Consider the following 42,982-nt stretch of genomic DNA (forward strand, 5'->3'; position numbering starts at 1 on the left):
GACGTCCTGTCGAACGGCCGGGCCGAGCTGATCGTGGCACGCGGCGTCGACCAGCAGACCGACGCGGCGTTCGGGGTGCAGCCGGGCGAGCTGCGGGCGCGGTTCGAGGAACACCTGCGGCTGCTCATCAAGTTGCTGGAAGAGCCCGAGGTGAGCTGGGACGGCCGGTTCCGCGGGCCGCTGACCCACGTGACCACGACCCCGCGGCCGGTGCAGGCGCCGCGGCCGACGGTGTGGATCGGGTCGGGGTCCGCGGTGTCGGCGGATCTGGGCGCCGAGCTGGAGATGCCGCTGATGCTGCCGTCGACCCTGCGGGATCCGTCGATCTACTCGGACGTCGTGCAGCGGTACCGGGAGCGGTTCCCCAGCGGACGGGTCGGCGTCCCCAGTCACGTGTTCGTGGCTCAGGAGGACGCGCGCGCACGGTGGCGGCCGCATCTCGCGGAGTACGCGCGGTTCGCCGACCCGTGGCGCGGGGACGGCGACATCGACGTGGACGCGATCATGGACGGCGCGGCGGTGTGCGGAACGCCGGACGAGGTGGCGGCGCGGCTGAACGCGTTGGCGGAGCACCTGTCCATCGACACGCACCTCGTGATGGTCGACATCGGGGGCATGCCGCACGAGTCGGTCATCGAGACGATCCGGCTCTTCGGTGCCGAGGTGTTGCCGAAACTTGTTTAACGCCAGCGCTGCCAAGGGTTAACACAGGCGCGGCAGGATGATCGTCGTGGGCATCACCGTCATCGGCATCACGCATCCTGGGCAGGTCGGGGCGCTCCCCGGCGGCACGAACGTGCTGGTGCTGGCCGATGACGGCACGTACGCCGATGAGTTCCTCGACACCGACTTCCGTGCGCACCAGTTGGTGGTGCGCGCTCACGGGCGCGGGTCGGCTTTCTTCGGGGTGGCGGACAAAGCCCGTGAGTTGGGTGCGAGTCGGGTCTTCTTCGGTGGTTTCCGGGACGTCTCCACCGAAGAAGACCCGGTGCTCCTGCTGGACGACGTGATCGCGTTCAACGCGCCTTTCGCCCGCCGCATGAACGACTGGGTGCGACCGGCAAGCGCGTACGGTGACGGACTCGTCACGTGGCTCACCGAAAACGCGGCCAAAGCAGGGCTTCGCGTGGTGCAGCCCACATCCGTTGGAATCCATTGAGGACTGATGCTCCTCTGATCGCGACGGAAGTTGTCGCGATCGTTCTCCTTAGGCTGAAGACTCAGTCACAGCAGTGAAATACCGTTCCCCTCGAGCCGTGTGCTGACGCGTACGCACCGAAGCTGAGAGGTTTCTCAGCGTGTTTTCTCGGGGGCAGGGGACACTGGGTTTCAGGGTTCTCTCAGGGGAGAACCTGACCCTTCGGTGCGGTCGTGTCGCCGAAGATGGTGCGCACAAGACCCACAGGAGGGGACACAGAGTGAGCGCGTCCGATGGAGTCGCGGCGAGAGCCGTCGACGTGTGGAAGGAATACGGGTCCGGCGACGCCGCCGTGACCGCGCTCGCGGGGGTGAGCGTCGAACTGGACAGGTCCAGGTTCACGGCGATCATGGGGCCGTCGGGGTCGGGCAAGTCGACGTTGATGCACTGCCTCGCGGGGCTCGACGACGTCACCCGCGGCGAGGTGTGGATCGGGGACACGAAGGTCACCGGGCTCAAGGACCGCGGGCTCACCGAGCTGCGGCGGGACAAGGTCGGCTTCATCTTCCAGCAGTTCAACCTGCTGCCGACGCTGACAGCCGAGGAGAACATCACGCTGCCGCTGGCGATCGGTGGCAAGAAGGTCGACAAGGCCTGGTTCGACGTTGTCGTCGACACGGTGGGTCTGAGGGACAGGCTGACCCACCGGCCGACGCAGCTGTCAGGCGGTCAGCAGCAGCGCGTGGCGTGCGCGCGTGCGCTGGTGTCGCGCCCTGATGTCGTGTTCGCGGACGAGCCGACCGGCAACCTGGACTCGCAGTCCGGCGCGGAGGTTCTGGGCTTCCTGCAGCGGTCCGCCCGTGAGTTCGGGCAGACGATCGTGATGGTCACGCACGACCCGAACGCCGCCTCGTACGCCGACCGCGTCATCTTCCTCAAGGACGGCCACGTCGTCCGCGAGCTGCTGTCGCCGTCGTCCGAGGAGGTTCTCGACACGATGAAGCACCTCGACGACGTCGCGGTGCCGCATGTTTAAGGCGACTATCAAGAGCTTGCTGTCGCGCAAGCTCCGGCTGGTGCTGTCCGCGCTCGCGGTCGTGCTGGGCGTGATGTTCGTGTCCGGTTCGTTCGTGCTGACCGACACGCTGCAGCGGTCGTTCACCGATCTGTTCTCGTCGGCATTCGCCAATGTGGACGTTTCGGTGGCACCTAACGCGGAGAAGGGCAAGGAGCCGCAACCGCTGACGCCCCAGGCCATCGCCGACGTGAAGTCGGTGCCGGGCGTGGCGTCGGCCGTCGGTGACGTGCAGGGTTCCGCGCGGCCGATCGGCAAGAACGGCAAGGTCATGACGACGTCGGGCGCGCCGCGCATCGGCTTCAACTGGACGGGCACCGGCCAGGAGAAGATCCGGGACGGCAAGGCGCCCCAGGCCGAGGGCGAGGTCGCGGTCGGCGCGTTCCTCGCGACCACCGGCGGGTTCAAGGTGGGCGACGAGATCTCGCTGCTCACGTTGGAGCCCAAGAAGAACTTCAAGATCAGCGGCATCTTCGAGTACGCGGGCGGCCGTGACTCGCTGGGCGGCGAGCTGTCGGTGGCGTTCACCGAGCCGGTCGCGCAGCAGTTGTTGCTGGGCCAGAAGAACGTGTTCTCCGGCGTCACCGTGACGGCGGCTCAGGGCACGACGGACGACGCGTTGCGCGACGCCGTCGCGGCCAAGATGGGCTCCGGTTACGAGGTGAAGACCGGTGCGGTGCTGGCGAAGGAGCAGGCCGACCAGATCAACGAGGGCTTGAAGTTCTTCAACTACGTGCTGCTCGGGTTCGCCGGCATCGCGTTGTTCGTCGGCATCTTCATCATCCTCAACACGTTCTCCATCATCGTCGCCCAGCGCACGCGTGAGTTGGCACTGCTGCGGTCGATGGGCGCCTCACGCGGCCAGGTCATCGGGTCCGTGGTGCTGGAGGCGTTGGTGATCGGCCTGATCGCCTCGATCGTCGGACTCGGCGCCGGTATCGGCGTGGGAGCGTTGCTGGCCAACATCTTCAGCACGGTCGGCGGCGGCAACCTGCACCTGGCGGGCATCGGCGTGCCTCTCTCGGCGATCATCTCGTCGTTCGCGGTGGGCATGATCGTCACCGTGATCGCGGCGGTCATGCCGGCGCTGCGGGCGTCGCGGATCGCGCCGGTCGCGGCGATGCGCGAGGCGGCGACGCCGGACCGGCCGCTGACGAAGATCACGCTCATCGGTGCGGCGGTCGTCGCTCTCGGCGGCACGGGACTGGGCTTCGGCTTCCAGCAGACGTCGCTGCCACTGATCTTCGGCGGCATCCTCGTGGCGTTCATCGGTGTCGCGCTGCTGACCCCGATGCTGTCCAAACCGATGGTGTCGCTGATCGGCCGCCTGCTGTCGTGGTCGATGCCGGGTCTGTTGGGGCGCAGGAACTCCGCCCGCAACCCGCGCCGGACCGCGATCACCGCGGCCGCGCTGATGGTCGGCATCTCGCTGATCACCGGCGTGAGCGTGGTGCTGACGTCGGCGACCAAGTCGATCGAGAAGCTCGCCGCCGGGCAGCTGCAGACCGACCTGATCATCTCCGGCGAGGGCCAGATGGAGGGCATGCCGGCGACGTTCAAGCCGGACGTGCTCACCAAGGTCGAGCAGACCGACGGCGTCAGCTCGGCGTTCGGCTGGTCGTCGGACGGCGTGCTGCAGGGCGAGGACCAGCTGTTCGCGGTCGCCGTCTCGGACGTGCCGGCGATGAAGGAGATGTTCGGCCTCAAGTCGTTCTCCGGTGAGATCGCACCGCTGCGCGACGACCAGCTGGCGCTGTCGGAGGGTCAGGCCGCCGAGAAGGGCTGGACGGTCGGCACCAAGGTGACGCTCCAGCTGGCCAAGGCGAGCGAGCCGAAGACGTACACCGTCGGCTTCATCTGGGCCAAGTCCCAGGTGCTGCAGGGCGCGCTGGTGCTGCCCGAGTCGGCGGGTGCCCAGTTCCGGTCCGACGGCATCGGCCAGGCGTTCGTGCAGGTGAAGCCGGGAACGTCGGCGGCGGACGTGCAGAAGCGCGTCGAACCGCTGTTCGCGGACAACCCCGAGATCACGGTGCAGGACCGCAGCGCGTTCGTGAAGCAGACGACCTCGCAGTTCGACACGGTCCTCCTGATGATCCAGATCCTGCTGGCGCTGGCGATCCTGATCGCGGTCCTCGGTGTCATCAACACGCTGGCGCTGTCGGTGATCGAGCGGACCCGCGAGCTGGGTCTGCTGCGGGCCATCGGCATGCGGCGGTCGCAGGTGATGCGGATGATCACCGTCGAGTCGGTGGTGATCTCGGTGTTCGGCGCGGTGCTCGGCCTCGCGGTCGGTCTCGCGCTGGGCGTCGCGACCGTGCAGGCGTTGAAGGACCAGGGCATCTCGGATCTCGGGTTCCCCTGGGTCACCATGGTCCAGTACCTGGTGGTGGCCGCGGTCGTCGGTGTGATCGCGGCGATCCTGCCCGCGATCCGCGCGGCACGGCTCAACGTCCTGGACGCGATCGCCTACGAGTGAGTGCCTCCTACGAGTCGTGTCCAGGTATCAACCAGCCACGACTCGTAGGACTCGATCGTCAGCTCTGTGGTCTTGGTGAGCAGCAGGTAGGTCTCGGCCTGACCGAGCACCGCGCCCGTCTGCGCGACCCAGTCCACGTTCGTCTCTGAGATCAGGCCATCGGCGGCCAGCTTCCGGAAGAAGCCGCCGATGGCCTGATGTGTCATTTCGCGGGCCGCCTGGGCACGTTCGGCGATCTCGGGCTCGAGCGCCTCCGCCTGCTGTGACACCTTCAGCAACGCTCCCGTGCGGTCCATCAACTGCGCGCCGATCGCGGCCATGCGCGCGATCCGCTCCTCGGCCGTCGGCGCGTTCATCGCCTTCTGGAACCAGTCCCGGTCGGGCACGGCCACGCGGTGGTAGTCCCCCGCGATCGCCACGTCCAGGCAGCGCTGCAGCAACGCGGCCTTCGAGTCGAACCGCACGTACACCGTGCGAGCACCCACACCCGCGTGTTTCGCCACGTCGGTGAGCGTCGTGGCGACGTAGCCGCGTTCGGTGAACAGCTCGGTGGCCGCCTCGATGATCCGGACCTCGGTGTCCGCCCGGCGCGCCGCTCGCAAATCCCTGTTGACGTCCTCTGGCACATGTTGCAGTCTAACTGCATAAGTGCAGTCTCACTGCAACCAGGAGGTAACGATCATGAGCGCGCCGCTGCTGGACGGCATCCACCACCTGAAGCTCCCCGTGTCCGACCTGGACAAGTCGCTGGACTGGTACACGACGAACCTCGGCTACGAGCTGATGGTGAACTTCGTCGAGCAGGGAGTGCGGATGGGCGTGTCCATGGATCACGCCAGAGGCGGGCCGCCGCTGGCACTGAGACTGAACCCCGAGCTCGCGGCCGTCGCGGCCGGGTTCGACTACTTCGCCATCGGCGTACCGGGCGAGGAGGCCATCGAGGCACTCGCGGCGCACCTCACCGAGCGCGGTGTCGAGCACGGTCCTGTCTTCAGGACGCCGGTCGGCTGGGTGTTGCCCGGTGTGCACGACCCGGACGGTCACGAGGTCCGCTTCTACACGACCCCGCTGGAGGTGCCGGAGGGCATGCCGCGTCCGTTCACCAGGGAGTCGTGACGGGTTGCTGTGCCAGGCCGTCGCGCTCCGGCACAGCAACCCGATCAGCGGTCAGGCGTGCGGACAGGTGTCCCGGTAGGCCGAGATGAGCGTGTTCGGTGCCGGGGCCGGGCAGAGGAACTGGTCGTAGCGGACGTCGTTGTCCACGAACCTCTTCAGCCACGACAGGGTGTACTTGCGGACCGTGATGTTGTCGCTGCGCGGGTCGGAGTGGTCGCCGCCGCGCAACTCCAGGAACGCCTTGTCGGAGGCGGCCGTCATGGAGTTGTAGAACGGCGTCGAGTGCTGGGAGTTGGGGGCGGTCGGGTCGCTCTGGCCTCCGAGCACCAGGGTCGGTGCCTGGACGCCGGGCCAGCTCTTCGTGGTGTGCCAGCCGGCCAGCGGGATCGCGGCCTGCAGCGCGGGACGGCTGGTGGCGGCGCGCAACGCTCCGCCGCCGCCCATCGAGTGGCCCATCACGGCGAGGCGCGAGGCGTCGACGCGGGGGTTCGTTCGCACCGCGTAGTCGAGGGCCGCGAGGAGCTGGCGGCCCCGGCTGTCCGGGTCGTCCCAGCCGGACAGGGTGTTGATCGTGATCACCACGAACCCGTAGGACGCCAGTCGCGGACCGAAGTGCGCGACGGACGACTGGGTCGCGGTGAAGCCCGGTGAGATGGCTACCGCTCCGAACGTGAGGTCACTGGTCGGGGTGTAGATGGTGCCGCCGCCGAAGTTCGACTGACGGGCGATGGCCGCCGAAGTCACCGCGAACGTGCCGCGCGAGGCTTCGACGGAGGCGGCCGTGGGTGCCGGGCCGCGTTCGTAGGGGTTGGCCGCCGCGGAAGCGACAGCGGGGGCGGTGGCAGAGATCAGCGCCAGGATGAGCGCCGCAAGCACGCCTTTGATGCGCACGACGATGTCACCTCAATTGGTTGCAGGGTGGTTACCAATTGCTGCCAGAAGGCAGTGTTACAGCGGTATTACGTTACCGCCCAGTAGCCGAAGTAGGGTTCGGCCACATGGATGGTGCTCTTCACGGGATCCGTGTTATCGATTTTTCGACAGTCGTCATGGGGCCGTACGCAACGCAGATCCTCGGTGACCTCGGTGCCGACGTCGTGAAGGTCGAGTCCCCGTCCGGCGACTCGTTGCGGGTGCCACCTCCGTACAAGCACGTCGGCATGAGTTCGCTGACCCTCGCGCTCAACCGCAACAAGCGCTCCATCGCAGTTGATCTGAAGGATGAACGCGGGAAGAAGATCTTCCGCGACCTCGTGGCGACGGCCGACGTGCTCGTGACCAACCTGCGGCCTCAGGCGCTCGAACGGCTCGGGCTCGACTACGAGTCGATCAGGCACGACCGGCTCGTTTACTGCCAGGCGCAGGGATTCTCGGGTGAGCTGCGGGACCGCGCCGCGTACGACGAGATCGTGCAGGGCGCGTCCGGGACCGTGGACCTGATGATGCGGGCCACGGGCACGCCGGACTACGTGCCGACCGTGCTCGCGGACAAGGTCAGCTCGCTGACGATCGCGTACTCGGTGCTGGCCGCGTTGATGCACCGGGAACGCTCCGGGCTCGGCCAGCACATCGAGGTTCCGATGACCGACACCATGCTGGCGTTCAACCTCCTCGAACACCTGGGCGGCGAGACCTTCGTGCCGCCGCACGGCCCGTTCGGCTTCGCGCGGTCACTGCAGCCGAACCACCGCGCGGTCCGCACCAAGGACGGTTACGCCTGCATCGCCACCTACGGCGCGCGCAACGTCGCGGACTTCTTCACCGTTGCCGGACGACCGGACCTGGCGGTGGATCCGAGGTTCGACTCCCCCGACTCGTTGTACGAGCACTTCGAGGAGTTCTACGACCTGATGGCGGAGCTCGCGCTGGAACGGACGACGGACGAGTGGGAGGAGCTGTGTTCCCGGTACAGCATCCCGTTCGGTCGCGTGGCCGGCCTGCAGGACGTGGTGTCTCGTTTGGACACCGCGGAGCACCCCACCGAGGGCACTGTCCGCGTTGTCCCGTCGCCGGTCCGGTTCTCGGCAACTCCTGCGTCCGTTCGGCGGCATGCACCGCGCCTCGGCGAGCACAACACCGAGCTGTTGACGGAACTCGGTTACACAGCGCAGCAGATCAGCGAATTGTCGTCCGATGGAGTCACCGTAGAGGCGGTATGCGGCGAATCGACTGGAGCACAAGGGTGATCGCGTGCCCACTCGGAGACAGTTCCTCGTGCTGAGCTCGACGGCGGCTTTGACCAGTCTGCTGTCCGAGACCCCTGCCTCAGCCGCCGAAGTCGCTCAGCCGTACGCGTCGTACTGGCACCCGGCCACTATCCTGAACTGGGATCCGGCGACGGACCGGGACGCCAAGTACAACCGCAGCACGGTGCCGCTGGCGAAGCGCGTCGTTCCGGCCAGACCGGCCAACGCGCACGCGCATCCCAACGAGGCGCGCGTGCAGGCGTTGGTGGCGTACGCGCCGACGAGCAACAACCCGGCGCAGGGCTCGCTGGACATGAACTACTACGCCACGAACTACTGGCAGTACATCGACGAACTGGTGTTCTGGGGTGGTTCCGCGTCCGAGGGCCTGATCCTCGCACCGAACCCGACCGTCACCGACGCCGCGCACCGCAACGGCGTGCGCGTGATCGGCAACGTGTTCCTCCCGCCGACCGCGTACGGCGGCCAGATCCAGTGGGTCCGCGACTTCGTCAAGCGCGAGGGCGACCGGTTCCCGGTGGCGGACAAGATGATCCAGGTCGCGCGGCACTACGGGTTCGACGGCTGGTTCCTCAACCAGGAGACCGCCGGCGGCAACACCCAGCTCGCGAACGACATGCGCGACTTCATCGTCTACATGAAGAAGAGCGGGCTGCGGGTCATCTGGTACGACGCGATGACCGACTCCGGCAGCGTGTCCTGGCAGAACGCCCTGACCGCGCGGAACAAGATGTTCTTCGAGCAGTCCGACGAGATGTTCCTGAACTTCTGGTGGAGCACCCAGGGTCTGGCGAACTCCGCCGCGATGGCCACGCAGATGGGTCGCAGCCCGTACGACCTGGCGTCCGGTGTGGACGTCGAGGCCAACGGTTACAACACCAACATCGGCTGGGCCTCCGTCTTCCCCGAGGGCAAGCCGCACACGACGTCACTCGGCTTCTACCGTCCCGAGTGGACGTTCAAGTCGTCCACCAGCCCGGCCGACTTCTACGCCCGCGACAACAGGTTCTGGGTCGGCCAGAACGGCGACCCGGCGAACACCACCACGACGGCGAACTGGAAGGGCGTCGCCCACTACATCACCGAGCTGACGCCGATCACCTCGCTGCCGTTCGTCACGAACTTCAACACCGGGCACGGCCGCAAGTTCGCGATCGGCGGCGCGGTGCGCTCGACCCAGGCGTGGAACAACCTGTCGCTGCAGGACGTCCTGCCGACGTGGCGGTGGAGCGTCACCGGCACCGGCACGAAAGTGACCCCGTCGCTCGACTGGGACGACCCGTACGACGGCGGCACCGCGCTGAAGATCACCGGCACTCCCCTGTCCGCCAACGACGTCCGCCTGTTCGCGACATCGCTGAAGCTGACCGGCAACACCCAGTTCGAGATCGTGCACCGCACCGGCGTCGGCCCGTCGCGGCTGCAGGCGGTGCTGCGGATCGGTACCACGGAGAAGGTCCTGGACCTCGGCGGAGTGTCCGGTGCGTGGCGGCGCAGCGTGTTCCCGCTCGGCGAGCACTCCGGCGCGACGCTGACCGAGATCTCGCTGCGGGTGCTGCCCGGCGGTCCCGTCACGGCCTCGATCGGCCGGATCGGCGTGCTGGACCCGGTCATGACCTCACCGGTCGCCCCGTCGAACGTGCGGGTCGAACAGGTGAGCCGCACCAACACGACCACCGTGTCGGCACGACTCACCTGGACGCGCTCGCCCGGCGCCGTCCGGCAGTACCGGGTCTACAAGTGGACCGGTTCCGCGCGGATCTTCCTCGGCGGCACGACGAACGACGCGTACTTCGTGCCCGCGATCCCGTTGGGTGCAGGGGAAACCGCGCAGATCGAGGTCGAGGCGGTCACCGAGGCGTTCGACGTCTCACCGCCGGCCCGGGTCTCGATCACTGGTACACCCTGACGTAGTCCAGCACCATGTCCTGCGGCAGCTGCGTCCCGGCCCCCGGCGGGCCGGGCCAGTCACCGCCGACCGCGTTGTTGATGATGAGGAAGAACGGGTGGTCGTACACCCACGGACCGCGGGTGGTCTCCAGCTCGTTGCGGTCGACGGTGAAGAACCTGTTGCCGTCCACGCTGAACGTCATGTGGCTGGAGTCCCACTCGACGGCGAAGGTCCGGAACGCCGAGGACGCCGGCTGGCCGAGCTCGAGCGGTGACCCGTGGCCGCCCGCGCCGAAGTACTGGGGCGCGTGCAACGTCGAGTACACCCGGTTCGGCTCCTTGCCGACGTGTTCCATGATGTCGATCTCGCCGCACGCGGGCCACGGCGTGCGCTTGTCGAAGAAGTCCGCGCCCAGCATCCAGAACGCCGGCCACAACCCCTGCGTCGACGACACCTTGATCCGCGCCTCGACCCGGCCGTAGGTGAAGGTGAACTTGCCGTAGGTGTTCAGCCTCGCCGACGTGTACTGGCAGGTCGTGCTGCCGCTGACCGGGTCCACCGGGCACGCGCCGCCGGGCGTGACTTCCCGGCGCGCCTGCAGCACCAGGTTGCCGTTGCCGTCGTGCCGGGCGTTGTTGTTGTTCGTGTAGTACTGAAGTTCGTTGTTCACGCCCGGCCCGATCTCCGGCTGCCACTTCGCGGCGTCCGGCCCGGTGCCCGCGGGCGCGTTGAACTCGTCGGACCACACCAGCCGGCCGGGGAACGCCGGGTTCGGCGGCAGCGGCGGAGCGGGCGTCGGGTTGCCCCCGGTGCCGTAGACCTGGAACTCCCACAACGAGTAGCCGTAGCCGTTCGACCTGGCCGTGCCGAACATCCGGACGTACCGGCCGGTGCCGCTGACCGTCAGCGTCTCCTTGAAGCCGCGGCCGGTGGTCGTCGCGTAGATCTCGCGCCAGTTCGCGTTGTCGTCCGAAACTTCCAGTTCGTAGGCCGTCGCATAGGCCGGGTCCCACTGCAACACGACCTTGGAGATCGTCGCGGGCGCGCCGAGGTCGACGGAGATCCAGCCGGGATCGACCCAGCCGGTCGTCGAGCTCGTGGCCCAGCGGGTCGCGGGATCGCGGTCGAACGCCTTGGCCGGGACGCACTGCCCGCAGTTCACGTCGTCCTGCGAGGTGGACGCCGCGCCCTGTCTTCCGTAGGAAAGCAGGGTTTCCGCGTTGCCGCCGTCACGCGTGCCGAACACCTGGAACTCCCACAGCGAGTAGCCCCACTGGGTCGCACGCTCGGTCAGGTCCAGCCGCACGTACCGGCCGGTCCCGTTCACCGCGAGCGTCTGTGTGCCGCCTGGCCCTGTTGTTGTGCTGTGCAGGTCGTGCCAGGTGTTGCCGTCCGGGGAGATCTTGAGGCTGAACGCCTTGCCGTGCGCGGTTTCCCACGCGAGGGTCACCTGGTCCACGCGTGCTGACGAACCGAGGTCGATCTGAATCCACTGGGGGTCGCGGAACTCGCTGGACCAGCGCGTGCCGAGGTCGCCGTCGACGGCCGCGGCCGCGGTGAAGACGGCGTTCTCGCTGGTGGAGGCCGTGACAGGACGGCCTTGGGAGAGCAACGGACCAGCGGCGTGCGCCGGGGTGATGAGAGCGGCCGCGACCATCGCCGCGACGATGAGAGGGAGTCTTCCGCGTTGAAGCCTTCCTGACATGGGGATGCTCCTGTAGCTGGAGAACGGGACGGCGAGAGAGCGCTCTCTGAGACAGGAGTTCACCTCCGAGAGTCAGGGCTCCCGGCACGCGGTGTCAAGAAAACCGGGACTTCTGAACGTTTCTTGCGGATTGACGCCCTGTTGCGAACTGCGTCATGCTCGATTTGCGTGAGAGCGCTCTCCCAATCCTGCTGCGGAGAGGAAAGCTTCAATGAGGAAGCCTGCTTCACACATCGCCGCCACAGTCGCGCTCGTCGCGAGCGTGCTCAGCGTTCCCGTTGCGGCACAAGGAGAACCCGTCCGCGTCGCCGAGTTCGTCGCGGACTGCAAGCTCAGCCACCGCCTGCCCGACGACCCGATCGTCCTGCCGAACCTGGCCGGTGCCTCGCACCTGCACGACTTCTTCGGCAACCACTCGACGAACGCCCGGTCCACCCAGCAGTCCCTCGAAGGCGCGACCGGGAACTGCGACCCGGCCTCGGACATCTCCTCGTACTGGGTGCCGACGCTGTACCGGAACAACACCGCGATCGCCCCGACCGGGATCACCTTCTACTACCTCGGCGAGGGCGTGAACAACCCGGCCGCGATCCAGCCGACGCCGTACGGGCTGAAGATCGTGGCGGGCAACGCGAAAGCCACCGGTGACCACGACAGCATCGCGCGCTGGTCGTGCCTGCACGCGGGTCACGTCAACCCGTCGAAGAACTTCGTGGAGTGCCCGGCCGGCACGATGCTGGAGACCTACCTGGACTTCCCGCAGTGCTGGGACGGCCGCAACCTCGACTCGGCCGACCACAAGTCGCACATGTCCTACCCCGTGGCCGGTGGATGCCCGAGCAGCCACCCGGTTCCGGTCCCGAAGCTGCGAATGGTCCTGCGCTATCCCGTCAGCGGCAGCACGGCGGGCATGAGGCTCTCGTCCGGCACAGGTCAAACCATGCACGGCGACTTCTTCAACGTGTGGCCGCGCAACGAAATGGAGCGCCGCGTCCGCAACTGCATCAACGTGGTGCTGAAGTGCGATCACGCCGGCAACCACGGGTGACCGTGCTCCTGCTGGCAGGCGTTCTCAGCGCCTGCCAGCAGGAACCGCCTCCACCCCCAGCGCATAACGGTTACGGCACAACGGAACGCGCGTTCGTCGAACTGGCCATCGCCACCGACGAGCAAGCACTCAAGCTGCTCGAGCTCACCGACAAGTCCGACGTCAAAGCGAACCGGAACACCGAGCTGGCCGAGCTGCGGAAACTGCTCGACGCGCCCTACGTGAACAACCACGCCGGCCACGACATGCCCGGCATGCCAACGGATGCGGAGATCCAACTCGCCTCCACCAGCCCCGAAGCGTTGCGGCAGTTCGTGCACGCCCACCTCACCGAGTCGCTGGAGGTCGTCCGCTCGGCCCGCACGGCGATCACGCACCAGCCGACGGCCGAGGTCGTCGCGCTGATGGAACGCCACCGCACGGCGGAACTGGCGGCCGGGTGAAGCGGGTGACGCCGGAGGAGGTGGCCCGCGTCGCCGGCGTGTCCCGCGCGACCGCGTCCAGGGTCGTCAACGGCGCCTGCACGGTCGACGAGTCACTCCGGCACGCGGTCGAGAAAGCCATCTCCAGCACGGGTTACCTGCCGAACATCGCCGCCCGCTCGTTGGTCACGCGACGCGCCCACGCGATCGGCCTGGTGCTGCCCGACGAACGCCGGATGCTCGGCGACCCGCACCTGGCGAGCGTCGTCAGCGGCGTGACCCGCGTGGTCCGGCCGCTCGGCATCCACCTCGTGCTGATGATGACCGGTCCCGGTACGCGCGAGCAGGCGTTGAGCGACCTGCGGCGCGGCCGGCTGGACGGCGTGATCCTCGTGCACACCGATCCGGCGGATCCGGTGCCCGGCCGGCTCATCGCGGCCGGGCTGCCGGTGGTGCTCGCGGGCCGGCCCCTGCAACCGGTGCCGATCACGTATGTCGACGTGAACCAGACCGCAGGCGCCGCACTCGCGGCCCAACGCCTCAAATCCTTGGGACGCACCAGGATCGCCACGATCACCGGCCCTCAGGACACCCCGGCCGGCCAGGACCGGCTCGCCGGCTTCCTCGCGGAGGTACCGGACGCGGTCGTCGTGCACGGCGACTTCACCGGCCAGTCCGGCGCCACCGCGATGGAGGACCTGATCAGCACCTGCCCCGACGTCGACGGCGTGTTCATCACTTCCGACCTGATGGCCAACGGCGCGATTCCCGTACTCCACCGACACGGCCGCAAAGTCCCCGACGACGTGGCGATCGTCGGGTTCGACGACAGCAGCGCCGCGCTGACGTGCGAACCCGAGCTCACGACCGTCCGTCAACCGATCACCGACATGGCCGCGGAGATGGCCCGCCAGCTGATCAGGCAGATCACCGAGGACGCCCCGGTCACCTCCGTCATCTTCGAGCCCTCACTCGTCATCCGCGGGTCGTGAGGCTCATCCGACCTTCGTGCGAACCGGTATCTCCCGCGCGATGGCCCACGTCATGGCCATCACGACCGCCCACGCACCCAGCGACACCACGTGCCAGCCGTCGCCGAGCAGCTCCGGCGCGTTCCGGATGAGCGGCATGTCCCCGGTACCGGGCATCGTGATCCCGGGTACCAACGCGAACGCGAGACCGACCGGCAGCGCGAGCAACCCGACGTACCCCCACCGGTCGAACGCCGCGGCGAAGAACATGCCGACCGCGCACCACACCAGGAACATCAGGAAGTACGAGAGCACCGACCCGTGCCCCATCGACCGCCAGTCCATCAGGCTGAAGATGCTGCCCTCGATGAGGAACCCGAGCCAGGTCAACAGAGTCATCGCCAGCGCGAAGACCGCGCTGAACCCGGTCGCCGCCCCCAGGAACTCACGGCGCGTGCGGCCGTGCGCGATCGCGATCGGCAGCACGTTGTGGATCACGTACACACCAACGAACAGCACGAACCACCGCGCGATCTGGACTGTGACCAGCATCCACCAGCTGATCGCGATGTCGCCGAACGCCGAGAAGCTGAACGTGGCCGCCAGCACAGCCACGAAGACGCAGGCGGCAACGGCCGCGCCGAACGACACCAGCGACACCGTCAGGTGCCGGAAGATCTTCACCGCAGGCCTCCGACGGGCTCGGTCAGGTGCACGAACAGGTCCTGCAACGCGATCGGCCCGAGCTCCAGCCCGAGCTGGCGAGCACGGATCAACTGCGAGTCGTCGAGCGCGCCGTAGACCATCGCGGCCTTCACCCGCCCCAACGACTTCGTGCTCAACACGGTCAGCCCGGCGGTGAACTCGTCCACCTCCGCGGCGTTCCCGGTCACCTCAGTGCCACGCGACCGCAGCACGTCCGCCTCCTCCTGCAACACCAGGCGGCCGTTGTCGATGATCACGGCCTCCTCCAGCAACGAGGCCAGTTCCTCGATCAGGTGCGTGGAGATGATGATCGTCCGCGGGTGCGCCATGAAGTCGTTGAGCAACGCGTCGTAGAACGCGTACCGCGTCGGCGTGTCCATGCCGAGGTGCGACTCGTCCAGCATCGTCAACGGCGACCGGCTGGCCAGCCCGATCACGACCCCCAACGCCGACCGCTGCCCCAGCGACAGCTCGCCGACCTTGGTCTTCAACGGAATCTTGAACAGCTCCGCCAACTCGCGCGCATGAACGTCGTCCCACGTGTCCCGCCACGCCTTGCCGTACTCAAGGACGTACGAGACTTTGTCACCCTTGTCCGCCGCGTCAGCCGAATGCCGCACGAGACACACGTCCCGCATCACCGAGGCGTTCTCGAACACCGGCGCCCCGTTCAGCATCACCGTCCCGATCGGCCGCCGATACCCCGCGAGCGCCGACATCAAGCTGGTCTTGCCGGACCCGTTGCGCCCCAGCAGTCCGTAAATCTTGTTACCGCTCAGGGAAAAGCTCATGTCGTCGACAGCCGTGACAGATCCGTAGCGCACGGTCAGACCCTGCACGTCAACGCGCATCACACGTCCCCGCTCTCGTGCTGCTCGATCCGTCGAATGACGTCCGCCAACGGAATCCCGATTGCCCGCGCCTCCGCGACCATCGCGTCCACGACCTCCCCGAAGAAGGTCTCCCGCCCCTGCGCCCGCAGCATGTCGCGAGCCTTGGTGCTCACGAACATCCCGATCCCCCTCTTCTTGTAGAGCACCTGCTCGTCCACCAGCTGCGCAAAGGCCTTCGCCGCGGTGGCCGGGTTGATCCGGTAGTAGGCGGCGTACTGGTTGGTCGACATGACCTGCTCATCCGCCTTCAACGCCCCGCTGAGCACGTCCGCCTTGATCCGGTCGGCGATCTGCCGGTAGATCGGGCTCCGGTCGTCGAACACGACTCACTTCCTTGGTTCATTACTCATGTAATGAACCATAGCAGTGCCGGGGTACGATTCACACGTGGTCGGGCTCGCGATCCTGTGCGCGGTACTTGCCGCCGGGTGCAGCGCGCTCGGCGCCTTGCTGCAGCACGCCGGCGTCCGCGAAACCCCGAACCTGAAACTGACCTCGGCCCACCGCCTGGTCACGTCCCGCCGCTGGGTCTACGGCTTCCTGATCCTGTTCGCCTGCGCGATCCTGCAGGTAGTAGCCCTGGCTCTGGCCCCGGTCTCAGTCGTGGCACCACTCAACGCCCTGGCCATCCCGATCATCGCGGTGGCCAGAGCCCACCGCCTGACCGGTCTCCTGGCAGTAGCAGTCCTGGTCGCCACCGCCGGCATCGTCGTCTTCGTCTCCATCACGGCAGGCCAAGCGGTCCCCACCGAGATCTCCCCCAAAGTCGCCTTACAGGCAGGCCAACTGGTCGCCGCAGGCGTACTCGTCTGCACAGTCGTGGCAACGTTCCAAACGGGCGCAGTACGAGCCCTGGCCCTGGCAATCGGCGCAGGCATCGCCTACGGCCTGGTGGCCGTCCTGGTCCGCGACGTGACCACCGCCCTGCCCGAGATCGAATGGATCTCCCTGGCAGGCCTGATAGCCACCTTCCTGGTAGGCGCCTGGTTCATCCAACTCGGCTACGCAGCAGGCCCACCCGACCTCGTCGTGGCCGGCCAAACCGTCGTCAACCCGATCGTCGCAGCCTGGATAGGCATCAAGCTGGTAGGCGAAGGCGCAGGCATGAGCGGCCTCTCCCAAGCGGGCCTGATCATCAGCGCAACGGCCGCAGTAACGGGAACCGTCGTGCTGGCCCACTACTACCGTGCCGAGGTGACCGCATGACCTACGTCGTCACCGGCGGCACCGGCTCCTTGGGCCGCCACGTGGTAGCCGCCCTCCCCGGCGCAAAGTCCGTCTCCCGCTCAACCGGCACAGACCTGTTGCGCAACAAGGGCTTAGGCGCACTCCGCGCCGACGTGGTCATCCACTGCGCAACCTCGTTCCGCCACGAGGTGACCATGGCCCGCGCCGTACTGGCAGCCCGCCCGGCGCACCTCGTCTACATCTCGATCGTGGGCTGCGACCAAGTCCCTCTCCCCTACTACAAACAAAACTGGCCGCCGAACGCCTCATCACCAACTCCGGCGTCCCCCACACCATCCTGCGCGCCACCCAGTTCCACTCCCTGCTACGCCGCATGTTCGACAACCTCTCAAGGCTCCCGCTCATGCTCGTACCAGGCTTCCGCTTCCAACCGATAGACGAGGCAGAAGTAGCCATAGAGCTCGCCACCCTCGCCCAATCGGCCCCAGCAGGCACAGCCCCCGAGCTAGGCGGCCCAGAAATCCGCGAGGCCACCGACCTGGCGCGCACCTACCTGGCCGCAACAGGAAAACGCCGAACCCTGATCCCCATGAAGGTCCCCGGCGCGACCTACCGCGCCTACCGAGCAGGCGGCAACCTGACTCCCACCCGCGCGGTAGGCACCAGAACCTTCGCCGACTACCTCACCGGATAGACAGCGGCCGCATGTCCGTCCAGTGCTCCTCAACGTACGCAAGGCAAGCCTCCCGGCTCTCCTCCCCGAACACCTTCGTCCACCCGGCAGGCACATCCGCGAACACGGGCCACAACGAGTGCTGCTGCTCTCCGTTCACCAGCACGAAGAAGCGCCCCTGCGGGTCCTCGAACGGGTTGGTCATCTCCAGCTCCTCAAACTCTCTCTTCACCTAACCAACACGCGCAGCAAGCTTCGGCTCAACAACAGCCCGAGGCGCCCGCAAAATCGAGTCAAGAATCTCCCCCACCCGCACAGCCGTGTTGGACAACAACGACGACGTGATCCCGTGCGTGTGCTCAGTCCCACCCTGCAGGTAGATCCCACCCCGAACCTCAGGCCCGGTGACCACCCGATAGTCACGCGTAACCTTCAACCGCCCCAACTCATCCCGCTCACAGTGCAGAGCCAGGTCCCCCAACACCCGAACAGGATCAGCAGGCCGGTACCCAGTCGCATAAACGATCACGTCAGCATCGATCGGCAACCGCCCACCATCAGCCAACGACTCGATCACACACTTGCCGTCCGCGTTGACATCGGTAAGCCGCGAAGTGTTGTGCAGCAACAACCTCTGCCGCCCAATCACCTTCTCCCGATACACCCGCCGGTACAGCTCCTCGATCAAGTCCTGGTCAACCACGCCATAGTTCGTGTTCGCGTGGTACCCCATCAACTTCCGCTTGACATCCTCCGGCGCCCGATAGAACTCGTCCACCGCCTCCGGGTCAAAGATCCGGTTGGCAAACGAGCTGTCGTCAGCCGGGCTGTACCCGTACCGCGCAAAAACCCCGTGCACCTCAGCCTCGGGGAACCGGTCGTGGAAGAACGCCACAGCCTCAGCCGCACTCTGCCCGGCCCCCACCACCACAACGTGCCGGGGATCCTCAAGCCCCTCAACCCGATGCAACAGATCCCGGTTGTGCCAGATCCGCTCCCCCGCCTCGACCCCCTCAGGCAGGTTGGCCTCCAACCCGGTGGCCAGCACAACGTTCCGAGCCCGAACCGCCTCATCCCCCACGGCAAGCTCGAACCCGTCACCCTCCGTACGAATCCCGCGAACCTCAGCCCCGTACGAAACCTGACCAGCAACCCGCTCGGCAGCCCACTCGAAGTAGTCGTGGAACTCCTTGCGCAGCGGAAACAGGTTCTTGTGGTTGACAAAGTCGATCAACCGCCCACGTTCCTTCAAATAACAAAGGAAGCTGAACGCGCTGGTCGGGTTGCGCAGCGTGACCAAATCCTTGAGGAACGACACCTGCATAGTCGCGTCTTCCAGCAACATCCCCCGATGCCACCCGAACCGCGCCTGCCGCTCAAAGAACCGCGCCTGAACAGGCCTTTCCTCTTCATCCACCGCGATGGCGAGAGCGAGGTTGGACGGCCCGAAGCCGATTCCGGCCAGGTCTAACACCGGTTCCATCGCGGTCCTCTCGTGGCACTCCCAGGTCTAAAGTAACCCTAACTTAACTAAGGCATGCCTTAGCTAGTACATTCGGACGTGATCCACGTCGCTGATGCCTGCTCAAGCAGGCCTCAAGCGAAGGCGAAGCCGAGCCGCCCTGCCGCGCACCGCCCTGCCGCGCACCGCCCTGCCGCGCACCGCCCTGCCGCGCACCGCCCTGCCGCGCACCGCCCTGCCGCGCCGGGTGAGCCCACCGCTCTTACGCGATGACGAAGGCGAGCCGTCCTTCCCTTACGGACCGGGTGGCGTGGTCCCGTCACCACCGCAAGCACCTACGCAACAGCAAGCCGCCCTGAGCAACAGGCGTGCCATCAGCCTGCGCGTGGCGCTGGCCGGTCTTTGATCAGATTGGCGGGGTCTGGGGCGGCGCCCCAGAAAGCAACCGCCGGAAAAGCACGCAACGGGACCACCTACGGACAACAAACCGCCGCCCGCCAACGCACCAGGGGGACGACCCGACCAACCCGCGCGCCCGCCGCCAGGCGGCCTACCTCCGAGCCTGAGCGATCAGCTCCCGATACCACTGAGCACTCTGCTTCAGAGTCCGCTCCTGAGTCACATAGTCAACCCGAACAATCCCAAACCGCTTGTCGTACCCGTAACCCCACTCGAAGTTGTCCATCAACGACCAGGCCAGGTACCCGCGAACATCCGCCCCACCCCGAACAGCAGCGGCAACAGCCGCAACATGCGACCTCAGATACTCAACCCGATCAACATCAGCAACGAACCCGTCCTCAACATCCAGGTCGTCGAACGCAGCCCCGTTCTCAGTGATCACCATCGGCACCCCGTAGTCCTGCTGCAACCGCAACAGCAACGCAGTGAACCCCTCCGGAACGATCTCCCACCCCATCGCGGTAACAGGACGCCCCTGAGACACGACCTCCGAAGCCCCAGCATCATCAGTCGCCTTGTGAACGTGCGAGGTGTAGTAGTTCACCCCCACCACGTCAATCGGCGTAGAGATGATCTCCAAGTCCCCGGACCGCACGGGAATCTCCGCCCCACGAGCAGCAATGTCGACGAGCACATCCTCCGGGTACCGCCCATGCACCAACGGGTCCATGTAGATCCGCGTGCCAAAGCCGTCGGCCCGACGAGCCGCATCAACATCCCGCGGATCATCCGAAGCGGGAGAGTGCGTGCCCATGTTCAACGTGATCCCCAACGACGCAACCCCACGCGCCCGAAGCTCCTGCACAGCCAGCCCATGCGCCAACAGCAGGTGGTGGGTGGCCCGCATGGCCTCACCAAAGTTCTTACGCCCAGGCGCATGCCGCCCGGTGTCATACCCGAGCATCGCCGAACACCAGGGTTCGTTCAACGTGGTCCAAGTAGGCACACGGTCCCCAAGAGCGTCGTGCACCACCCCAGCGAACTCCGCAAATCGATAGGCCGTGTCCCGATGAGGCCACCCACCAGCATCCTCGAGCTCCTGCGGCAAATCCCAGTGGTACAACGTCAACCAAGGGTCAACCCCCTTCTCCAGCAGCTCATCGACAAGCCGCGAGTAGAAGTCCATCCCCTTGGCGTTGACCGGCCCACGCCCACCGGGCTGCACCCGCGGCCACGAGACCGAGAACCGGTACTTGTCGACCCCCAGCCGCGCAATCATCGCCACGTCGGACGGCATGCGGTGATAGTGATCGCAAGCCACGTCGCCGTTCTCGCCGTTCGCCACAGCACCGGGCCGCCGGGAGAACGTGTCCCAAATGGACAACGTCCGCCCGTCCTCGTCGTACGCGCCCTCGATCTGGTACGCGGACGTCGCCACGCCCCAGAAGAAGTCGGCCGGCAGCCCGGCAGTCACGTCAGACACGCACGTCCTCCAACCAGCACGCCACCCGGCGCTGTTCTTCGACCGACTCCAGCGCCGGCATCCGCTCCCCACAAACATCCATCGCCGACGGGCACCGCGGGTGGAACGGGCACCCTGTCGGCATAGAGCGCAGATCCGGCGGCGACCCAGGAATCCCCTTCAGCTCACGGCGAGGGCCGCGCAACGCCGGAAACGACCCCAACAACCCCTTGCTGTACGGGTGTTTAGCAGCCCGATAAATCTCCCCAGCAGGCGCCTCTTCAACCACCCGCCCGCCATACATGATCGCAATGCGGTCCGAGAACTCGACCAGCAACGAGATGTCGTGCGTGATGAAGATGACCGAGAACCCGAGCGTCTCCCGCAACCGCATCATCTGCCCAAGAATCTGCCGCTGCACCACAACATCCAGCGCGGTGGTCGGCTCGTCCATGATGACGATCTCCGGCTCCAGCGCGAGCGCCATCGCGATCATCACCCGCTGCCGCATCCCCCCAGACAGCTGATGCGGATACGACCGCAACCGATCGACCGGAATCCCCACCAACGACAACAACTCACGCCCACGATCGGTCCGCTGAGCCCGAGACATCGCCGGCCGATGCGTGCGAAGCACGTCATCAATCTGCGTACCGACCGAGATCACCGGGTTCAGGGCGTTCATAGCCCCTTGGAACACGATCGCGATCTCACTCCACCGCAACACCTGCAGCTGCCGCTCCGACAACGCCAGCAGATCCTGCCCCTTGAACAGCACAGACCCGGACGGCACCCGCCCAGGAGCCTGCAACAGCCGAGTAGCCGCATAGGCCAAAGTGGACTTACCGCTGCCGCTCTCCCCAGCCAGCCCCAACACCTCACCGGCGTTCAACGTCAGCGAAACGTCGTGCACGGCCCGCAACGACCCATAATCCACCGAGAGATCACGGATCTCCAGCACCGGACTCATGCGCGCACCTTCCGCAGCCGGGGATTAGCGTACTCATCGATCCCGAAGTTGATCAGCGCCAACGCCGTACCCAGCAGCGCGATGCACAGCCCAGCCGGCACGAACCACCACCAAGCACCCTGCCCAAGCGCCTGATTGCTCTGCGCCCAGAACAGAATCGTTCCCCAGTTCCACGTCGACAACGACACAACACCGACGAACGACAGCGTGATCTGCAACATCACCGCAAAGATCACCGTGCCGACGAACCCGGATCCGATGACAGCCAACAAATTCGGCAGCACCTCGAACACGATGATCCGCCAGGTCCGTTCCCCGGACGCCCGCGCGGCCTCCACGAAGTCACGCCGCCGCAACGACATCGTCTGAGCACGCAGCACTCGCGCACCCCACGCCCACGCGGTCAGCGAGATCACCGCCGCGATCAGCACCGTATCCGCCGACGGCAGCATCGACGCCACGATGATGATCAGCGGCAGCGCCGGGATCACCAGGAAGACGTTCGACAACATCGACAACGCCTCGTCGGCCGCCCCGCCGAGGAACCCGGCGGTCACCCCGACCAGAATGGACAGAAAAGTCGCGAGCACACCGCAAACGAGCCCGACCACCATCACCCCGCGCGTGCCCACGAGCACCTGCGAGAAGATGTCCTGCCCTGTCATCGTCGTGCCGAACCAGTGCGCGCCCGACGGTGGCGACAGCAAATCGTCACCCATCGCGGACGGGTCGTACGGCGCGACCCACTCCCCGATCACCGCGATCAGCGCGAAGAAGGCCAGAATCCCCAGGCCCAACCGAGTCTTGAAGTTCATCGCGAATCAGCCCTCCCGCCGCGTGCGCGGGTCGAGCAGCAGGTACCCGACGTCCGCGAGCAGGTTCGCCACCAGCACCGCCAGTGTGATCACCAGGAACACGCCCTGCATCAACGGGTAGTCCTTCGCACCGATGCCCTGGAACAGCACGTAGCCCAGGCCGGGGTAGGAGAACACCATCTCCACCAGCAACGCGCCGCCGACGATGAAACCGAGCGACAGCGCGAACCCGGAGATCGACGGCAGCACGGCGTTACGAGCGGCGTAGGCGAACATGATCCGCTTCTGCGACAACCCCTTGGCCCGCGCGACCAGCACGTAGTCCTCGGCCGTGACCGTCACCATCATGTTGCGCATGCCCAGGATCCACCCGGCGACCGACGACACGATGATCGTGACACCGGGCAGCACCGCGTGCTCCAGCACGCTGCCGACGAACTCCCAGGAGAACTCCGGCACGAGCCCGGCCGCGTAACCACCGGAGGCCGGTAGCAGCGGCCACGTCACGGAGAACAACGAGATCGCGATCAGCCCGAGCCAGAAGTACGGGATCGACGACAGGAACGTCGTCACGGGGATGAGCGAGTCCATCCACGATCCGCGCTTCCACCCCGCGTACACACCAGCCAGAGTGCCCAGCAGGAACGCGATGACCGTCGTGACACCGACCAGCCCGAGCGTCCACGGAAGCGACTGCGACAGCACTTCCGAGACCGGTGTCGGGAAGAAGGTGAACGACAGCCCGAGATCACCACGCAGGAGCGTGCCCCAGTATTCGACGTACTGTTCCCATATCGACTTCTTCTCGTCCAATCCGAACAGGATGTAGAGCGACGCCATCGCGTCGCTGTTCAGCCGACCACCGAGCTTGGTGATCATCGCCTGCACCGGGTCACCCGGCAGCAGGCGCGGCAGCAGGAAGTTCGCGGTGATCGCCGCCCACAGCGTGATCAGGTAGAACACCGCGCGGCGCAGCAGGAACGTCATGCGGCCGCCTCCACGTACAGCCAGCACGCCGCCCAGTGCCCGTAGGAGTCGACCTCCGTGCGCGGCGGCGCGTCGGTCCAGCAACGTGACTGGACCTTCGGGCACCGCGGCGCGAACTGGCAGCCCGCCGACACCGCGGCGACCTCCTCCGACGGCGCGTCCAGCGCGACCACGGCCCGTTCGGGATCCGGCGCGGACTCGATCAGCAGCTGCGTGTACGGGTGCGCCGGCCGCTGCGTCACGGTCTCGCTGTCGCCACCCTCGACGATCTGCCCGCCGTACATCACGAACGTCTCGTCCGCGAAGTACCGCGCCGACGCGATGTCGTGCGTGATGTAGAGGACCGCGAGCCGCAGCCGTTCCTTCAGGTCCAGCAACAGGTTCAGCACGCCGAGCCGGATGGAGACGTCCAACATGGACACCGGCTCGTCGGCCAGCAGCACCTCCGGGTGGGCCGCAAGCGCTCGCGCGATCGCCACGCGCTGCCGTTGGCCACCGGAGAGCTCGTGCGGGTAACGCGAGAGGAAGTCAGCGGGCAGCTGCACCCGCTCCATGAGCTCCTCCGGCGTCTCCGTCCGCTTGTGAATCTTCAACGGCCGCACGAGGTGGTATCTGATCGTGTGGATCGGGTTGAGCGATGCGAACGGGTCCTGGAACACCATCTGGACCTTGCGCCGGTACTCCCGGACCCGTCGCACCTTCCTGCCGTCGAGCAGGATCTCCCCCTCGGTGGGCTCCACCAGCCGCGCCAGCAGCTTCGCCACCGTCGACTTGCCTGATCCCGATTCGCCGACGAGGGCGGTCACGCGCCCGCGGCGCAGGACGATGGAGACGTCCTGCACCGCGCGCACGCGCTTGTAGGTCTTGACCAGACCTTTCGCTTCCAGCGCGACGTCATCCATTACGCAGCCGGCTTCAACTTCATGACGATCTGCAGGGCGTTTGGCAGCGTGGCCTGCGGCGGACCGTACGGGTCCTCCTCGGACGGCCAGCCGACCCAGCTCTTCGTGCTGTACTCGGCGCCGATCGGACCGGCCGAGGTCGGGATCATCGGCACCTGCTCCACCATGATCTTCTGCAGCGTCGCGAGACTCGTGGCCCGCGTCGCGTCGTCGGCGGCGTTCGCGTACGCGGCCAGCGCGGCCGTGGCCTCCGGGTTGTTGTAGCGGCCGAAGTTCACCGCCGCGGTCTGCCCGATCGCCTTGATCTCCGCGCCGTCCATGATGTTCTGGTACATCTCGTACGGCGTGGCACCGGTGTTGGTCCACCGCAGCGAGCCCTGGAACGCGCCGTTCGCGAAGTCGGTGGTCCACGCGTCCGCGGTCTGCGTGCGCACGGTGGCCTCGATGCCGATCTTCTTGAGGTCGTTCTTGATGATGTCGAGCACGGTCAGGTAGTCCGACCAGCCGGACGGGTTGGTGAGCTCGATCGTGACGGGCTTGCCGCCCGGTGCCTTGAGCACGCCACCGTCCAGGGTGAACCCGGCCGCGGTCAGCTTCTGCTTGGCCTTGTCGACGCTGATCTCGTAGCGCGCGGTCTTGTAGTCCGGCGCGAGGAACGACTCACCGGCCGGCAACGGCATGCCCGTCGGCGACTCCAGCTTCGGGAACAGCCGTGCCTCACCGCGCACGAAGATCGCCTCGCGGTCGATCACGTCGCTCATCGCCGCCCGCAGCGCCGCGTTGTCGAACGGCGCGATGGTGGTGTTGAGCCACAGGCCGTGGATGCCGAGGCCCGACGGGAACCACAGCTTGTGGTTCTTCGGGTCCTTGTCCACGTACAGCTTTTGGTAGTCCGGGATGAAGACGTACGACCACTGGCTCGCGCCCGACGCCAGCGCGGTGGTCTGCGCCGTGTTGTCGTTGTACGAGGTGTACTGGATCTCCGGAACCTTGGGCAGTTCCTGCCAGTACTCGGTGCGCCTGCTGACCGTGACGGTCTGCGAGGTGAACGACTTCACCTGGTACGGGCCGGTGCCGACCGGGTTCGGGTTCGTGTAGGTCGTCGGGTCCTGGACCGTGCTCCAGACGTGCTGGGGCACCACCATGGCGCTGATGACCTTGTTCTTGTTCACGAACTGCGGGGTCGGGAACGTGACCTCGACCTTGCCGTCCGGCGTCGCGACCGCGGTGTCGTGCTTGAGCGAGTCGCGGTTGTTGAGCGCCGGGAACTTCTTCAGCAGCTCGAACGAGAACGCCACGTCGGCCGCCGTCATCGGCTTGCCGTCGGACCACTTCACGTTCTCCCGGAGCGTGAAGGTGACCTTCTTGTAGTTGTCCGCCCAGTCCCACTTCGTCGCGAGCCACGGGACTGGCTCCTGCGTGGGCCGCGTGTTGTTCACGAACGCGAGCGGCTCGTAGATCACGTAGCGGTAGCCGAGCGAACCCGCCGCCGACGTGGGCAGGAACGGGTTGTGGTTCTCGGTCAGCGGCCCGTTGGGCATGCCCACGGTCAACACCCCGGAGGCCTTGGTGGCGCCGCCGGAGGAGCAACCTGTCGCCGCGAGCGCCAGTGCCAACGCGACGATGATTGTTCTGCGCATGGGGGAATCTCCCGATACGACGGTGCATGAGAGCGCTCTCTCATGCGTACGGCGAACTCACCGGACCGCGTGCGTTGGCCCGGTGCGTTCGTTCAGTTGTGGTGGTGCAGGTGGGTCAGGGCGCGGATTCGCGCACGATCAACGAGGTCGGCAGCACCAGCGGGTGGTCGGGCATCGGCTGTCCCTCGAGCGTGGAGAGCAACATCCGCGCGGCGGCGGCGCCCATCTCCTGCAACGGCTGGCGGATCGTCGTCAGCCGGGGTTCGGTGTGTCCCGCGACCGGGACGTCGTCGAAGCCGACCACGGACACGTCCTCGGGGACGGACCGGCCTGCCTCGCGCAGCGCCCTGAGCACGCCGACCGCCGAGAGGTCGTTGTGCGCGAACACCGCGTCGAACGGGATTCCGCTCGCGATGAGCTTGTCGACGGCGACTTCTCCACCCTCGGTGGTGAAGTCGCCGTCGACGATGAGGTCCGGGTGCAGCGTCAGGCCCGCTTCCGCCAAAGCGAGCCGGAACCCGTCCAGCCTCGCCTGAGTGCACCCGAAGTGCGGTGGCCCGGTGACGACGGCGAACCTGCGACGGCCGGCCGCGACGAGATGCCGTGCGACATCCGCGCCTCCCTGCCGGTTCGTCGTCGTCACCGAGGGGAACTCCGGGTGCGAGCCGCGATCGTCGATCATGACGACCGGCAGACCGGCCCGGTAGAGCGTGGAGATGTAGTGCAGGGTGTCCGGCGGCTCGACCACGAGCAGGCCGTCGAAAGCGTTGGCGGACACGTGGTTCGCGAACTGGTTCAGCGACTCCGGTCCGCGGTTGATCGTGTAGAGCAGCAGGCCGTAGCCGTCGGCCTCGAGGGTGTCGACGATGCCCTGCAGGACCTCGCCCATCCACGGCCATGTGAGCGACGGGGCGAGCATGCCGACCGTGCGGGTGCGACCCCGCGCCAGGCCGACGGCGCGTGCGCTGGGCACGTAGCCGATCTCGTCGATGACCTTGCGAACGCGCTGGGCCGTGCTCGCGTCGACGTCCGGCTTACCGTTCAGCACACGTGACACGGTCGCTTTGGACACCTGGGCGCGTTGGGCGACCTCTGCGATCGTGACACGCATGCCGAACTTCCTTCCGCCGCCTCTGAAACCGGTTTCGGTACCGGTTCCGACGAGGTGTGACGGAGTCAACAGCCTGACGTGAGGATTAGTCAAGACTCCAGACGGAAGTTCGTGGGAGCGTTTCCACGGCCTCTCCCATCATCGCAGGTAAACCCCGATCGGGTGAGCCGAATTGAGACAACTTGATCGAATCCGCGTTTCCGGTGCGGCTCGGCCGAACGGACCATCGAACGGTGCATCCGGACGAACCGGGGGTCTGCGGGTGCTGATCGGGCACAATCGGATTCATGGGGGTTGTAACGGCCGTAAGCCGCAGCGAGGAGTACACGTTCACCAAGCCCGTGCGGGAGAGCATCACGCTTCTCGAAGGGCTCGGTGTCGAGGGTGACGTCCACCAGGGCGTCACGGTGAAGCACAGGTCGCGGGTCAGGCAGGACCCGACGGCGCCGAACCTGCGCCAGGTGCACCTGATGCACGCCGAGCTGTTCGACGAGTTGCGGGACAAGGGTTTCGCGGTCGAGCCGGGCGCGATCGGCGAGAACGTGACGACGCGCGGCATCGACCTGCTCGGCCTGCCCACGGGAACGCTGCTGCACCTGGGTTCCGAGGCCGTGGTCGAGGTGACCGGGCTGCGCAACCCGTGCGTGCAGATCGAGGGTTTCTCGGCCGGGCTGCTCAAGGAGGTCGTGACCAAGGGTCCCGACGGCGGGCTGATCCGGCGCGCGGGAATCATGTCGGTCGTGCTCGTCGGCGGCGTGGTGCGCCCCGGCGACGAGATCCGCGTGGAACTGCCACCCGAGCCGCACAAGCCGCTCGAAAAGGTCTAGTCGGTCCCGAAGTGCCCGTCGAGGATCACCGAGATCGTGCGCGGTGCCTCGACGACGGCCAGATGTGCGGCGTCGCCGACGATGTAGAGGTCCGAGTCCGGCAGGTCGTCCGCGATGTGCCGGGCGAACTCCGGCGGCGTCGCGTGGTCCTGCGCGGCCGCGATCACCACCGTCGGCACGTCGATCTTCGCGAGATCCGGCCGCAGGTCCATGTCCCTGATCGCCTCGGCGCAGGCGAGGTAGGACGGCACGTCGACCTTCAGCAGCTCGGACCGGAAGTGCGCGACGACGGCCGGCGCGAACGCGGGCGTGAACCAGCGGGAGACGATCGTGTCCGCGAGGGGCTCCATCCCGAACGAGCGCAGCGTGCTGATCCGTTCGTCCCAACCGGACTTGTCCGGGTACCACGCCGCCGTGCACACGAGCGCCAGCCTGGAGATCCGGTCGGTGTGCGCGGCGAGCCACATGCCGACCATGCCGCCGAGTGACACGCCGCAGTAGTGCACCTGGCGCAGTTCCAAGTGGTCCAGCAGCTCCACCACGTCGGACGCGAGTGTCTCGATCGAACACGGGCCGTCCACCGGCGCGCTGCCGCCGTGACCTCGGTGGTCGAAACGCAGCAAGCGGAACGGGAGTGCGAACTCGCGCCACAGCTCGGTGGTCGTGCCGAGTGCGTTGCCCAGCACGAGCACCGGTGCGTCGTCCGGTCCGGTCAGCGTGTGATGCGGGATCACCGGGGTCACCTCCTCACTCAACGGTGCGAGTCTGCAGGGTGTTTTCCCTGGCCGCACCCCGAATCCACCTCGGATGGAGCCAGACGGACTCGGCCGGACGCGTGACGGGACGTTGCGAACGGCCAGAGGTCGAAACAAGACGCTTCAAACGCGCTGGGATGACAGCCATGAAGGCATTGATCCTCGTGCTCGCCCTCACCGCTCCCGCACCGGCCGACGACGCCGGCACGTTCGCGAGCCTCTGCCGCTTCGGCAACCAGTGGATGATCAGCGGCGACTGGGACGGCGACGGCGTCCACGGGCCCGGCATCGTGCAGGAGTCCGACGCCGGGCTGGAGTGGTTCCTGCGCAACGATCCCGGTTCGGGCCCGGTCGACGTCCAGTTCACGTTCGGGCCCAAGGGCGCGATGCCGGTGGTCGGCGACTGGGACGCGAAGAACGGTGACGGCGTGGGCGTCGTCATCAACAAGGACAAGAACCTGCGCTGGCAGCTGCGCAACACCCTGCAGCTCGGCCCGCCGGACGCCGACTTCACGTTCGGCACCAGCGCGTCCGACATCCCGGTCGCGGGTGACTGGGACGGGAAGAACGGTGACGGCATCGGCGTGAACCGGGTGTCCGGCAACAACCTGCAGTGGCAGCTGCGGCAGAGCGCCGACGCCGGGTCGCCGTTCACGATCTTCAACCACGGCGCGAAGGGCGACGGCCCGCAGGCCGGCGACTGGGATGGCCGTGGCGGCGACGGCATCGGCACCACGCACCGCGCCACCGGTCTGGAGTGGAAACTCCGCGACAGCGCCAACGCCGGATCCGCCAACCGCAACTTCACGTTCGGGGCCGGAAATACCGACTGTCAGCTCACCGGCGACTGGAATGGCGACGGCACCGACTCGATCGGCATCGTGCGAATCGTGGACGGCAAGCGTGAATGGCAGATGCGCAACAGTCTTTCGGCGGGTTCCGCGGACTTCACGTTCACCTATTGAGCCCTGCGGTGTGCAACAAACCACCGGCCTGGCCCCGGCCGAAACACTGTTACGAGGAGCAGAATGAGGGCTTGCCCGAGCCACCGACCCCGGGACGCCGATGAACTCCGCCAGTCCGTTCGCGCACGAAGCCCTGTTCTACCGCGACGAGGACGACTTCCTCTCCGGTACGGCCAGATTCGTCACGGACGGCGTGAGCAGGGGCGAGCCCGTGCTGGTGGCGGTACCCGAGGCGAGCATCGCGCTGCTGCGCGGCCGGTTGGGTCGCCAGGCCGACCACGTCCACTTCATCGACATGACCGAGGCCGGCCGCAACCCCGGCCGGATCATCCCCGGCGTGCTGATGGCGTTCAGCGCGAGCACTCCTCAGCGCCGGGTCCGGATGGTCGGCGAACCGATCTGGCCGGGCCGCAGCGAGCTGGAGTACCCGGCGTGCCTGCAGCACGAGGCGTTGATCAACACGGCCTTCGAGGGGCGCAACGCCACTCTGCTGTGTCCGTACAACGCGACATCTCTGCCGAGCCACGTGCTGGAGGACGCCCGGCGCACGCACCCGGTCGTCATAGACGGCGCCAAACGGGTCGCGAGCGAGTGGTACACCGACCCGGCCGGGCTGGTCGACCGGTACAACGTGCCGTTACCGCCGCCGCCGTCGAACGCCGAGGAACACGTCTTCTCCGTCGGCACGCTGGCGCACATGCGCAAGCTCGTGTTCGCCTACGCGACCTGGCTGCGCCGCGAGCAGGTCGACGACCTGGTGCTCGCGGTGAACGAGCTGGCGACGAACAGCATCCTGCACGCGTCGGGCCGCGGAACGCTGCGGATGTGGCGCGAGGGCGACACGGTCGTGTGTGAGGTGAGCGACTCGGGCACGGGTTTCCCGCCCTCGTTCACCGGCCTGTCCGGCTTCGGGATCGTGATGGTGAACCTGTTGTGTGACCTGGTTCGCACCCACACGAGTCACAGCGGCACCACCGTTCGGGTGTACTTGGGCCGGTAGAGAGTCGCCGCCATCTCATAGAAATGCGTACGACACGCGAACCTGGTTGCCTGGCACATCTATGACAGAGCACCTCTCCCCCCTCGACATCGCTTTCCTCGCCATGGAGGGCAACAGCAATCCGTTGCACCTCGGCGCGGTGGCGACCTTCGCACCCTCCACTCCGGTGCATCCGGCCCGTGTAGCCGCCGTGCTGTGCGAGCGCGCACTCGAAATCCCTCGACTGCGCCAACGCGCCCGCACGTCGCTGCTGGGCGGAGCGCGGTGGGTGGAGGATCCCGGCTTCGTGCCTGAGGATCACGTCTTCACGCACCACGTGCGCGGCCGGGAACGGTTCGCCACCTTGGTCTCCCACCTCATGGCGCAGCCGCTCGACCTCGCGCGCCCGCCGTGGGAGCTGCACGTCGTGACCGGTCTCGCGGGTGGACGGTTCGCCGTCGTGGCCAAGCTGCACCACTCGTTGTGCGACGGCATGAAGGCCGTTGGCCTGGGACTTCAGCTCTTCGACCCGTCGCGGCTGTCCATTCCGGACGCTCCGGCGCCGATCGAGAAGTCGATCATCCCGTCGCTGCCGTCCCTGCCGTCGTTGCGCGGGATCAAGGACACTTTCGACATCGCGTCCTCGGTGCTGCTGAACACCAAGCCGCCGACGCTGAACTCGCCGGTGCTCACCTCGTCCACCCGCCCGCGCCGCGTGGTGATGTCACGCCTGGATCTCGCGGACGTGCACCGAATCCGGCGCGCGCACGGCGGCACGGTGAACGACGTGTTGCTCGCGCTGGTCACCGGTGCGTTGCGGCACTGGCTTTCCGCGCACGACAGCGCCGGCCCGTCGTCGGTCGTGCGCGCCCTGATTCCGGTTAACCAGCGCTCACGCTCCGGCGACGCGGCGTCGGGCAACCAGATCTCCGGGTTCCTGGTGGAGCTGCCGGTCGGTCTCGCGGACCCGCTGGAGCGCCTGCGGTCCGTCCGGGAACAGATGGAGTCGGCGAAGGCCCTGGGATCCGACCGCGGCGCCGGTGCTCTGCCGCTGCTCGCCGACAAGGTGCCGCCGCTGGTGCACAGGCTGGCCGCGCCTGTCGCCGCCCGCTGCGCGCCGCTGCTGTTCGACACCCTGGTGACGTCGGTGCCGCTGCCGTCCGTGCCGTTGTCGTTGGACGGCGCCGGGTTGTGCGAGATGTACCCGGTGGCCCCCGTTGCCCCCGGTCACGCCGTGGGCGTCGCACTGTCGGTGTACCGGTCCTCAGTGCATGTCTGCATCAACACGAACCAGTCGTGGATGTCCGACGCGCAGTGGCTCGACGGCGTGCTGCGCACTGAGGTGGCGTCCCTTCAGGACAGCCGCGAGCTGGTGGGTTTGCCGAGGTAGAGGCAGGGCAAACCTGGCGGCATGAGCAACACCCTGGTCCTCGACGTGGACGGCACCCTGGTCGACACCAACTACCACCACACGGTGGCGTGGCTGAGGGCGTTCCGGAGCGTCGACGTCACCGTGCCGGCGTGGAAGGTGCACCGCTCGATCGGCATGGGCGGCGACCGCCTGGTGGCCGCCGTCACGGGCGACAAGGTGGAGCAGGACCACGGCGACGCGGTGCGCGAGGCGTGGGAGCGGTGCTTCGACGAGATGATCGGCGAGGTGCAGCCGTTCGAGGGCGCGCACCGGCTGGTCCGCGCCGCCACGGACCTCGGGCTGACCGTGGTGCTGGCGAGCTCGGGCAAGCGCAAGCACATCGAGCACTACCTGAAGCTCCTCGACCCCGGCGACGTGGCGTGGACGTCGTCCGAGGACGTCGAGGACAGCAAGCCGGCGCCCGACCTCATCGAGGTGGCGTTGCGTGAGGTGCACGGCTCACGCGCGGTCGTGGTGGGCGACTCGGTGTGGGACTGCGAGGCCGCCGCCCGCGCCGGGCTGCCCTCGATCGGGCTGCTGACCGGCGGGTTCGGCGAGGACGAGCTGCTCGACCGCGGCGCATCAGCGGTCTACTCCGACCTCGACACCCTGCGCGTCGAACTCTCCGACCTGCCGTACGCCGAGGTGACCGACCCGAACGCCTAGGCCAGCCCCGCGAGCCGGACGACCACCGCGAAACCGTCCTCCGTACCGGGCCAGTGCGCACGAACCGCGTCCAGCCCTGCCCGCCGCACAACCACGCGCAGCACAGCGACGACGATGATGGCGTCGTCGGCGTACCCCAGCACCGGGACGAAGTCGGGCACCAGGTCGATCGGGAACGCGAGGTAGACCAGCAGCAACCAGAGCCGGACGCGGACACCGCGCGGCAACGACCGGTCGGCTGCGAGCCGGCGCACGAGCCGCAGAACGTCCGGCAGCACCCGCAGCGCTTCGGACAGCAGGCCGCCGCGCGGGCGTACGACGATCAGGGCGATCACGAGAACGAGCCAGGTCACCAGCAGTGCGATGGCGAGACCGATGAGCAGGTCCCACCAGAACGAGCCGGTCAAGGCTTCGGCACGTCCGACGGCTTGGTCTTCGTGGGCCTGGGCCGATCCGGATCGCGGGTCTTGGTGCGCGAGGTCGTGTCCTCGGTCGGCTCCCCCGCGCTGGTCGTCTCCTCGGCGCTGGTAGCCGGCTCCTCCGGCGTGGTCGTCACCACGACCGGGTTGCCCGGCTTCGGCGCACCGGGCGCGTCCTCCGGGGTCTGCGTAACCGTGATCGTCAACGGCCCCACGGTGATCACGTGAGTCGACGGCTGCTGCTGGCGCTCGTCGGCTGCCGGTGCCTCTCCCCCGCCACCCAGGTTCGCCACCGCGACAGCGACCGCCGCCACGGCCACCGCGGCGGCCCCGGTGATCGCCAAACGCTTGCCACGCCGCTGCCGTGGCACCTCGACGGGCGGAGCTTCGGAGACAGCCGCGTCCGGCAGCAACGCCGGCAACCCCCGGCTGGCCTCGAAGGCCGCCGTCAACGACCGTGAGCACTGCGCAGCAGAAGGTCGGCGCGACGGCTCCATGTCCGTCATCGCGGACAGCAACGACACCCAGGCCAACGGCAGGTCGATCGGGATCCGCGGTGCGCGAGCCAACCGGGCCAGCGCCGCCTCGGCGTCCCCGCCGGGGTACTCCGAACGTCCCGTCAGGCACTCGAGCAACACCAGTCCCAGCGCGTACACGTCCGCGGGCGGCCCGACGTCCGACCCGCGCACCTGTTCCGGCGCCAGATATCCGGCGGTGCCCACGAGCACCCCGGAGGTCGTCACCCGCGTCACCTCGGCCACCAGCGCGAGGCCGAAGTCCGCCAGGTACGCCTGCTTCTCCTCGTCGTCGAGCAGGATGTTCGACGGCTTGATGTCGCGGTGCACGACGCCCAGCCCGTGCACGTGGTCCAGGACCGCGGCGATCTGGCTGCCGATCCGCGCGACGAACCGGGGCGGCAGCGGCTCGCGCATGCGCTGGCGCAGGGTGCCGCCGGTGATCTCGCGCATCACGAAGTACGGGCGGCGGGACACCGTCCCGGACGCGTACACCGGGATGATGCCGGGGCACTCCAGCGACGACAGCATCGTGGCCTCGCGCTGGAGCCGGAGCTCGTCGTCGGGCAGGCCGGGGCCGGTGAAGATCTTGATCGCGACGGAAGAGGTCGTCGAGCGGTCGTAGGCGCGATAGACCTCGGCCATGCCACCCGAGCCGAGCAGCGAGCCGACCACGTAGCGGTCGTCGATCACCGCACCGGTCAGGTCGCTGTCCCAGGGCTCGCTCATCAGCCTCCGCTCGTTGCGCAGCAACCTAACCGGTCACGTGGAATTCCGGCTACCCAGGCCGTCCGAAGATCAAACTACAACCAGTTCGGCTTCGATCTCCCGCACCAGCGCCTCGTCACGCTCGAGCTGATCGAGCTCGGTCGTCGCGAGCACCACGTAACCCAACGACGTCCACAGATCATCGGTGCGCGGCACCTCGGAACCCTCGCGATACGGGATGACGTCGCGCTGGAAGCTCGGCAGCAACGACGCCAGCGAGTCGAGCCGCGCGGCGTTCTGCAGCACCCCGGCCGCGGGCGACGACAGGTAGACCGACTTCACGTGCTGGTGCTGGGAGTACCGCTCGACCCGCGAATCTTCATCCACCCGGTGGCGGACCATTCGGGTGATCTGACTCTCCCGCGCGCCCAGGAAGGACAGCTCCTGCTGCTCCGCCCCGGCCAGCCGCGCGCCGATCTCGATCAGTCGCGGGCCGTCGGCGGTGATCATCACCTCGACGTGCGCGGGCCCGTTGCGCACGCCCGTCGCGTCCAGCACCTGGCACACGTACTCGAAGAGCACGTCCACGACGGGATCCGAGGGCGAGACGAACGTGTTGGACAGGTAGATGCCGAGCCGGTCGCCCCGGCGTTCCTTGGCGTAGCGCCAGACGGCGGCCAGGCCGTGCTGACCGTCGATCGAGTAGGTGTCGACCTCGTACTCGGTGCCGACCGCGAGCTCCTGCACGAGCACCTTGTCGTTGCGGATGTTCAGCTTGTTAACACAGCCCAGGATCCGGTTGAACTTCGCGCGCCAGTCATCACCCGGCAGCGCCACGAACACGTCGTCGGTGCCGCCGCTCTCCTGCGGCTTCAGCACGATCGGAGACTCGGTGAGACCCTCCCGCAGCAACCACGCGGCCACCGCGTCGGCCGAGTCGGAGCTGATCTGGCGCAGGTGTGGCACGCCGGCCGACCTCAGTGCCACGGCCATCTGCCACTTGTCCCGGCGCGCGGACGACGAGGTCAGCACGTTCGACCGGCCCGGCACGATCAGCTCGGACAACGTCTCCGCGGTCTCCACACCGGTCTCGGTGCCCGGCACGACGGCGATCGGCTCGTGCACGGCGAGCTTCGCGGCGAGTTCGTCGAGCTCCCCGAGCACGTGGACCTCGCGGTAGTTCTCCGGGATCCACGACTTGGCGAGCCCCGCCGGTGGTTCCGGCGTCGTCAGCACCGCGATCGCTTCGACGCCACGCTCGGCGAACGCCGGGGCGATGCCCTTGCCGGCCGAGTACGGATCCACCACGACGATGCTCGCCACCGCTGCTCCTCCAAGATCGTAAAGATGCTTACCGAACGAGGAGCACAACAACACGGGCCTGACCAGGCATTCCTGTCTCGATTGGGTCGAGACGACCGTCACTCGAAACGCAGCTTTTCGTAGACGGACTCTGTCACCAGGCAGCCAGAAGTCGCCTTCCACACGCGCGCCAGCCGCACGCTGAGATCAGTGCCGCCGCTCAACGCCTGTGCCACGAACTGCAGCCCGAGCAACTCGGCGACGAGCTGCTCGGCCGCGTGCCGCACGTTGACCCCGGGCCGCAGCTCGCCGTGTTCCTGCGCGAGCGACAGCAGGTCCCGCACGACCGCGACCCAGCCGACGACCTGAGCGGCGGCCGCGACGTCGAAGAACACGGCCTCCCGCAACAGCTTCGCGCTCACCCGCACGGTGAGATCGGTGTCCAGCCTGCGGACGAACTCGAACGACATCGCGACCAGCGCCTGCATCGGTGACGACGCGATGGGGAGTTGTTCGTCGCGCAACCGGTGCCACAGCAAGGACTGTTCCTCGATGATGGCGACGCCGAGTGCCTCCTTCGAGCGGAAGTGGCAATAAAGCGCGCCTTTCGAAACGTCCGCTCGTGCACACACGGCGGTGAGGCTGGAGCCGGCGAACCCGTCGCGGTCGAACACCTCGGCGGCCGCTTGCAGGAGCTTGGCTCGCGTGTGCGTCGATCTCTCCCGTTTGGCGCTCATGCCTCGGTCCGCACGACGCCCGTCGCGGCAGCGGCCGCCAGCGTGTCCGGCATCTGCCAGTACTGCTCGATTTCCCCCAGGTGCACCGAAAGAACAGCGGCGAACCGCAGGTCCACCCGTTCCCCCGTGGCGATCACCCGCCAGCGCGCACAGCCGACCACGGCCGCGTCCCCTCCGTCGACGATCACCTGGCGCACCGAGAGCTGCTCCAGGCCGAACGTGGCGAACAAGGTCAGGAACTGGGACTCGACCTCGCGGCGTGTACGCGGGCCCGATGCCCAGCGGGCGCCGTTGGGTTCCGGCGCCTCCCATTCCACGGTCGGTGCGCACAACCGCGCGATGGCCGATGCGTCCTGTGCCGCGAGTCGCGCCAGGAACACCTGCACCACTTCGACCGTCGAGAGCATTTTCTCCACCTTCTCATCCCGGTCATTGCTGTCGCAACGATCCCGGCCTTGCTTACACTAGTCACGGGCTCACAATGTGAGAGCGCACACCCCATTGGCCCAGCTGCGTTTCACCCAAACATCCGATCGGACGATTCCAGTGGTACGCGAACTTTCAACGACCGTCGGTATCACCGCAATGCTCCGCCCGAACTTCTGGCTTCTGGTGCAGGGTGGATGACGCACCCGCCATCACACTGAAACGGAGCAGAACCGTGCTCAAGGCAGTCCGTCAAGCCCACGAGCACCAGGACACCCCGCCGATTACCGCCTTGATTCCTCAGGCGCGGCGAGAGCAGGGCCTCACCCAGCGCGAACTCGCGGACCTGTTGTGCGAGATCTCACAAAACGACAGCGTCACTCGTGAAGAAGTGTCGAGATGGGAACGCGGCAAACGCATTCCCGGCCCCTACTGGCGTGCCTGGATCAGCGCGGCGCTCGACGTGCCGCACACCGAGGTCGACCGGGCGGCGGTGATCGAACGGGAATCTCGCCGAAGCCGCGCGGAAGACCACCCGGAAGACGACGCAGAGGACCACTCCCCCTAGCGGAGTGCGGGCAGGCGGCAGGGGTCTGCCCGCCCCGCCGGAGGGCGGCGCCGCCGCGGCCGCCGCGACGCCGCCCTCCCCACAAGTCCCAGGCAGGAAGGACCTTTGGCCCCCTGTGCGCTCGCGCACAGGGGGCCAGACTGCGTATCTGTGGCACCTTTCGGAAACACCGTCGCAACACTCCTGCTACTCACCGGCGGCGCGTTCGGCAGCTCGCCAGGGGTATCCCCTGTGAAAGTGAACGAGATCGCTCTCGGCGCCAGCGGATTCGTTGAACTGCGCAACACCGGCTCCACCTCCACAGACCTCGGAGGATGGGCGGTCCAGACGTGTGCGGGTCGTACGCCGCGAATCCTCGCCACCATCCCACCCAACAGCGTGCTGCCACCGGGTGAATACTTCGTGATAGTCGGTAGCGCGTTCAGCGGAACGGTCCCGAACGGACTCGTGGTGGAGACCGTGGACGGCACCGGAGTAATCGCCCGAAACCGGCACGGCGCGCACGCGGACAGCGTTGGACTGAGCTCCTCCTCGCCGTGCAGCGAAGACGGTGCCGCGACCCCGTGCGCCGATTCCTCGCTCGGCCGCGACAGCGACTCGCGGGACACGGATCGCAACTCGCTGGACTTCACCTGCCGCATTCCTTCTCCCGGCGAAAACAATCTCTAGCCAGTCGTCAATGGCCCCTTTCGAGCCCGAACAAATCGGAGCAAAGTCAGTCCCGGCGGCAAGACAGGTCGTTCCCCTCGACCGACAGGCCGCCACCGAGAAATACCCCGAATTCACTTTCTCGAAGGGACACGACAATGCGTCGACTGCTGGGCGGAGCCGCAGCTTTCGCAATCGCGAGCACCATCGCGTTCGCGGGTTTGGCAACGGCCGCTGAGGAGCCGGAGGCTCCCGAGGTCATGCAGCTGCCGATGGTGCTGATCAACGAGGTCTCCACGATGGGACCGAACGGCCAGCTCGACGAGGCGATCGAAATCATCAACACGACGTCCGACCAGATCGACCTGGTCAACTGGGTGATCAAGATCTACAACCAGCGCAACGAGGTCATCCAGACGATCCCGCTGACCGACCTCACCGGTGAGTCGATCGTGCTGGCACCGGCGAACAACGTCGGCAGCAGCCTCGTGCTGACCGGCGCCGAGTTCTCCGGCACCGTAAGCACTCCGAACGTTCTTCCGGTGCGTTTCCTCGGTGAGGAAGGCATCCCGACGCACGGTGGTGTCGCGATCTTCGGCAGCGCCGCCCCGACGGCGTTCAAGATCGATGGCGTGGCGTTCTCGTCCGCGGTCGGCGCCGCCAAGGAAGGCGTCCACGCGCAGCCCGAGAACCAGCGCACCGCGCAGCTCGCCGGCTCCAACACGCGCAACCTGCTGAACCAGGACACGAACAACAACCAGCGCGACTTCTCGTTGCAGGAACGCACCTTCTGATCACCACGCTCTGACCGTCAAGCGGGTGCATCGAAGTGCCCAGGCCGTCGCCCCTCGCCGGCCTGGGCACGTTCGTGTGTGGCGTGAAGTCGCCAACGGCGACTAACCGCCGCTTTTCCCTGTTTCCCAACGTTTTCTGGCCCCTCATCCTCATGTGACTGATCACCGAGGAGGGCGCCGTGTTTCGACAAGTTCTGGCACTCGCCACAGCCGCGGCAACACTGGTCGCACCACAGGCGTCCGCCGCGCCACCATCACCACCGCAGGCGCAGACATCCGAGGCTTCGCACCGGATCACGCTCATCACCGGTGACGTCGTCGACTACACCGAACGTTCGGACGGCCGGAAAGTCGCGGAGATCCACGCGGCACCAAGGGAAGGCGAGCAGCCGACCTTCCACATGATGACGACGGCGAAAGGCCTGCACGTCTACCCGTCGGACGCGATCGGCGCCGTCACGTCCGGAACCGTTGAACGCACTCTCTTCAACGTCACCGAGCTCGTGCGCACCGGTCAGTCCGACGACCGCACCGCCACGGTTCCGGTCCTGGTGACCGGTGGCTTCTCCGCCAACGCCCACACCCGGATCAGCAGCCTCAACGCGTCCGGCATCCGGGTGGAGAAGGCCAGGGCGCAGGAGTTCTGGCGCTCGCTGGACATGAGCGTGAAGTCCGGTGTACGGGTGAAGTACGACCGCCCGATCCACCTCACGCTCGACCAGACCACCAAGCAGATCGGCGCACAGGAAGCCTGGAAGGCAGGCCTGGACGGCACCGGTGTCACGGTCGCCGTCGTCGACACCGGTGTCGACGCGAACCACCCGGACGTCGCAGGGAAGATCACCGCGGCGGAGAACTTCTCCGACGAGCCGGACGTCGTCGACCGGCACGGCCACGGCACGCACGTCGCCGCGACCGTCGCCGGCACCGGGCAGAGTTCGGCGGGCAGGTACAAGGGCGTTGCCCCGGCCGCGCAGCTGGTGATCGCCAAGGTGTTCAACGGCGCGGGTGAAGCCGACACCTCCCAGGTGATGGCCGGCGTCGAGTGGGCGGCCCGGTCCGGAGCGAAGATCGTCAACCTCAGCCTCGGCGGCGACGTCACGGACGGCACCGACGATCTGAGCGCACTGGTCGACCGGCTCTCCGCCGAGACCGGGGTGCTGTTCGTGGTGGCGGCGGGCAACAACGGCCCGGCCGGCCGCTCGGTCACCTCTCCCGGTGCCGCGACCTCCGCCCTCACCGTCGGCGCGATAGACCGGCAGAACAAGCCGGCTCCCTTCAGCAGCACCGGCCCGCGCATCGGCGACGCCCACGTGAAGCCCGAGATCACCGCGCCGGGCGTCAGCGTTGTGGCCGCCCGCGCCGCGAACACCTCGATGGGCGCTCCGGTCGACGCCAACTACACCGCCGGGTCGGGCACGTCGATGGCCACTCCGCACGTCGCGGGCGCGGCCGCGCTGCTCGCCCAGCAGCACCCCGACTGGTCTGCGGAGATGTTGAAGAACGCGCTCGTCACCAGCGCCGCCGACATCGGCATGCCGTGGTACGAGCAGGGCGCCGGCCGTCTCGACGTGGCCAGGGCGATCACGCAGAAGGCCACCGCCACCGCGTCGGCGAGCTTCGGCCGCTACCAGCGCGGCGCTGACGGCGTGCTCACCAGGGAACTGCAGTACGTCAACGACTCCGACACCGCACTCACCCTCGACCTGACCTCGACGATCAAGGGCTGGGACCGGAAGTCCACCACAGGGTTCAAGCTCAGCCCCGCGCGACTGACCGTCCCGGCAAAGGGCAAGGCCTCGGCAACGCTCACCCTCGACCCCGAGGTGGGGCCGGCGGGCGTTTACGGCGGAACGGTCACGGCCACCGGTGCGGGCACCAGCTTGCGCACCCCGGTCAGCGTGTACGAAGCGCCGCAGACGTTCCCGGTGTCGGTGCAAGTCCGCGACACGGCCGGACGGCCACCGGCACCGGCGTTCGGCCAGCTGATCGACGACTCCAACGGCGGGGACGACGTCAACGACCCCTTCGACGAGACGCTCAGCTTCTACTTCGACGTCGTGAACGGCGAAGGCGTCGCGAACGTGCCGAGCGGCCGCTACTCGGCGGTCACCTGGGCGACCGAGAACACCGCGGGAACCCGCCGCCTGTCCATGCTCGCCGCCCCGGAACTCAGCATCACCGGCGCTTCGTCCGTCGCACTCGACGCCCGCAAGACCGTGGCGGTCGAGGTCGTGGCACCGGGCCGGACCGAGCAACGCGACCGCACCGTCACCATGCGCCGCGTGGTACCCGCCGAAGGTGAACGGCCGCCGCTGATCACCGAGACCTACGCCTCCGTCGGCTCGGCACCGTGGGAGATCCGCACAACGCCCGCCGTCGCCGCGAAACGAGGTGCGATCTCGTTGCAGGACAACGTGACGCTGCAGACCGAGACGGTCACCGCGGTCTCGGGAGGCCGGACGCTCCAGATCGACGCAGATGTCGCGGTGCTGTCAGCCAAGTGGTCAGGTGAGCGCGACCTGACCGTCGGCGGCGACACGGCCCTGGTGAAGATCAAGCCCGACACCGCCGCCAACATGGTGAAGGCCGCGAACGCCGCCGCAACCGCCGCGGCACAAGCGGGCAAGAAGGCGATTCTGTCCTATGTGGACGCCGCAGGCGCACTCCCGCTCACGGGGCTGGCGAGCACCGCACTGCCGTCGTTGAGCCTGAGCAACACCGACGGCGAGTTCGTCGCGAAGCAGACCGCGGTGAAGCTGACCGTCAAGCCGGCTCCGGAAGCGGTGTACAACCTGAGCTTCCTGGACGCCAACGGCATCCCGGAGAACCACCGCACGGTGGTCGACCCGGCCGAGCTCGTCCAGCGCAGGACCTCCTACCACGCCGACAAGCCCGGCCTGACCGTGCAGAAGACGTGGTTCCCGTTCCCGACCGGCCTGTGGCAGATGCAGGTCATGCGCGGCACCACGTTCACCCCACCCGCGGCGTGGACGGAGTACATCGGCCCCGCCGATGACCGGATCGTCTGGAAACGACATGTGACGCTGAGCGGAACCGACGCCAAGGGCCAGCGCGCGGTGATGACCATGTTCCAGGAGAACGTGTTCCGCGCCGGTGCCGCGCCCGCCACCGAACGGTGGTTCGCCGGCCCGATGCACAGCACCGCGATCGAGCTGCCGTCCGACCACCCGGCCCGCTACCCCGCCGCGGGAGGGGCGTGGCGGCAGCTGTGCTCGAACTGCCGGGCGGGGGACACGTTCGTCCCGGCGCTGCAGTGGGCCGATGACAGTCCTGGCCACTACACGAACCCCTATCAGAACAGCAAGTTCTTCACGACAACCAAGATCAGGCTGTTCCGGGGCAACACCGAGATACCGGCGAACCAGGAGCCGCTGGCGTTCTACCCGACCTTCCAGATGGCCCCGGAGAAGGCGACCTACCGCCTCGATGCGGTCGAGACCCACACACCGGGAGCCGTCACGGGCGCGGTCAACCCGGTGCTGTTCACCCTCGCCCCGCGCACCGAGACTTCGTGGACCTTCCAGTCCTACCGCTCGCAGAACACGCCCCCGCTCGGGTACTCCTGCCACGCGGGCCAGGCGACCTGTCAGTTCCAGCCGCTCATCCGGCTACGCCACGACCTGCCGCTCGATCTCACGAACTCCGCACCGGCAGGCAAGCCGTTCGTCTATCACGTGCACGCGTCCAACAACGCACCCATCACCCTCGTGAAGGTGCAGTGGTCAGGGGACGATGGCAGGACGTGGCGGCAGGCGGCGATCCAGCCGAGCGGCGACCGCTGGCAGGTCACGATCGACCAGCCCACCGGCGACGTGTGGCTGCGCACCGAAGCCCGCGACGGCGCGGGCAACACGGTCACGCAGACCATGCAGAAGGCCTTCCGCACTCACTCCGGGGGCTGAGGCCGATCCTGGGGCTGGGGTAGCAGGGACCCCGCGCCCCGTGCCGCGGCGGGGAGACCCGCCTGGAAGCGGGTCTG

At 67.4% G+C, this 42,982-nt stretch carries 43 protein-coding genes (1 of these 43 running past the window's edge); 22 read left to right on the forward strand and 21 right to left on the reverse strand.

What is annotated here, in order from left to right:
- From LFM09_RS26385 to LFM09_RS26400, 4 genes are all read left to right on the forward strand, one after another.
- Positions 1-684: the 3' portion of an LLM class flavin-dependent oxidoreductase gene (locus tag LFM09_RS26385; protein WP_414099229.1), read on the forward strand. 294 nt of this gene lie to the left of the window's left edge; 684 of the gene's 978 nt are visible here — the last part of the coding sequence; its start codon lies beyond the left edge, outside the window; its stop codon occupies positions 682-684.
- Positions 685-730: 46 nt separating this feature from the next.
- Positions 731-1,159 carry a hypothetical protein gene (locus LFM09_RS26390; RefSeq protein ID WP_414099230.1) on the forward strand — a complete coding sequence of 143 codons (429 nt, stop codon included), beginning with the start codon at positions 731-733 and terminating at the stop codon, positions 1,157-1,159.
- A gap of 259 nt (positions 1,160-1,418) precedes the next feature.
- Positions 1,419-2,174 (forward strand): ABC transporter ATP-binding protein, encoded by a 756-nt coding sequence (locus tag LFM09_RS26395; RefSeq protein ID WP_414099231.1) that lies wholly within the window; start codon positions 1,419-1,421, stop codon positions 2,172-2,174.
- Complete coding sequence (locus tag LFM09_RS26400) at positions 2,167-4,689, forward strand: ABC transporter permease (RefSeq protein WP_414099232.1); 2,523 nt, start codon at positions 2,167-2,169, stop codon at positions 4,687-4,689. The genes LFM09_RS26395 and LFM09_RS26400 overlap by 8 nt, the downstream gene beginning before the upstream one ends.
- Here the strand turns inward: LFM09_RS26400 and LFM09_RS26405 are convergent.
- On the reverse strand, positions 4,680-5,315 hold the full coding sequence (locus tag LFM09_RS26405) for a TetR/AcrR family transcriptional regulator (protein ID WP_414099233.1): 636 nt from the start codon (positions 5,313-5,315) through the stop codon (positions 4,680-4,682). The genes LFM09_RS26400 and LFM09_RS26405 overlap by 10 nt on opposite strands.
- Before the next feature lie 55 nt (positions 5,316-5,370).
- Between LFM09_RS26405 and LFM09_RS26410 the strand changes: the two genes are divergently transcribed.
- Positions 5,371-5,805, forward strand: coding sequence for a VOC family protein (locus tag LFM09_RS26410; RefSeq protein ID WP_414099234.1), 435 nt, complete (start codon positions 5,371-5,373; stop codon positions 5,803-5,805).
- Positions 5,806-5,856: 51 nt separating this feature from the next.
- On the opposite strand, the gene LFM09_RS26415 is transcribed toward LFM09_RS26410, so the two are convergent.
- Positions 5,857-6,696 carry a dienelactone hydrolase family protein gene (locus LFM09_RS26415; RefSeq protein WP_414099235.1) on the reverse strand — a complete coding sequence of 280 codons (840 nt, stop codon included), beginning with the start codon at positions 6,694-6,696 and terminating at the stop codon, positions 5,857-5,859.
- A 107-nt stretch (positions 6,697-6,803) separates the two neighbouring features.
- Between LFM09_RS26415 and LFM09_RS26420 the strand changes: the two genes are divergently transcribed.
- Both LFM09_RS26420 and LFM09_RS26425 read left to right on the forward strand, forming a co-directional pair.
- Positions 6,804-7,991 carry a CaiB/BaiF CoA transferase family protein gene (locus LFM09_RS26420; RefSeq protein WP_414099236.1) on the forward strand — a complete coding sequence of 396 codons (1,188 nt, stop codon included), beginning with the start codon at positions 6,804-6,806 and terminating at the stop codon, positions 7,989-7,991.
- 4 nt (positions 7,992-7,995) lie between these two features.
- Entirely contained in the window at positions 7,996-9,921 is a 1,926-nt protein-coding gene (locus LFM09_RS26425) for an endo-beta-N-acetylglucosaminidase (RefSeq protein WP_414099237.1), read from the forward strand.
- Here the strand turns inward: LFM09_RS26425 and LFM09_RS26430 are convergent.
- Complete coding sequence (locus LFM09_RS26430; protein WP_414099238.1) at positions 9,905-11,608, reverse strand: discoidin domain-containing protein; 1,704 nt, start codon at positions 11,606-11,608, stop codon at positions 9,905-9,907. The genes LFM09_RS26425 and LFM09_RS26430 overlap by 17 nt on opposite strands.
- A 211-nt stretch (positions 11,609-11,819) precedes the next feature.
- On the opposite strand from LFM09_RS26430, the gene LFM09_RS26435 reads away from it, so the two are divergent.
- The 3 genes from LFM09_RS26435 to LFM09_RS26445 are packed head-to-tail and all read left to right on the forward strand — an operon-like array spanning position 11,820 to position 14,070.
- Positions 11,820-12,656 (forward strand): DUF1996 domain-containing protein, encoded by an 837-nt coding sequence (locus LFM09_RS26435; protein ID WP_414099239.1) that lies wholly within the window; start codon positions 11,820-11,822, stop codon positions 12,654-12,656.
- Positions 12,653-13,099, forward strand: a complete 447-nt coding sequence (locus tag LFM09_RS26440; RefSeq protein WP_414099240.1) for a hypothetical protein — start codon at positions 12,653-12,655, stop codon at positions 13,097-13,099. The genes LFM09_RS26435 and LFM09_RS26440 overlap by 4 nt, the downstream gene beginning before the upstream one ends.
- A 5-nt stretch (positions 13,100-13,104) precedes the next feature.
- Positions 13,105-14,070, forward strand: a complete 966-nt coding sequence (locus LFM09_RS26445) for a LacI family DNA-binding transcriptional regulator (RefSeq protein ID WP_414099241.1) — start codon at positions 13,105-13,107, stop codon at positions 14,068-14,070.
- Between the two features lie 3 nt (positions 14,071-14,073).
- On the opposite strand, the gene LFM09_RS26450 is transcribed toward LFM09_RS26445, so the two are convergent.
- The 3 genes from LFM09_RS26450 to LFM09_RS26460 are packed head-to-tail and all read right to left on the reverse strand — an operon-like array spanning position 14,074 to position 15,970.
- Complete coding sequence (locus tag LFM09_RS26450; RefSeq protein WP_414099243.1) at positions 14,074-14,733, reverse strand: hypothetical protein; 660 nt, start codon at positions 14,731-14,733, stop codon at positions 14,074-14,076.
- A complete protein-coding gene (locus LFM09_RS26455; protein WP_414099244.1) occupies positions 14,730-15,605 on the reverse strand; it encodes an ATP-binding cassette domain-containing protein in 876 nt (291 codons plus the stop codon). Before LFM09_RS26455 ends, LFM09_RS26450 begins: the two co-directional genes overlap by 4 nt.
- Positions 15,605-15,970, reverse strand: a complete 366-nt coding sequence (locus tag LFM09_RS26460; RefSeq protein WP_414099246.1) for a GntR family transcriptional regulator — start codon at positions 15,968-15,970, stop codon at positions 15,605-15,607. The genes LFM09_RS26455 and LFM09_RS26460 overlap by 1 nt, the downstream gene beginning before the upstream one ends.
- 64 nt (positions 15,971-16,034) lie before the next feature.
- Here LFM09_RS26460 and LFM09_RS26465 point away from each other — a divergent pair, with 64 nt between their 5' ends.
- A complete protein-coding gene (locus tag LFM09_RS26465) occupies positions 16,035-16,853 on the forward strand; it encodes a hypothetical protein (RefSeq protein WP_414099247.1) in 819 nt (272 codons plus the stop codon).
- Between the two features lie 385 nt (positions 16,854-17,238).
- Positions 17,239-17,529: a hypothetical protein gene (locus LFM09_RS26470; RefSeq protein WP_414099248.1), complete on the forward strand. Its 291-nt coding sequence runs from the start codon at positions 17,239-17,241 to the stop codon at positions 17,527-17,529.
- Here the strand turns inward: LFM09_RS26470 and LFM09_RS26475 are convergent.
- Positions 17,519-17,713, reverse strand: a complete 195-nt coding sequence (locus tag LFM09_RS26475; protein ID WP_414099344.1) for an MbtH family protein — start codon at positions 17,711-17,713, stop codon at positions 17,519-17,521. The two genes, LFM09_RS26470 and LFM09_RS26475, sit on opposite strands and share 11 nt — an antisense overlap.
- 27 nt (positions 17,714-17,740) lie before the next feature.
- A complete protein-coding gene (locus LFM09_RS26480) occupies positions 17,741-18,991 on the reverse strand; it encodes a lysine N(6)-hydroxylase/L-ornithine N(5)-oxygenase family protein (protein ID WP_414099249.1) in 1,251 nt (416 codons plus the stop codon).
- A 94-nt stretch (positions 18,992-19,085) separates the two neighbouring features.
- On the opposite strand from LFM09_RS26480, the gene LFM09_RS26485 reads away from it, so the two are divergent.
- Positions 19,086-19,376 carry a hypothetical protein gene (locus LFM09_RS26485; RefSeq protein ID WP_414099250.1) on the forward strand — a complete coding sequence of 97 codons (291 nt, stop codon included), beginning with the start codon at positions 19,086-19,088 and terminating at the stop codon, positions 19,374-19,376.
- Between the two features lie 144 nt (positions 19,377-19,520).
- Here the strand turns inward: LFM09_RS26485 and LFM09_RS26490 are convergent, their stop codons facing one another.
- The 7 genes from LFM09_RS26490 to LFM09_RS26520 form a co-directional block, all read right to left on the reverse strand.
- A complete protein-coding gene (locus LFM09_RS26490; RefSeq protein ID WP_414099251.1) occupies positions 19,521-20,855 on the reverse strand; it encodes a GH1 family beta-glucosidase in 1,335 nt (444 codons plus the stop codon).
- Positions 20,848-21,804, reverse strand: coding sequence for an ABC transporter ATP-binding protein (locus LFM09_RS26495; RefSeq protein WP_414099252.1), 957 nt, complete (start codon positions 21,802-21,804; stop codon positions 20,848-20,850). Before LFM09_RS26495 ends, LFM09_RS26490 begins: the two co-directional genes overlap by 8 nt.
- Positions 21,801-22,619, reverse strand: a complete 819-nt coding sequence (locus tag LFM09_RS26500) for an ABC transporter permease (protein WP_414099253.1) — start codon at positions 22,617-22,619, stop codon at positions 21,801-21,803. The genes LFM09_RS26495 and LFM09_RS26500 overlap by 4 nt, the downstream gene beginning before the upstream one ends.
- A gap of 6 nt (positions 22,620-22,625) precedes the next feature.
- Positions 22,626-23,606, reverse strand: coding sequence for an ABC transporter permease (locus LFM09_RS26505; RefSeq protein ID WP_414099254.1), 981 nt, complete (start codon positions 23,604-23,606; stop codon positions 22,626-22,628).
- Positions 23,603-24,508: an ABC transporter ATP-binding protein gene (locus LFM09_RS26510; RefSeq protein ID WP_414099255.1), complete on the reverse strand. Its 906-nt coding sequence runs from the start codon at positions 24,506-24,508 to the stop codon at positions 23,603-23,605. The genes LFM09_RS26505 and LFM09_RS26510 overlap by 4 nt, the downstream gene beginning before the upstream one ends.
- Positions 24,508-26,148 (reverse strand): ABC transporter substrate-binding protein, encoded by a 1,641-nt coding sequence (locus tag LFM09_RS26515; RefSeq protein WP_414099256.1) that lies wholly within the window; start codon positions 26,146-26,148, stop codon positions 24,508-24,510. Before LFM09_RS26515 ends, LFM09_RS26510 begins: the two co-directional genes overlap by 1 nt.
- A 115-nt stretch (positions 26,149-26,263) precedes the next feature.
- Complete coding sequence (locus LFM09_RS26520; RefSeq protein WP_414099257.1) at positions 26,264-27,259, reverse strand: LacI family DNA-binding transcriptional regulator; 996 nt, start codon at positions 27,257-27,259, stop codon at positions 26,264-26,266.
- Between the two features lie 287 nt (positions 27,260-27,546).
- Between LFM09_RS26520 and LFM09_RS26525 the strand changes: the two genes are divergently transcribed.
- Complete coding sequence (locus LFM09_RS26525; RefSeq protein ID WP_414099258.1) at positions 27,547-28,086, forward strand: MOSC domain-containing protein; 540 nt, start codon at positions 27,547-27,549, stop codon at positions 28,084-28,086.
- Here the strand turns inward: LFM09_RS26525 and LFM09_RS26530 are convergent.
- Positions 28,083-28,841, reverse strand: coding sequence for an alpha/beta fold hydrolase (locus tag LFM09_RS26530; protein ID WP_414099259.1), 759 nt, complete (start codon positions 28,839-28,841; stop codon positions 28,083-28,085). The two genes, LFM09_RS26525 and LFM09_RS26530, sit on opposite strands and share 4 nt — an antisense overlap.
- Before the next feature lie 146 nt (positions 28,842-28,987).
- On the opposite strand from LFM09_RS26530, the gene LFM09_RS26535 reads away from it, so the two are divergent.
- From LFM09_RS26535 to LFM09_RS26550, 4 genes are all read left to right on the forward strand, one after another.
- Positions 28,988-29,806 (forward strand): hypothetical protein, encoded by an 819-nt coding sequence (locus LFM09_RS26535; protein ID WP_414099260.1) that lies wholly within the window; start codon positions 28,988-28,990, stop codon positions 29,804-29,806.
- 100 nt (positions 29,807-29,906) lie between these two features.
- The gene (locus LFM09_RS26540; RefSeq protein WP_414099261.1) at positions 29,907-30,806 is read left to right on the forward strand and encodes an anti-sigma factor RsbA family regulatory protein; all 900 of its coding nucleotides are present in this window, start codon (positions 29,907-29,909) and stop codon (positions 30,804-30,806) included.
- 61 nt (positions 30,807-30,867) lie between these two features.
- A complete protein-coding gene (locus LFM09_RS26545; protein WP_414099262.1) occupies positions 30,868-32,175 on the forward strand; it encodes a wax ester/triacylglycerol synthase family O-acyltransferase in 1,308 nt (435 codons plus the stop codon).
- A 21-nt stretch (positions 32,176-32,196) separates the two neighbouring features.
- Positions 32,197-32,862 (forward strand): HAD family hydrolase, encoded by a 666-nt coding sequence (locus LFM09_RS26550; protein ID WP_414099263.1) that lies wholly within the window; start codon positions 32,197-32,199, stop codon positions 32,860-32,862.
- On the opposite strand, the gene LFM09_RS26555 is transcribed toward LFM09_RS26550, so the two are convergent.
- The 5 genes from LFM09_RS26555 to LFM09_RS26575 all read right to left on the reverse strand — a co-directional run bounded on the left by LFM09_RS26555 (position 32,859) and on the right by LFM09_RS26575 (position 36,950).
- Positions 32,859-33,269: a YkvA family protein gene (locus LFM09_RS26555; protein WP_414099264.1), complete on the reverse strand. Its 411-nt coding sequence runs from the start codon at positions 33,267-33,269 to the stop codon at positions 32,859-32,861. The genes LFM09_RS26550 and LFM09_RS26555 overlap by 4 nt on opposite strands.
- A complete protein-coding gene (locus tag LFM09_RS26560; RefSeq protein ID WP_414099265.1) occupies positions 33,266-34,525 on the reverse strand; it encodes a serine/threonine-protein kinase in 1,260 nt (419 codons plus the stop codon). The genes LFM09_RS26555 and LFM09_RS26560 overlap by 4 nt, the downstream gene beginning before the upstream one ends.
- Before the next feature lie 69 nt (positions 34,526-34,594).
- Positions 34,595-35,827 carry an ATP-grasp domain-containing protein gene (locus tag LFM09_RS26565; RefSeq protein ID WP_414099266.1) on the reverse strand — a complete coding sequence of 411 codons (1,233 nt, stop codon included), beginning with the start codon at positions 35,825-35,827 and terminating at the stop codon, positions 34,595-34,597.
- 98 nt (positions 35,828-35,925) lie between these two features.
- Positions 35,926-36,543, reverse strand: a complete 618-nt coding sequence (locus LFM09_RS26570) for a ScbR family autoregulator-binding transcription factor (RefSeq protein ID WP_414099267.1) — start codon at positions 36,541-36,543, stop codon at positions 35,926-35,928.
- A complete protein-coding gene (locus LFM09_RS26575) occupies positions 36,540-36,950 on the reverse strand; it encodes a nuclear transport factor 2 family protein (protein WP_414099268.1) in 411 nt (136 codons plus the stop codon). The genes LFM09_RS26570 and LFM09_RS26575 overlap by 4 nt, the downstream gene beginning before the upstream one ends.
- 212 nt (positions 36,951-37,162) lie before the next feature.
- On the opposite strand from LFM09_RS26575, the gene LFM09_RS26580 reads away from it, so the two are divergent.
- From LFM09_RS26580 to LFM09_RS26595, 4 genes are all read left to right on the forward strand, one after another.
- Positions 37,163-37,537, forward strand: coding sequence for a helix-turn-helix transcriptional regulator (locus LFM09_RS26580; RefSeq protein ID WP_414099269.1), 375 nt, complete (start codon positions 37,163-37,165; stop codon positions 37,535-37,537).
- A 231-nt stretch (positions 37,538-37,768) separates the two neighbouring features.
- On the forward strand, positions 37,769-38,206 hold the full coding sequence (locus LFM09_RS26585; protein WP_414099270.1) for a lamin tail domain-containing protein: 438 nt from the start codon (positions 37,769-37,771) through the stop codon (positions 38,204-38,206).
- A gap of 137 nt (positions 38,207-38,343) precedes the next feature.
- Complete coding sequence (locus tag LFM09_RS26590) at positions 38,344-38,979, forward strand: lamin tail domain-containing protein (RefSeq protein ID WP_414099271.1); 636 nt, start codon at positions 38,344-38,346, stop codon at positions 38,977-38,979.
- A gap of 179 nt (positions 38,980-39,158) precedes the next feature.
- Positions 39,159-42,905: a S8 family serine peptidase gene (locus tag LFM09_RS26595; RefSeq protein WP_414099272.1), complete on the forward strand. Its 3,747-nt coding sequence runs from the start codon at positions 39,159-39,161 to the stop codon at positions 42,903-42,905.
- Positions 42,906-42,982: the final 77 nt, after the last annotated feature.

The sequence above is a fragment of the Lentzea alba genome (genome assembly GCF_047445655.1).
In the GTDB taxonomy this organism is placed as follows: Bacteria; Actinomycetota; Actinomycetes; order Mycobacteriales; family Pseudonocardiaceae; genus Lentzea; species Lentzea alba_A.

What these genes read in the sequence shown, in the direction of transcription:
- LFM09_RS26400 (WP_414099232.1), top strand. Translation starts at nt 2,167, where the DNA reads ATGTTTAAGGCGACTATCAAGAGCTTGCTGTCGCGCAAGCTCCGGCTG.
- LFM09_RS26410 (WP_414099234.1), top strand. Translation starts at nt 5,371, where the DNA reads ATGAGCGCGCCGCTGCTGGACGGCATCCACCACCTGAAGCTCCCCGTG.
- LFM09_RS26420 (WP_414099236.1), top strand. Translation starts at nt 6,804, where the DNA reads ATGGATGGTGCTCTTCACGGGATCCGTGTTATCGATTTTTCGACAGTC.
- LFM09_RS26430 (WP_414099238.1), bottom strand. Translation starts at nt 11,608, where the DNA reads ATGTCAGGAAGGCTTCAACGCGGAAGACTCCCTCTCATCGTCGCGGCG.
- LFM09_RS26435 (WP_414099239.1), top strand. Translation starts at nt 11,820, where the DNA reads ATGAGGAAGCCTGCTTCACACATCGCCGCCACAGTCGCGCTCGTCGCG.
- LFM09_RS26455 (WP_414099244.1), bottom strand. Translation starts at nt 15,605, where the DNA reads ATGCGCGTTGACGTGCAGGGTCTGACCGTGCGCTACGGATCTGTCACG.
- LFM09_RS26470 (WP_414099248.1), top strand. Translation starts at nt 17,239, where the DNA reads ATGCTCGTACCAGGCTTCCGCTTCCAACCGATAGACGAGGCAGAAGTA.
- LFM09_RS26475 (WP_414099344.1), bottom strand. Translation starts at nt 17,713, where the DNA reads ATGACCAACCCGTTCGAGGACCCGCAGGGGCGCTTCTTCGTGCTGGTG.
- LFM09_RS26480 (WP_414099249.1), bottom strand. Translation starts at nt 18,991, where the DNA reads ATGGAACCGGTGTTAGACCTGGCCGGAATCGGCTTCGGGCCGTCCAAC.
- LFM09_RS26485 (WP_414099250.1), top strand. Translation starts at nt 19,086, where the DNA reads ATGCCTGCTCAAGCAGGCCTCAAGCGAAGGCGAAGCCGAGCCGCCCTG.
- LFM09_RS26495 (WP_414099252.1), bottom strand. Translation starts at nt 21,804, where the DNA reads ATGAGTCCGGTGCTGGAGATCCGTGATCTCTCGGTGGATTATGGGTCG.
- LFM09_RS26500 (WP_414099253.1), bottom strand. Translation starts at nt 22,619, where the DNA reads ATGAACTTCAAGACTCGGTTGGGCCTGGGGATTCTGGCCTTCTTCGCG.
- LFM09_RS26505 (WP_414099254.1), bottom strand. Translation starts at nt 23,606, where the DNA reads ATGACGTTCCTGCTGCGCCGCGCGGTGTTCTACCTGATCACGCTGTGG.
- LFM09_RS26510 (WP_414099255.1), bottom strand. Translation starts at nt 24,508, where the DNA reads ATGGATGACGTCGCGCTGGAAGCGAAAGGTCTGGTCAAGACCTACAAG.
- LFM09_RS26515 (WP_414099256.1), bottom strand. Translation starts at nt 26,148, where the DNA reads ATGCGCAGAACAATCATCGTCGCGTTGGCACTGGCGCTCGCGGCGACA.
- LFM09_RS26520 (WP_414099257.1), bottom strand. Translation starts at nt 27,259, where the DNA reads ATGCGTGTCACGATCGCAGAGGTCGCCCAACGCGCCCAGGTGTCCAAA.
- LFM09_RS26525 (WP_414099258.1), top strand. Translation starts at nt 27,547, where the DNA reads ATGGGGGTTGTAACGGCCGTAAGCCGCAGCGAGGAGTACACGTTCACC.
- LFM09_RS26535 (WP_414099260.1), top strand. Translation starts at nt 28,988, where the DNA reads ATGAAGGCATTGATCCTCGTGCTCGCCCTCACCGCTCCCGCACCGGCC.
- LFM09_RS26540 (WP_414099261.1), top strand. Translation starts at nt 29,907, where the DNA reads ATGAACTCCGCCAGTCCGTTCGCGCACGAAGCCCTGTTCTACCGCGAC.
- LFM09_RS26545 (WP_414099262.1), top strand. Translation starts at nt 30,868, where the DNA reads ATGACAGAGCACCTCTCCCCCCTCGACATCGCTTTCCTCGCCATGGAG.
- LFM09_RS26550 (WP_414099263.1), top strand. Translation starts at nt 32,197, where the DNA reads ATGAGCAACACCCTGGTCCTCGACGTGGACGGCACCCTGGTCGACACC.
- LFM09_RS26560 (WP_414099265.1), bottom strand. Translation starts at nt 34,525, where the DNA reads ATGAGCGAGCCCTGGGACAGCGACCTGACCGGTGCGGTGATCGACGAC.
- LFM09_RS26570 (WP_414099267.1), bottom strand. Translation starts at nt 36,543, where the DNA reads ATGAGCGCCAAACGGGAGAGATCGACGCACACGCGAGCCAAGCTCCTG.
- LFM09_RS26575 (WP_414099268.1), bottom strand. Translation starts at nt 36,950, where the DNA reads ATGCTCTCGACGGTCGAAGTGGTGCAGGTGTTCCTGGCGCGACTCGCG.
- LFM09_RS26590 (WP_414099271.1), top strand. Translation starts at nt 38,344, where the DNA reads ATGCGTCGACTGCTGGGCGGAGCCGCAGCTTTCGCAATCGCGAGCACC.